The sequence below is a fragment of the Microcoleus sp. D3_18_C2 genome (genome assembly GCF_036702395.1).
Lineage (GTDB): Bacteria > Cyanobacteriota > Cyanobacteriia > Cyanobacteriales > Microcoleaceae > Microcoleus.
In genome coordinates, this window is the sequence record NZ_JAUBTG010000019.1 from 1 (window position 1) to 57,671 (window position 57,671).

49 protein-coding genes, 1 tRNA gene and 2 pseudogenes (1 of these 52 running past the window's edge) are annotated in these 57,671 nt (G+C 45.0%); 25 read left to right on the forward strand and 27 right to left on the reverse strand.

Features of this window, described 5'->3' with window-relative positions; genetic code table 11:
• Positions 1-592 precede the first annotated feature (592 nt).
• The 8 genes from QUA88_RS13895 to nadA all read right to left on the reverse strand — a co-directional run bounded on the left by QUA88_RS13895 (position 593) and on the right by nadA (position 7,081).
• Positions 593-1,165, reverse strand: a complete 573-nt coding sequence (locus QUA88_RS13895) for a DUF2996 domain-containing protein (protein WP_333212670.1) — start codon at positions 1,163-1,165, stop codon at positions 593-595.
• A 183-nt stretch (positions 1,166-1,348) separates the two neighbouring features.
• Positions 1,349-2,236 (reverse strand): hypothetical protein, encoded by an 888-nt coding sequence (locus QUA88_RS13900; protein WP_333056283.1) that lies wholly within the window; start codon positions 2,234-2,236, stop codon positions 1,349-1,351.
• Positions 2,237-2,374: 138 nt separating this feature from the next.
• The gene (locus tag QUA88_RS13905; RefSeq protein ID WP_333056287.1) at positions 2,375-2,929 is read right to left on the reverse strand and encodes a hypothetical protein; all 555 of its coding nucleotides are present in this window, start codon (positions 2,927-2,929) and stop codon (positions 2,375-2,377) included.
• A 340-nt stretch (positions 2,930-3,269) separates the two neighbouring features.
• Positions 3,270-3,386: a photosystem I reaction center subunit VIII gene (locus QUA88_RS13910; RefSeq protein ID WP_333042098.1), complete on the reverse strand. Its 117-nt coding sequence runs from the start codon at positions 3,384-3,386 to the stop codon at positions 3,270-3,272.
• Between the two features lie 57 nt (positions 3,387-3,443).
• Positions 3,444-3,953 (reverse strand): photosystem I reaction center protein subunit XI, encoded by a 510-nt coding sequence (locus QUA88_RS13915; RefSeq protein WP_333056282.1) that lies wholly within the window; start codon positions 3,951-3,953, stop codon positions 3,444-3,446.
• Positions 3,954-4,067: 114 nt separating this feature from the next.
• On the reverse strand, positions 4,068-4,784 hold the full coding sequence (locus tag QUA88_RS13920) for a TIGR04283 family arsenosugar biosynthesis glycosyltransferase (protein WP_333056281.1): 717 nt from the start codon (positions 4,782-4,784) through the stop codon (positions 4,068-4,070).
• A 418-nt stretch (positions 4,785-5,202) separates the two neighbouring features.
• Positions 5,203-5,820: a TIGR04282 family arsenosugar biosynthesis glycosyltransferase gene (locus QUA88_RS13925; RefSeq protein WP_333056280.1), complete on the reverse strand. Its 618-nt coding sequence runs from the start codon at positions 5,818-5,820 to the stop codon at positions 5,203-5,205.
• Between the two features lie 292 nt (positions 5,821-6,112).
• Positions 6,113-7,081, reverse strand: a complete 969-nt coding sequence (gene nadA, locus QUA88_RS13930) for a quinolinate synthase NadA (protein WP_333168051.1) — start codon at positions 7,079-7,081, stop codon at positions 6,113-6,115.
• A gap of 337 nt (positions 7,082-7,418) precedes the next feature.
• Between nadA and QUA88_RS13935 the strand changes: the two genes are divergently transcribed.
• The 5 genes from QUA88_RS13935 to QUA88_RS13955 all read left to right on the forward strand — a co-directional run bounded on the left by QUA88_RS13935 (position 7,419) and on the right by QUA88_RS13955 (position 17,117).
• Entirely contained in the window at positions 7,419-8,933 is a 1,515-nt protein-coding gene (locus tag QUA88_RS13935) for a restriction endonuclease-related protein (protein WP_333272203.1), read from the forward strand.
• A complete protein-coding gene (locus QUA88_RS13940; protein WP_333212675.1) occupies positions 8,923-12,336 on the forward strand; it encodes a pPIWI_RE_Z domain-containing protein in 3,414 nt (1,137 codons plus the stop codon). Before QUA88_RS13935 ends, QUA88_RS13940 begins: the two co-directional genes overlap by 11 nt.
• A gap of 201 nt (positions 12,337-12,537) precedes the next feature.
• Positions 12,538-15,789 (forward strand): RNaseH domain-containing protein, encoded by a 3,252-nt coding sequence (locus tag QUA88_RS13945; protein ID WP_333272206.1) that lies wholly within the window; start codon positions 12,538-12,540, stop codon positions 15,787-15,789.
• 291 nt (positions 15,790-16,080) lie between these two features.
• Complete coding sequence (locus QUA88_RS13950) at positions 16,081-16,998, forward strand: TIGR04168 family protein (protein ID WP_333056275.1); 918 nt, start codon at positions 16,081-16,083, stop codon at positions 16,996-16,998.
• Positions 16,999-17,032: 34 nt separating this feature from the next.
• Positions 17,033-17,117, forward strand: a tRNA-Ser gene (locus QUA88_RS13955).
• A 66-nt stretch (positions 17,118-17,183) separates the two neighbouring features.
• Here the strand turns inward: QUA88_RS13955 and QUA88_RS13960 are convergent.
• Both QUA88_RS13960 and QUA88_RS13965 read right to left on the reverse strand, forming a co-directional pair.
• The gene (locus tag QUA88_RS13960; RefSeq protein ID WP_333056274.1) at positions 17,184-17,468 is read right to left on the reverse strand and encodes a flagellar alpha dynein; all 285 of its coding nucleotides are present in this window, start codon (positions 17,466-17,468) and stop codon (positions 17,184-17,186) included.
• 32 nt (positions 17,469-17,500) lie between these two features.
• Complete coding sequence (locus QUA88_RS13965; protein WP_333272209.1) at positions 17,501-17,821, reverse strand: hypothetical protein; 321 nt, start codon at positions 17,819-17,821, stop codon at positions 17,501-17,503.
• A 399-nt stretch (positions 17,822-18,220) separates the two neighbouring features.
• Between QUA88_RS13965 and QUA88_RS13970 the strand changes: the two genes are divergently transcribed.
• The 6 genes and pseudogenes from QUA88_RS13970 (at position 18,221) to QUA88_RS14005 (ending at position 24,928) form a co-directional block, all read left to right on the forward strand.
• Positions 18,221-19,489 (forward strand): transposase, encoded by a 1,269-nt coding sequence (locus QUA88_RS13970; protein WP_333056272.1) that lies wholly within the window; start codon positions 18,221-18,223, stop codon positions 19,487-19,489.
• A gap of 114 nt (positions 19,490-19,603) precedes the next feature.
• Positions 19,604-20,347, forward strand: a complete 744-nt coding sequence (locus QUA88_RS13975) for a sigma-70 family RNA polymerase sigma factor (RefSeq protein WP_333056271.1) — start codon at positions 19,604-19,606, stop codon at positions 20,345-20,347.
• A 103-nt stretch (positions 20,348-20,450) separates the two neighbouring features.
• Positions 20,451-21,645: pseudogene (locus QUA88_RS29530) on the forward strand (RNA-guided endonuclease InsQ/TnpB family protein).
• A 321-nt stretch (positions 21,646-21,966) separates the two neighbouring features.
• A complete protein-coding gene (locus tag QUA88_RS13995; RefSeq protein ID WP_333056266.1) occupies positions 21,967-22,404 on the forward strand; it encodes a hypothetical protein in 438 nt (145 codons plus the stop codon).
• A gap of 333 nt (positions 22,405-22,737) precedes the next feature.
• Positions 22,738-24,333, forward strand: coding sequence for a tetratricopeptide repeat protein (locus QUA88_RS14000; protein ID WP_333272214.1), 1,596 nt, complete (start codon positions 22,738-22,740; stop codon positions 24,331-24,333).
• Positions 24,334-24,517: 184 nt separating this feature from the next.
• Positions 24,518-24,928, forward strand: coding sequence for a hypothetical protein (locus QUA88_RS14005; RefSeq protein WP_333056264.1), 411 nt, complete (start codon positions 24,518-24,520; stop codon positions 24,926-24,928).
• Positions 24,929-24,982: 54 nt separating this feature from the next.
• Here QUA88_RS14005 and QUA88_RS14010 read toward each other — a convergent pair whose 3' ends face one another.
• Positions 24,983-25,267 (reverse strand): hypothetical protein, encoded by a 285-nt coding sequence (locus tag QUA88_RS14010; protein WP_333056263.1) that lies wholly within the window; start codon positions 25,265-25,267, stop codon positions 24,983-24,985.
• An 82-nt stretch (positions 25,268-25,349) separates the two neighbouring features.
• Here QUA88_RS14010 and QUA88_RS14015 point away from each other — a divergent pair, with 82 nt between their 5' ends.
• Positions 25,350-25,733, forward strand: coding sequence for a hypothetical protein (locus tag QUA88_RS14015; protein WP_333272218.1), 384 nt, complete (start codon positions 25,350-25,352; stop codon positions 25,731-25,733).
• Positions 25,734-26,333: 600 nt separating this feature from the next.
• On the opposite strand, the gene QUA88_RS14020 is transcribed toward QUA88_RS14015, so the two are convergent.
• Positions 26,334-27,155: an alpha/beta hydrolase gene (locus tag QUA88_RS14020; RefSeq protein ID WP_333056261.1), complete on the reverse strand. Its 822-nt coding sequence runs from the start codon at positions 27,153-27,155 to the stop codon at positions 26,334-26,336.
• 99 nt (positions 27,156-27,254) lie between these two features.
• Positions 27,255-27,980: a lysophospholipid acyltransferase family protein gene (locus tag QUA88_RS14025; RefSeq protein WP_333056260.1), complete on the reverse strand. Its 726-nt coding sequence runs from the start codon at positions 27,978-27,980 to the stop codon at positions 27,255-27,257.
• Positions 27,981-28,502: 522 nt separating this feature from the next.
• Between QUA88_RS14025 and QUA88_RS14030 the strand changes: the two genes are divergently transcribed.
• The 5 genes from QUA88_RS14030 (at position 28,503) to QUA88_RS14050 (ending at position 31,654) form a co-directional block, all read left to right on the forward strand.
• Positions 28,503-28,817 (forward strand): hypothetical protein, encoded by a 315-nt coding sequence (locus QUA88_RS14030; protein WP_333056259.1) that lies wholly within the window; start codon positions 28,503-28,505, stop codon positions 28,815-28,817.
• A gap of 129 nt (positions 28,818-28,946) precedes the next feature.
• Positions 28,947-30,674, forward strand: a complete 1,728-nt coding sequence (locus QUA88_RS14035; RefSeq protein ID WP_333272222.1) for a succinate dehydrogenase/fumarate reductase flavoprotein subunit — start codon at positions 28,947-28,949, stop codon at positions 30,672-30,674.
• 9 nt (positions 30,675-30,683) lie between these two features.
• Positions 30,684-30,929 (forward strand): hypothetical protein, encoded by a 246-nt coding sequence (locus tag QUA88_RS14040; RefSeq protein WP_333210409.1) that lies wholly within the window; start codon positions 30,684-30,686, stop codon positions 30,927-30,929.
• A 219-nt stretch (positions 30,930-31,148) separates the two neighbouring features.
• Complete coding sequence (locus QUA88_RS14045) at positions 31,149-31,373, forward strand: hypothetical protein (RefSeq protein ID WP_096831014.1); 225 nt, start codon at positions 31,149-31,151, stop codon at positions 31,371-31,373.
• On the forward strand, positions 31,373-31,654 hold the full coding sequence (locus QUA88_RS14050) for a type II toxin-antitoxin system RelE/ParE family toxin (protein ID WP_172191064.1): 282 nt from the start codon (positions 31,373-31,375) through the stop codon (positions 31,652-31,654). The genes QUA88_RS14045 and QUA88_RS14050 overlap by 1 nt, the downstream gene beginning before the upstream one ends.
• Positions 31,655-31,691: 37 nt before the next feature.
• On the opposite strand, the gene QUA88_RS14055 is transcribed toward QUA88_RS14050, so the two are convergent.
• On the reverse strand, positions 31,692-32,582 hold the full coding sequence (locus QUA88_RS14055) for a Uma2 family endonuclease (protein ID WP_333272225.1): 891 nt from the start codon (positions 32,580-32,582) through the stop codon (positions 31,692-31,694).
• Positions 32,583-32,992: 410 nt separating this feature from the next.
• Positions 32,993-33,901 carry a tetratricopeptide repeat protein gene (locus QUA88_RS14060; RefSeq protein ID WP_333261611.1) on the reverse strand — a complete coding sequence of 303 codons (909 nt, stop codon included), beginning with the start codon at positions 33,899-33,901 and terminating at the stop codon, positions 32,993-32,995.
• Between the two features lie 582 nt (positions 33,902-34,483).
• Here QUA88_RS14060 and QUA88_RS14065 point away from each other — a divergent pair.
• The gene (locus QUA88_RS14065) at positions 34,484-35,731 is read left to right on the forward strand and encodes a hypothetical protein (RefSeq protein WP_333272229.1); all 1,248 of its coding nucleotides are present in this window, start codon (positions 34,484-34,486) and stop codon (positions 35,729-35,731) included.
• Between the two features lie 85 nt (positions 35,732-35,816).
• Here the strand turns inward: QUA88_RS14065 and QUA88_RS14070 are convergent, their stop codons facing one another.
• Positions 35,817-36,992 carry a homocysteine biosynthesis protein gene (locus tag QUA88_RS14070; RefSeq protein WP_333210414.1) on the reverse strand — a complete coding sequence of 392 codons (1,176 nt, stop codon included), beginning with the start codon at positions 36,990-36,992 and terminating at the stop codon, positions 35,817-35,819.
• Between the two features lie 297 nt (positions 36,993-37,289).
• Between QUA88_RS14070 and QUA88_RS14075 the strand changes: the two genes are divergently transcribed.
• Positions 37,290-37,544, forward strand: coding sequence for a Uma2 family endonuclease (locus tag QUA88_RS14075; protein WP_445243069.1), 255 nt, complete (start codon positions 37,290-37,292; stop codon positions 37,542-37,544).
• An 88-nt stretch (positions 37,545-37,632) separates the two neighbouring features.
• Positions 37,633-37,896: pseudogene (locus QUA88_RS14080) on the forward strand (Uma2 family endonuclease); the annotation flags it as partial.
• 82 nt (positions 37,897-37,978) lie between these two features.
• Here QUA88_RS14080 and QUA88_RS14085 read toward each other — a convergent pair.
• From QUA88_RS14085 to QUA88_RS14100, 4 genes are all read right to left on the reverse strand, one after another.
• On the reverse strand, positions 37,979-38,176 hold the full coding sequence (locus tag QUA88_RS14085) for a hypothetical protein (protein WP_333272232.1): 198 nt from the start codon (positions 38,174-38,176) through the stop codon (positions 37,979-37,981).
• 157 nt (positions 38,177-38,333) lie between these two features.
• The gene (locus QUA88_RS14090) at positions 38,334-39,509 is read right to left on the reverse strand and encodes an AI-2E family transporter (RefSeq protein WP_333056248.1); all 1,176 of its coding nucleotides are present in this window, start codon (positions 39,507-39,509) and stop codon (positions 38,334-38,336) included.
• A gap of 179 nt (positions 39,510-39,688) precedes the next feature.
• Positions 39,689-40,306 carry a Uma2 family endonuclease gene (locus tag QUA88_RS14095; RefSeq protein WP_333233140.1) on the reverse strand — a complete coding sequence of 206 codons (618 nt, stop codon included), beginning with the start codon at positions 40,304-40,306 and terminating at the stop codon, positions 39,689-39,691.
• A gap of 109 nt (positions 40,307-40,415) precedes the next feature.
• Positions 40,416-40,604 carry a hypothetical protein gene (locus QUA88_RS14100; protein WP_332984302.1) on the reverse strand — a complete coding sequence of 63 codons (189 nt, stop codon included), beginning with the start codon at positions 40,602-40,604 and terminating at the stop codon, positions 40,416-40,418.
• A 188-nt stretch (positions 40,605-40,792) separates the two neighbouring features.
• Here QUA88_RS14100 and QUA88_RS14105 point away from each other — a divergent pair, with 188 nt between their 5' ends.
• The 3 genes from QUA88_RS14105 to QUA88_RS14115 all read left to right on the forward strand — a co-directional run bounded on the left by QUA88_RS14105 (position 40,793) and on the right by QUA88_RS14115 (position 45,166).
• On the forward strand, positions 40,793-42,112 hold the full coding sequence (locus tag QUA88_RS14105; protein WP_333056245.1) for a class I SAM-dependent methyltransferase: 1,320 nt from the start codon (positions 40,793-40,795) through the stop codon (positions 42,110-42,112).
• 114 nt (positions 42,113-42,226) lie between these two features.
• Positions 42,227-42,796: a type IV pilin-like G/H family protein gene (locus QUA88_RS14110; RefSeq protein WP_333056244.1), complete on the forward strand. Its 570-nt coding sequence runs from the start codon at positions 42,227-42,229 to the stop codon at positions 42,794-42,796.
• Between the two features lie 132 nt (positions 42,797-42,928).
• Complete coding sequence (locus QUA88_RS14115; protein WP_333233137.1) at positions 42,929-45,166, forward strand: O-linked N-acetylglucosamine transferase, SPINDLY family protein; 2,238 nt, start codon at positions 42,929-42,931, stop codon at positions 45,164-45,166.
• Positions 45,167-45,171: 5 nt separating this feature from the next.
• Here the strand turns inward: QUA88_RS14115 and QUA88_RS14120 are convergent, their stop codons facing one another.
• From QUA88_RS14120 to QUA88_RS14135, 4 genes are all read right to left on the reverse strand, one after another.
• Positions 45,172-46,173 (reverse strand): FkbM family methyltransferase, encoded by a 1,002-nt coding sequence (locus tag QUA88_RS14120; RefSeq protein ID WP_333272237.1) that lies wholly within the window; start codon positions 46,171-46,173, stop codon positions 45,172-45,174.
• Between the two features lie 33 nt (positions 46,174-46,206).
• The gene (locus QUA88_RS14125; RefSeq protein WP_333272239.1) at positions 46,207-51,033 is read right to left on the reverse strand and encodes an FkbM family methyltransferase; all 4,827 of its coding nucleotides are present in this window, start codon (positions 51,031-51,033) and stop codon (positions 46,207-46,209) included.
• 25 nt (positions 51,034-51,058) lie between these two features.
• A complete protein-coding gene (locus tag QUA88_RS14130; protein WP_333272242.1) occupies positions 51,059-54,334 on the reverse strand; it encodes an FkbM family methyltransferase in 3,276 nt (1,091 codons plus the stop codon).
• A 107-nt stretch (positions 54,335-54,441) separates the two neighbouring features.
• Positions 54,442-54,834 carry a tetratricopeptide repeat protein gene (locus QUA88_RS14135; RefSeq protein WP_333272244.1) on the reverse strand — a complete coding sequence of 131 codons (393 nt, stop codon included), beginning with the start codon at positions 54,832-54,834 and terminating at the stop codon, positions 54,442-54,444.
• Between the two features lie 387 nt (positions 54,835-55,221).
• On the opposite strand from QUA88_RS14135, the gene QUA88_RS14140 reads away from it, so the two are divergent.
• Both QUA88_RS14140 and QUA88_RS14145 read left to right on the forward strand, forming a co-directional pair.
• Entirely contained in the window at positions 55,222-55,449 is a 228-nt protein-coding gene (locus QUA88_RS14140; RefSeq protein WP_333056238.1) for a hypothetical protein, read from the forward strand.
• Complete coding sequence (locus QUA88_RS14145; RefSeq protein ID WP_333056237.1) at positions 55,442-55,876, forward strand: hypothetical protein; 435 nt, start codon at positions 55,442-55,444, stop codon at positions 55,874-55,876. The genes QUA88_RS14140 and QUA88_RS14145 overlap by 8 nt, the downstream gene beginning before the upstream one ends.
• 136 nt (positions 55,877-56,012) lie before the next feature.
• Here QUA88_RS14145 and QUA88_RS14150 read toward each other — a convergent pair whose 3' ends face one another.
• The 3 genes from QUA88_RS14150 to QUA88_RS14160 all read right to left on the reverse strand — a co-directional run.
• A complete protein-coding gene (locus QUA88_RS14150) occupies positions 56,013-56,600 on the reverse strand; it encodes a Uma2 family endonuclease (RefSeq protein ID WP_333261570.1) in 588 nt (195 codons plus the stop codon).
• Between the two features lie 129 nt (positions 56,601-56,729).
• On the reverse strand, positions 56,730-57,485 hold the full coding sequence (locus QUA88_RS14155) for a Uma2 family endonuclease (protein WP_333272249.1): 756 nt from the start codon (positions 57,483-57,485) through the stop codon (positions 56,730-56,732).
• A 144-nt stretch (positions 57,486-57,629) separates the two neighbouring features.
• A protein-coding gene (locus QUA88_RS14160; protein ID WP_333056234.1) for an MlaD family protein crosses the window boundary here: on the reverse strand, positions 57,630-57,671 show its 3' portion. It continues 1,449 nt past the right edge of the window; 42 of the gene's 1,491 nt are visible here — the last part of the coding sequence; the start codon falls outside the window, past its right edge; its stop codon occupies positions 57,630-57,632.

Here is a 57,671-nt window from a genome sequence, read left to right on the forward strand (position 1 = left end):
CAAAGTTTTCAATCGATTCATGCCGTGTGTATTCAAGGAATTCAGCAAGTTTCTAATTTGACATCAGAACGGTTAGCCATCTTAAATTTATTTCCAGTCACCTGTCGGTCTTATTATTTTTTGTTGTGAAAAGAAGTCTATTATTGATTGGTAAAACTGACTTACATTTAAATAATTGTTGATTCAGCAGTGATGTATTATTGTCATAATGCGGGCGATATATGCTGGGAATTAATAGTTATTAATGGTCTGATTTTTGACTTTTAATGGGCTAAGAAGATTGAATTAATGCCCTCATGTCAATTTTTAGGAATTCCTAACTGAGTGATGCGAGCGTTGCACAGATTTTTGGGTGTTTTTACTCACTATTATCTCGGATGATTCACTTTTATCCCCTCCATCTGCCTATGTGCCAGTTGGGGGTGCGGAATGTGGGATCAAATCCTCTAGGTCGGGGGTAGGCAAAGAAAGGCACTACAAGAGTCAAAATTCATGTTTTTGGTGAGAATGAAACAGCCTTGCCTTAAGAAGGGGAGTAGGGGTTGACTTTGAGTAAGTTATTGTCCCCCCCTCTTCTTATCCCGAACTCAGGTTAATTAAGATTTAGCCATTTTTGAGCGTTAAGCCGCTGGACGACGCCAAACACCATGAGGTCTAGTGTTACCTTGCGCTCATCTATCAAAAAAGGCTCTAAAGTGCTGGTTTTGGTATTATTTTCAGCGCAGGAAAACGCCCTTTGACTTTGAATATTTTCTTGAGGAAAATACAGGTTAAATTGGCGCTGACCTTCTTGGAATTTGCCAATTACCTGCCAGCAATCTCCGGCGGAACTCATGCCAGCAACTGGGAGTTTTTGCTTTGCCAAACTCACCTCTAAATCCTTAACGCCCTGCTTAGTCAAAGCAGTTTGCAAAGCGGGCAAATAATCTTGTTGAATAAATTCCGCAAAGGGCTTGTCTTCAACAGCAGGTGCTTTTTCCTTCTTAGCTTTAGCTGGGGGCTTGTCGCCTTCGGCCTTGGCTGGGGGCTTTTTAGCAGCCGCTGGAGGCTTGTCAGTGCTGGGTAAGTCGCTTGTGTCTGGTTCGTCGGAACTTGGGGCGTGATCGATCGCAGCACTGGGAGTTTCGGATTCGCCAGCGGTAGGATTTTTCGGTTCTTCTGACATTAACGCTTCCTGGTAAAAGTGATTGGGTAAGGAGTTGGGAGTTGAGCAAGCGGGCGATCGACTTTCTTGAGGGCACACATTTTATCGAAAACCAACCTGAGAGAATGGCTAGTCAAAAAAATTTGAACTCAAAACACTCTCACAGGGCGATCGTCCGCCAAGATCACAACTCCTTTGGTTATTCTAAATCTCAGCGACAGCTCGTTCAATCAAGCGGCGGGCGAGAGTTTGAACACCAGTGTGTTCGTAGTAGTTGGTAGTGATATCGAGGAATGCGCCCACGTAGTCCACCTTGTCGGCAGAAATGTCTACAAAATTCTGCAATTGGCCGAGTACGTTTTGGGGAGTCAAACCTCGATCGCTCACAAAAGAGCTCATCCAGCCAGAAACCGAGTTAAAGCTTTCGCCGATAAAGCCGAGTTGGCCTGCGGGAGAGCCCCCAGGAATCATGCCGCCGATCGACTTAAATGCCTGATTCTCTTGCAAATCGCTGGGGGAGAGCCTCTGAATCCAAGACTGAGTTGCCATGATAAAGTCTGGGCCCAGGGGAATCAAACCATCAAAACAAACCAAAGCAGCCATCCGCATCAAGGATTCGCCGCCGTAGTCGCCCAAGGAAGCGGCAAAATCGCCGATGCTGTCGCCGGGAATACCGTTAATTTGGCAAAAAGCGAGCAACTCAGTGACTAACTTCAGAGAAAGGTCGATCGTTTGAGCTTTTTCCGGCTTGGGAGTGAGATTGCCCAGAAGGGACAAAAACGGCACATTTTGGGAGACTTTGTTAGCGAGGGCGGCAGTACCCAAAGCCTTGTCGGCGTTGTCAATAGTTTGGTAGAGCCAGAGAGCGCGCTGGTAGCCCTCAGATTTATCGTTGTACAGGTAGATGGCGCGCTCGCCAATTTGCTGGATCAGTTCTTCGTCTGTTTCGCCAGTAACGGTGCGAATGGTATTTTCAAAGCCAACTAAATTGTTCCACTCGCCGGGAACCACAAAGTCAAGCGCTCGCAGGGCTTTGACAGTCATGTTGTCTTGAGGCAGTTGATCGACTAATTCAAAGACTGTTTTGCTCACAAAAAAACTCCTTATGCTGAAACGAAAATCAAAGGTATTACTTTTGGCAGATTGCAAAACTTCACAGTCTCATAGTGGCCGACTTAGTTCTGATAGCGCCAGACTTGAGTCGGGCGCCGAGTTGGAAAAAAGACATGGCTACTTGAGGCGGGCGAGGCCGCCCAGGTTAAATTTTGACAGCCAAGCTTCGCGATCGCTAGCGGTAAAAGAGGAAGTCCGGGATTGAACTTTCACCTGATAGCGATTTGCCACTAAAACAGCAGTGATATTAGCACCTTGATTAACTGCGGGATAGCCGCCTATTTTCTTGGTACTTTGCTGGAATTTTGCACCTGCGCTGGGGTTGCCGGCGATGTCGTTAATTGAGAGAACCGCGACATTTTTACCGTCTTTGTTCAACTTAGCTTCAGCAAAACCGGATTTTTCTTGAGCAAAAACGCGATCGAATCCACTCCCAGAAGACGGGAAGTATTTATTTAACTTACCGCCTGCAACTGCCTTTTTGGGCAGGTTTTGATTACTAGCCGTTGATTTGTCAGCAGTTGTCTGCTGTGCTTTACCAGGTTTTTGGGTGCTTTCCTCCTGGGCTTTGTCCCAGCGTGATGGGGCTTGGGTTTGGCCGCAGGCGGTCACCAGCAGCAGTACCGAGATCAGGAATGGAGCTAAGATGCGGCGTGCGGGGAAAAATTGCATCGCTGTCTCCTCATTAGTAGGTTTCCATAACAATTGTGGCTTAGAATTTGGCAATTTGTGTCCTCTGAGCGGATGATTTGTCTTCTTTGTAAAAAAATCCTCTGCCTGCAGGCGGAGGATTTTTTTGCAATTATGAGTTTTGAAGGAAGAAAACTGAAAGATTGCTCCACAGATAAATTCTGGGGATGGGAGTAAAGAAACTAAGTTTTCGGATAGCCAGCAATCTCAAAACAATTTTTGCTGATTTTCCCTAGATTTATCTAGAAATGTCAGAGCAATTGTTCGTCAATCGTCTTATTACTTCGGCTTTCCAACTTAGGTCTTACTTTAGAGGTAAGGATCAGGCGTCGCTTTCAATGTAGATAAACAACAAACCCATTACCACAACTGGCATCACCCAGGTAATTAGGGGAATCAAAATCCAAGGCAAGAAAGAGGCAGCGTAGGAACCTGTCATATCAAATTCTCCAAACTAAAGTTAGTGTGTTCCAACAGGGATATGTGGGAGTCGAGTCTAATTGTTGACTAAACCCCGGAAAATGGCATCAACGCCGTTAAAGTTTTCGAGTAAGAAGTAGGCAGCAAAGACACCACCCATTCCACCAATAAAGAAACCAGCGGTAAACTGGCTCCAGCCTTCAGCATTTCTGAGGGAATCGGGAGTCATGGGATTAGCGCTAGGGTAGCTGGTGTTGTCTTGCTTGAAAGAGACCAAACCGTAGGCAGACATACCTGCTGTGCCAAGCAGAACTAATACGAGGGCTGTAATTAATCCGCCGAGATTAGCTGCTTCTGGATAATCCCGCAGGGGCCCGAAGACGATTTCAGGGCCGACGAGGAAATAACCATGTGCCAAACCGATTTCTAGACCTCGAACTAGGGGTGAGAGTCCTTTGCGGTAGGCCGGCAAGTTCCCAATAAATGCTTTTGTGAAATCAGAAGCACTGATGGGGGTGGCTAGATGACCCGTGAAGGGGTCGCCGTTAAAGGGTTTAATAAGCTCTGCATCTCTGGGATCTGCCATATTCTGTGTGTCCTCGCTGTGCGTAAAAGTTGAGGCGTTCAAGTCATATTTTACGCAGGGACGTGTTTCCTATTTACATAATTAACGGCGAGCTTTAGAAAAGTTCACTATTCTTTAGTTTTTGGAAGAATTTTTCTTTTGCCTCTTATACCAGAAAGCGAGTCGATCGGGCGACACTCCCAGGAAATAAGCGATGATTACTATTTGATTAATGGCGGTGGTGTGGATCACCCCAAGCTGCTGCCAGCGACGGGCGGAGGTCAGGACTGGCTGGGGTACTATTTCAATGCGACCTTGTTTTTTCAATCGGCGCACGAATTCAAAGTCTTCCATGAGGGGCAAGTCGGGAAAACCGCCGATTTGGTCAAAAGTAGCTGCGTTGAGGAAAATGGCTTGATCGCCGTAGGGCAGTTGCAGAAAGTTCGATCGCCACTTTACCCCTGTTTCTACCAGCCGGAGGCCCAGGCTGCGGGCGTCAATCTGGAGTTGAAAGGCCCCCGCTACAGCAGACGGGTTAGCTAGTACCCGACGCGCGCTATCGTCGTACCCGCGAGGCAACAGAGTGTCTGCGTGGAGAAACAGCAGGATATCTCCAGCAGCAGCGGTGGCACCTGCATTCATTTGAGTGGCGCGGCCTGGGGGGGTGGAGATAACTCGGACGCCAAAAGATTTTGCTATATCTGTAGTACCGTCGCTGCTGCCACCGTCAGCGACAATTATTTCGACATTTTGGGCCTCAAGGGCGGTGGAGATGACTGAGGCTATTGTAGGTGCTTCGTTTAAGACTGGAATGATAATGGAAATTTTGAGATTGGGATTTTCTGGCGACATACAGACTTAAGCAACCCGTGAGAGAGAGGGCGGGTTTTGTACAAAGCTGATTTTTCCCATTTCTGACCCCAGGCTCGCCCCTACATTTTGCCTTAATTAAGGTGGGAGAGTTTGGTAAAAAACCAAGCTATTAGTTGCTCATTTTTTACAATAGCCTCGCACCTACATTGGGCTTTCCTGTGGCAGGGCGGGTTTTGTACAAAGCCGATCTATTAGTTGCTAATTTATTTGCTAATTTTTTGTTTTTTCTCGCGCCTGGGACTATTGTCCCAAGCGCTGTCTAACTGCTACTGAGATTCAGCATTTGGTTAGACAAATACACTTACTATATTATGACCTTATGGTTTCACAATCAAGTAGTTTTATTTAATTAAATATGACAATTACTAATGATTGAAAGAAATTAAATATAGTTTAGTTATTTCAACATATTAATATCTAAACCGAGGAGGTCTTCAGGTCGATCGATATCTGCAAGAGTGGGAAGATAAGCAATATTGAGAGCGAGCTTTTGGGCGATCGCCCGCGTACAAGCAAATACTTCACTGGTTCCCCACTGAATGCCACCGAATAATTCCGGAATCGATCGCCGCAGCCCGATCAGATAATAACCTCCGTCTTTTGCCGGGCCCAAAACTAAATCGTGGTGGCTCAGTGCCTCAAAAGCTTGTGCCATGATTTCTGCTTTCAAACCAGGACAATCAGTGCCGATAATTGCTGTTTTCTCAACCCCTGAATTAAAAGAGTTTTGAAACGCTGCTGTCATTCTGGCGCCCAAATCACCGTCTATTTGATTTTCACAAAAAATATCACTTCCCAACCACTCTTGCATCAGTTGTTGGCTGCCGCCGGCTCGGTGAATTTCTACCGATAATCCGCGGGTTTTTTCGAGAGAGAGCGCGCAGGCGATCGTCCGTTGGGCCATCAAACGGTGAAGGTTAGCAGCGCCTGTTTTTCCCAGCACCGGAATTAGTCGAGTTTTGGTTGTTCCCGGTTCGGGATAGCGGGTGAAAACAATCAGTTTTTCCGACATCATTTATTGTTCATGAGTTTTAAAGGCAGGCACCGCAGAGGAAAAGAAGAGAAAGAGTGGACAACTGATTCACAGATTGCCGATCGAGCTTGGTGGGTTAGGCCAGGACTTAATTTAATCGCCCCGGCCAACCCAGCATAAGCTGTGGAGCATTTAAACCAGTAACGAGGCTAGTAGGGTGCGTCATTCGCGAACCCTTACGCTGAAACGGAAAACCTTAGATGCTGACGCACCTTACACAAGTCCTTTAAATGCCGAACAGCTTACAATGTATTTACTGAAAAATAGCCAGGGGTTAGCTCATTTCTAGCATTCGTTGGATCGGCTGCAAAGCTGCTAGTTGAATATCTAGGGGCATGGTAATTTCAGGGGTTTGATTTTTTAGCGAGAGATACAATTTTTCCAAGGTATTTAATCTCATGTGCGGGCATTCGTTGCAAGCACAGTTATTATTGGTTGAAGGAGCGGGGATGAAGCGTTTGTGCGGAGCTTGCTTTTGCATTTGGTGAATGATTCCCGGTTCAGTCGCGACAATAAAAGCTTGGCTGGAACTAGCTTGAGAATATTTGAGCAAAGCAGTGGTAGAGCCGATGTAATTAGCGTGGCGCAGCACGGGAGGTTCGCATTCGGGGTGGGCGATTATTTCGGCTTCGGGATTCTCGATTTTGAGTTGAACTATCTTTTTTTCTGAGAAGTTTTCGTGGACGATGCAAGCTCCTTGCCAAATCTCCATGTTTCTGCCAGTTTGTTCCATGACGTAGCGACCGAGATTGCGATCTGGCCCAAAAATTATCGGCTGATTTTCGGGAATTTGGTTGACAATTTTAACCGCGTTAGAACTGGTGCAAATTATATCGCTCATTGCCTTAATTGCGGCGGTACAATTAATGTAGGAAATTACCAAATGTCCTGGTCGAGCCGCTTTGAAAGCTGCAAAGGCTTCGGGAGGGCAACTGTCGGCGAGGGAACACCCAGCATTTAAGTCTGGCAACAATACTAATTTGTCGGGATTGAGAATTTTTGCAGTTTCGGCCATGAAATGAACTCCGGCAAAAACTATGACATCGGCGCTGGTGTTGGCGGCTTTGCGGGCAAGTTCTAGGGAGTCGCCAATGAAGTCTGCGATGTCTTGAATCTCGGAGTCTTGGTAATAGTGGGCGAGAATGACGGCGTTTAATTCTTGTTTGAGGGCGTTAATGGCTGCAAACAAGTCGTCGGGCAGTCGGGTTTGAGTAAAGTTCGGAGCAGGTGCGGTGGTAAACACAGTTAGAATATTCCGGGGAAGGTGCGGGCTGGACTCAAGTGTATTTTGAATTATAGTTGAATTCACCAAAAACGGTGGGCAGTTGGGCCAGAGGTAGAAAATTTGCCATAGGTTAACCGACTGACTGGCAATGGGAGCAAGATTTTGCGATCCAAGAGTGGACTCAGCTAAGTTTTTACCTGACTCTAATTAGACTGAAAGCTTTATCCCGCAAGATATTCACAGGTAAATGACTACCTTGAGCCACGAGTATTTTGAGTAGCCTCTATTGACATCCTTTATTTACATCGTTTACTGTAATCAGTATACGCTGTAAAGTGGTTGGTTTTATACATCTATGTACTTTGAAGACGATCGCCAGTGGGAGGGAACTGCTGAGTTTCTGACAAAAGAACTAAAACGACGGATTGAGCAGCTTGGGCTATCTGTGGAACCACCAGCCTTACGAACTGTGCGATCGTGGAGATCCAAGCAACTCCTGTCACAGCCGAAAGGTCAAGAATTTCGGTTTCGGCAGATTTTAGAAGGACTGGCAACAGCACTTTTGCTCAAGAAAGGCTGGACACTGGCCGCGATCGCTCAAGTTTTACCCTCATTCCCCGACGCAACATTGGAGCAACAAATTCTTGCCGAGGTGGATGGTCAAGACCCAACCTGGTTGCCACAAATGCAAACAACGACATTGCCATTACCCACAGGACACGCCAGCACGATCGATCTCGCTGAAGATACTGTTATATTGCTAGCCCAGGGAATTCTGCGACAATACACAAGAATTCTCAATCGAGACATCGTTCGCCAAGACGATGATAGTATGCCATCGGAACTTTATCGGGCTATGTGCAAGTTGGGCAGGCTATATATCGAATCTGGAAAAAGCGATCGCGCCGCTTGCGTGCATACGGTTTTGGAACGTGCTAGATATCCCCTCGATCAGTGGGAATTAGATATTTTTTGTCACGCCGATTTTGACTCTGGTCAAGTAATTCTCATCGATCCAGACTTGCGAGTGCCAACCCCAGATTGTGCAGTAATTGCCAACAGTAAAGGTACTTTTGGCGAAGATAATATCATCGAACACCGCCTGTACCAACGGTTGCGCGACGCAACTGAACGATTGGGAATTCGCCGCCAGCACAAAGCTTATACGGCTTTGCGATCGCTATTTGGCAGCCGATCGCTCATCGGAGAACACCAACTCTTAGAGTATTTACGTGACAACGATTTAACACCTTTACAGGGAATGATTGTTGACACCTTTTTTGATAGCGTGCCGGATGTCTGGTTAATTGACGGACACGCTCATCGCTGCGCGTATTGCGGTACGCTGATGCGCCCCTATCCCAATAAAGAACTTTTTCCCGATGGGCGATGTCCGATTCGCCAATGCCTCGGTCACAACTCCTCAACAGCAAAAGTTTCGGAGAAATCAGACCCAAACCAAGACCGATTGCTGATTGCCCAACCGCAAATTTTAACCTATTGGACTGGGCCGGCGATCGACGAATTAGCAATTTTTAAGGCAGCCATAAAAAACGGACTAGATGCCGAACTTTACCCAGAATCAGACCTATGCGATGTAGCAATTAACGGTCGCAATATCGGCATTGATGCTAAGTCATACACCAGTCCTGTCTCCCTTGCTTTGCGCCTCAACCGCACTGGCATCGGAGGGCTGATTCACTACCGCCGCCGCATCATTGCCGTCAGCGACCAATTAATTGAGGAGCGGCCAGATTACCTCTCTACTTTCCGGTCAGCGATCGATAAAAAAGGCGATCCTGCTACTCTCGAAATTATGTCTGTTTCACAAGTCATACAGTTGTTAAAGAAAATCAAATATGAGAATTAAACCAGATTTCTGGACGGGAATAGATCGCATTTGCTGGCTGTGTGTCTTGATGGCAGAATTTATCGAAACTAATTCCCTAGAATATGCCCCTTTAACGATATCGGGAATGGCGAGTATCATCAATGCACCCGCGTTGGCAAAAGCCCGCCAAGCCATTTTCAATATGCGCCTGATGTCGCTGGCTTACGTAACAGAACAGTCAGTGAAACACGCCGTTGCTATTTATAACGATCGCCACTACCGCAACAAAACTCAAGGAACCTATAAAATTAACTTAGAAACACTTCACTTTCAACGCACAGACCCCCTAGAAGACCCTTTAATTGCCCAAGCACGTCAAATTCTGGGTCAGCCTTTAGCACACCAATTTTACAGCGCCACCTTTGCCGATCCCCGCCAGCCAATGGCCGTTGCTTTAGGTGAAGAAACAACAGCCGCGAGAGTGCCAATTGGGCCGATCGCAGCCCCACTTGCGCCGCGCCGCACCCATTCCCTCGATCGCGCCCCGAAAGCAAAAATCCGCATTCCCCTTGCGGAACTGTACGAGTTAGCAGTTGAGATGGATGAACGCGAAGCAAATCACCCTGAAAAAAGACGGGGTAGCTGGGTACAACGGTTTCAACATTTTGCACTTAAGGTGCCAGAAATTGGCAAGGGTTTGCGGGAAGAAACAGTCATCGAATTAGAAGGCATCAAGCACTTAATTGGACTGCCTGGATCGGGCAAAACAACTTTGCTCGTATTAATAGCTGTGTGGTTGGGAAAACGCGGTTATAAAGCGATGTTTGTGTTTCCCTCTATTGAAGTTGCCAGACAGTACATGGCAGAACTAGCATTTCATGAAATTAAAGTGGGAATGCTAGTCGGTCAAAGCGATGGAACTCGCCGCCGACACGCTAACAATATTGCCGAGGCGATCGCAGCATCAGGGGGAAATGGCGGCTTTGGCTATAGTTTGGAACAAGCAGAAGTTTTTGGCTTAAATTGCGTCTTACCTGCGTTTTCTACTGCTGATACTTCGATGTGGGGATTTGGTTATGCACCCTGCAATGAAATTTTACAAAGCGGTGGCAAAAAAGGGCAAATGAAAAAGTATCTTTGTCCGGTTTGGACGATGTGCGGTCGCCACAAAGCACCCCGCGATTTGCTAGATGCCGATATTTGGGTCGGCCACGTTCTTTCAATGGATACGGAAGTACCACCCCATGCTATTCGCGAGCGCATTCGTTATTTTGAATTAATTGCCCGGACATTCGATGTCGTAGTTTTTGACGAAGCAGATATGGTGCAATCAAATCTGGATGCTTACGGTGCTGCAACTTTAAAACTTTCCGGGGCGAAAGAATCTATCCATTTAGCCATTCAAGAGCAAATTCACAATCCTTTTGCTCGCGGAGAAAACTATCGATTGTTCGACCGCAATGTAGAACTTTACAGCCGCAATTTATCGGAATTTGGCGATCGCAATACATCATTAATTACTGCCGTTCAAAATATGCCCTCATCGCGAGTGAGCCAACGCTATGAGAATCAGTTATTAACCGTTCTGAGAATAGTCAGCGATTTGTTGGATGGCTATGAGAAAACTTCTAAACGCGATCGCCTTGACGAAGAGGAAGTCAAACAGGGATTTAGCAAAAGTCGAGCCTTGAAAGAATTCTGGGAAACGGCTGCTTACCATGCTTTTTACGATCGCACTGGCATTGAACCGCACGATCGGCTAAACATGGATCTGTGCGCTCAAAGGCTGGGAATAAACGCCGACACGCTCAAACAGCAATGGGAAACTCAAATTCTTTATTTTCGTCGTTATTTAGCGGAGAATCTGATCGAACGGCGCGATAAAATAGTCAAAGAAATTGCCGAATTGTTTTTGCCTTTGTGTTTTAAGGATGCCACTGCATCAGGCGAAGCTCAGGATACGATTACCTTACTTGTTTGCGTTACTTTTGTGATTTTAGGCTATCAGCGTATCGTACCGCAAACTCGAACAATGGTAGCAGAAGGACTGCTTCGGGAACCGATTGTCGAATCAACGGCAACACCCGAACTGCGACAACTGATTCCTGAGAATATTTTGGGGTCTTTTTCGGGCGTGAAATACAGTTGTGAATCGGCACAAACTACTCGCTCTCAAGCCCGAAATGTGGAACTGTCTTATATTATTTTTGTGGGCGCGCCTCGGATGTTAATGCACCGTTTTCATCAGTTATTTGAGGCAGATGGCGAACTGACAGCGCCGGCAGTTTTAATGACTTCAGCTACCTCATTTCTCGAAGCAAGTCCTGCTTATCACATTAACTCTGGGCCGGATTATCTGCTGAAACCGCGGCAAACAGAACACGAACCCAAAAAGAGCTTTTACCGCTTCAAATGGCTGCCCGATCGCGAATCGCGCGATGAACCTCTCCGATATAGCGGTGCAGGCGAATTGCGCGATCGTAATTTAAAAAAAATGGTAGACGCGCTGGTGCAAGGAGGAACCAAGAAATCTGAAATTTACAAATCCATCCTCAACTTTGACGTGCAACATGGTATTTACCGCAAAGCTGCCTTAATTGTTAACAGCTACGAACAAGCTCGGAACGTTAAGAATTTTATCAACGATTACCATCCAGAAATCGGCAAAAGAACCAAAGCAGTTGTTAATTTTCTCAAAAACGGAGAGCAACCCACAGATTTCGTTACCACGGCTCAGTGCGAGGCTTTAGGAGATGATGAAACTTGCGATATTATCATTTTTCCGATGTTGGCGATCGGTAGAGGCGTGAATATTGTTTTTACCAAAGGAGATAGGCAACTCGATGCAGCGATTGGCACAATTTATTTCCTCACCCGTCCCCACCCCACCACTGACGATACGCAACTTTTGTACAGCCTCGCCGGCAAAGCTACCCAAGAATTTGACAGTCGAGTTTTTACTGAAATAGAAGGCTTGCCTGCAATTTCTAATGCTTGGAAACAGTCGAGAAAACAACTATGGAAAACGGCGAATCGACTGTTGCGCGAACCTCTCATGGCTAGCCGTTTGGGTGAAGATTTATTTAAACCGTTTACGGCAAATCAGATGGTTGGGATTTTGCAAACTATCGGGCGCGGGATGCGAAATGGGTGTCCGGTACAAGTTTACTTTGTCGATGCAGCTTGGGCTATTAAATCCACTAAAAATGAACCTGACTCCGGGCGGGACAGTATGCTAGTTCAAATGCGAATTATTTTAGAAGAATGCGTCAAGCATCCCGATCCAGTGATTCGAGAAATTTATCAAGAACTTTACGGTGCATTTCTGGAGCCCCTGCGGCGCATTAATGGCATAGTTTACCCGGAAAGTTTACGCGATTCAGAAGGTTTGACAGAGGAAGAAGACGATTTTAATGATTTTTCGCCTTTATTGGAGATGTAAGCATGAACGACGAAATTTTGGACGAAATTGAATTCGATCGCGACGGCGAAGTAAAGCACTCCTGGACGCACTCAGACCAAAGAAACCGGGTTTTTTACCGAATCTACGGGCTGTAACGAAATATTTTCGTAAAAAAACCCGGTTTCTGGCCCCCATGCGTCCAGGACTATAAAGGAAACCACTATTATTGGAGATGCAACCATGAACGACGACATTTTTGACGAAATCGAATCCGATGATGACGAAGAAACTGAAGCTACTGTGGTTTCAGACACTCTTTACATTCCTCTTGCGAATAAGAGTCTGAAAGAAATTACCCTAGCTTTTACCGTGCCAGATAATATCGAGCCAGTAACAGTCAAAGGCTTGACACTAGGTTGGACAAAATCTGCTTTACATGAGCTTTCAACTATCCAAAAAGCTGCTTGCAAGGGCGATTCAGCCATCAAAAATCTCCCTTATGCCTCGCTGCGAGGTTTGTTAGAAGTAGGACTTGACAGTGCCGCACGGATTCAGTCAAATGTAGGTTTGAGTAACTATTCGTTGAATTCTAAAAGTGTAAATGAGCCGGAACCATTTGCTTACTTAAATTCCGAAAGTACACAAGATATCCAGAAAGCGTTACGCCCAATTATCAACGAGTGGATAACAAATTTCCTAAAACCTTTTGCTGAAAAAGAAGATGGGCTAGTGGAAGTTATCGACCGTTTGGAAGATTTGCACGATCGAAAGGAGTTGTTAACAATTACTCCGTCTGAGTCTCAAGTTTTACCTTGGAAATGGAATCCAAATACAGGAACTACAAAACACAGCAACAATTATGATTATCGCGTGTTAGTCGATTATGCAGCTCGTGCGATCGCGGGAAAAGAGATTTTTCAGGAGCTAGGAACAATGAAGCGGGTTATTTCCAGCAGTGGTAGCCTCACAACTGGGATGGCAGAATTGATTACCGATCCCATTACTCTACCCGACACTACAGGAACATTCAGTCTGGTGGTACGCTTAGAAGTTGTAACCTATCCTTCTTTGCACCAGCCTTTATTGAAGATAGATGTTTCCAAACGCCGCTGGTTAAGTGGGTTACAACCTGCACGCTATAACTCAGCAAATATTAGCGGCTTTGTCTTTTCTGATGATTATAGCGATCGCACCTTTCGCTACACGGTGCTTTCCGATTCCGAAAAACCTGAGAAAAATCAACCCGACAAAAAGAAAAATTGGTTTTGGGCGATCGATAAAGATTTTGAAGCATTGCGCGGCAAGCTCAAACTCCCGCTGAAAACGCCTAACGGTCAAAATATTGATGGTTCCCAAATTGCTTTGGGTAAAGCTTCAACAGAACGCTGTCAAGTAATGTTAACATACCGCAACGGACTCCAAGAAGGGAAACATGGGATTGAGGCTGGTGTACCGGAGATTGATAAATTAGAAGCTTTTGAAAAGATTGCTGAAATTTTGAACCTGCTCGGCTTCAAACCTTTCGATAATTACTCGGAAGTAAAAATCAAAGGCACAAGTCACACAAAAGACAATACAGCCTCGCGCATGATTAATTTGCCTACTCTGTTAGGTGCTGCTTTAGAAATCCTTGAAAAAGGTGACTGTCCTGATTTTACTCCCAAATACTTGGAAAAATTTAAGGAAAGCTTGAAGGACGATCCATTAAACAGCTTGCTGGCCAAACATCTCGATATGAAGTTAGAGAAAATTTTGGGTGGTAGAAAAACCCTAAAATTTCACTCTAAGTCTCTCAACCAGACTGATGAACTTAAGGCGATGATTCAGGCAAACCAGGAAGCTATGCGTCGGCTATATCCTAACGAAAAACTGTTGCTTGTTATCTTTTACGAAGAACAATGTCAAACCGAATTAAAAATGCTGCAAGCGATCATTCGTGTTCTCTGGGGTGATACGATCGAACTCATGGCTAATCGTTTGCCAGCAAATACTCACGGGCCCAAAGAGTCATTGCCCGGTGCAAATTTGAAAGCGAAAGAGCGATCGCAAAACCGCATAAAAGCCTGGGAGTCGATCGTCCAACAACTTGCTTTACGCAAACAGCGAACTTTTTGCCTGGTAATGGCACGGGAATGGTATCCAGACAAGAAACATGATGATTCGGTGAATAAACCCTCCTCCCGTCAAGCACTGGCTAAAATCGCTGGTTCTTGCGTGCAGTTTCTGCTACCGATTGAAAAAACTAAGGACAAAAATATTCTCAACCTCGATAATTTTTCCCATCGAGTGCAAGCGGCCCTAAAAGACTTACTTTGGGCTCATTCTGGCCGCATTGATGATGTCAAGGAAAAGGTTGACAAATGGCTAAAAGATACTCCTCAAGAAGCCAGACCAAAAGAAATTATTGGGATTACGATCGTCCGCAAACAGAAAGGTCGCGCTCGCGGCTCTATTGAGAAGACATTTTTACCAATTGCTATGCGTCTCAACGTGGAGACAGGCGAGTGCGAACTGTGCTGTGCTTATGATAGGAATAGTTTACAAATCAGTCCTTGGAGCAAGTTTTCTGATGCGATCGCCTTCATTTCCCAAATCTCCCCCGTGAAACTGGCTGACAAAGAAGATGTGCGTCGGAATCGTTTCATGGAATTTGTCAAGCAGATTATTTCCAATTCTGTAGAGGAGGGAAATCAACCATTAGTTACGATCGATTCTTCCAACTGCGTGAAACTTTGGTCTTGGCTTGCCGATTCTAAAATGAATGCAAATCAGATTAATTTTGAAACCCAGTCGGGAAGCCCCTTGCACGAACATATGGAGCAAGAATGGAAAGGCGCGCGGATAATTCGGATTCGCCAAGACCTCGCCCCTGGAATTATAGATAAAAAAGTCCGATATTTAACAGAAACTTCTCTGGAAGATACGCGGACAAAAAAAGAACTGACTTCAACCCTTGAAATTCCTTCAGCCTCTAGTGTAAAGGGATTATTTCGACTAAGTGCAACTAATCAAACGGGTTGTGTTGCTTATCTATCTGTAAGAAATGAAAAACCAGGTAAATTACGCGGTCAAAGTTGCTATCGCTCAACAAAAATTAACGTAGCTGCCAAGAAAGCTGAGGATTCTCAAGACAAACTTTTAAATAATGCTGATTTAAAAGTTGACGAAGCTGCAAATAAATCTGATGATTCCAAAGGCAAACTTTTAAATAAAGCTAAATTAAAAGTTGACAAAATCGCAAGAAAACCGCCGTTTTTGGGTCAGTGGACAACTCCCAATCCCCTTGAGATTGTTGTTACCTTGCGACAAGAAAATGACAAGCCCGATCGCCTTGCTGCACTGGTAGAATCTCTGCGCTATGGTTTCGGTCACTACAGCGACTGGTCGAGCTTACCGGCCACCCTGTTCTTCGAGCGTGTCGTGCGAGATTACATCAGCGAATTTGCAATTGAAGATGAAGAAAGGTCGGCGGAACCTGATAGGGAGGAATAATTCAGTCTAGGGGTTCTGTCCCGACTCGCTTGAGTTTTATGGCGTTGGAGTCGGTGATTAACGGGCTTAACTTCAGGCCAATCGCTTCTCATGTCAAAGGGGGAGAGAATTTTTGCGCCCTGGAGTGAAAGATGAAGAAAGCTGAGCAAATCTAAAATCTAAAATCTAAAATCTCAAATTCCCTGGGAGAGGCTGCACTGTATAATTAGTGAAGGCTGGATTTGCCGAAAATTGGTAAGTTTAGTAGGAATTTTTAAGCGGTAAGGGATCGATCGAACGAACGCAAATCACATGAATGAGGCTAAATCTATCAAAATTGCGGTGGTTGGGGATGTTCACGATCGCTGGGAAGCTGAAGACGGCGAGGCCCTGAAGCATCTGGGCGTTGATTTGGTGCTGTTTGTGGGGGATTTTGGCAATGAGTCGGTGGAGGTGGTGCGGGCGATCGCCCAATTGGACATTCCGAAAGCAGCGGTGTTTGGGAACCACGACGCTTGGTACACGGCGACTGAGTGGGGCCGCAGTCAGTGTCCTTACGATCGCACTCAAGAAAATTGGGTAAAACAGCAGTTAGATTTAATGGGAGAAGCTCACGTCGGTTACGGGAAACGGGATTTTCCCGAATTGGGCGTAACTGTGGTGGGAAGCCGCCCGTTTACTTGGGGGGGCTCGGAGTGGAAGTACGGGGATTTTTACTCGGAGTGGTTTGGGGTAGAAAGTTTTGAGGAGTCGGCGCGGCGCATTGCAGCGGCTGCGGCGGATGCCGATTGCGAAAATGTGATTTTTTTGGGTCACACGGGCCCGACGGGGTTAGGAGAGGCTCCTGAAGACCCCTGCGGGCGAGATTGGAAGCCACTGGGAGGGGATTGGGGCGACCCGGATTTTGCGGAGGCGATCGATCGAACTCGTACCACAGGAAAGCACATACCTCTGGTAACTTTTGGTCATATGCACCACAAACTGCGGCACACAAAGCACGAGTTGCGGAAGTCGCTGGAGGTGAGTGCAGAGGGTACGGTGTATTTGAATGCGGCCAGCGTACCGCGAATTGTGGAGAGAGAGTGCTCGAAATTGCGGAATTTCTCGATCGTCCTGCTGGAAAATGGAGCAGTGTCGGAAGTGTCCCTGGTATGGGTAGGCGAAGATTTCGCGGTAGAAAGAGAACAAATTCTTTATCGGCGCACTGAATCTGCAGCTATTTGTAGTTAGAGACATTTGCTGGTATGATAAAATTTATGCGCCGGGAGAGGTGGCAGAGTGGTCGAATGCGCCTGACTTGAAATCAGGTGAACCGCAAGGTTCCGTGGGTTCAAATCCCACCCTCTCCGTTTAACAATTCTCTTGTCCGTTAAGGGTTTCAGGTTGACTGCATAGCAAGAAAAACCATTTTCCGCTCAACTTTCGCGCCAATGGTTTTCTAATATGTCCAAAACCACCTCCATATCTGCCAAGTCCGCCCTCGACTTTTTACGCTGCGCTTTTAACTGATTGAGCAAGTCGGCCGGCTCTGGAAATTCTGCGACGGTCGGAGCCGAGTTTTTACTTTCTTCCCGATCGCGCTGCACTTCCTTGAGTTCTTGCTCCAGCATTTGCACCTTCAGTCCTAAGTCACCATTGCGCTCATGCAACTGGTTCAGTTCCTTATCCCATTCTGCAAGCTGCTTGTTGGCCGCTTTCAATTCCTGCCTGAGTGATTCATCTTTGCCATCACTCAGGCACTCAATTTTCCCAGCCGTTCCTCAATGGCGGCCATCCGCTCCATCACCGGGTCAAGGCGATCGGCTACAGCCTTGTCTACAGTGTCTACAATTTCTGTAGACACGACGCTATCATTACTTTGTGTAGACAAGTTTGTAGACACTGTAGACACTATAGGTGTAGACAAATTAGACAGCGCTGTAGACGTGCCTGAGACTTCCTTGAGAATGCGTTGTGCAGCTTGACTAAGCGACTCACTGTCTAGCTTCTGAGCTTCTATCCAGTTCAGAAAATGACCAGAAGCCCTGAATGATACGACTTGACTTTGACTCATTGTAGACACCTGTATACAGTATTTGTCTACACTAACTGATATCTGTCTACACTGTCAACATATTGTAGACAAAACTTGTAGACACGAAAATCCCCCAATTAAGGGGGATGGGATTCAGTCGTTAGTTGTCAGGCAGTGGGTAAGGATTCAGGTCACTGAACTCCTTGCTGGGCAAAGACTTTAGATATGGAGCTTGATACTAAATCAATCTCTATTCTCAATAAACCACGAAAAACTGTCACTTATCCTCGTTTATTGACAATTAACCACGAAAGACAAAAACCCTTAGTTTGCCCTAAAACCCTTGCCAGACAAGCGTTGGAGCCGCAAGTTTTTAGACCTGAATCCTTACCTTTAATCAAGAATACTATGCTAATATAGAGCAAGGAGGAAAACAGAATGTATGGATGCCAGCAAAATCTAATTAGTCCAGACAAAGAATTGAAAGCAGTCTTAGAATTCTTGTGTAGTGAAGCCTCAAAGTTAATTAATTGTGGAAATTATTATGCCAGACAACTATTCTTCAAAACTGGCAGGATACCGAGTAGAGCCAAGCTGCATAAAGTTTTAGAAACGGACAATCGAAACATTCATTATAAAGCTTTTTATTCAGATACCGCACAGCAGATACTGACTAGCGTTGCTGAATCTTTCCAATCCTATTTGGGCGGGCTTGCTGGAATCAAAGAAGGGACAGTGACGCAACATCCAAGACTTCCTGGATACAGACAAGGTGGATTAGCCCTTGTAACTTTTACAGGTAGATCAGTCAAATTAAAAGATGGAATGTTGCGATTTCCTTTAGGGAAGCAAGTTAAAGCTTGGTTTGGCATAGATGCGTTCTATCTGACGATGCCATCTAATAAGGAGCATTCTTCGATTCGAGAGTACAGGATTTTACCCAGAAACGGATGTTTTTATCTAGAATTGGTTTACCAAAAAGAAGCTGTTCAATCCGATGTCAACGTTGATTATGTATTGATGATCGACCACGGGATGGACAACTGGATAACTTGTGTCAGCAATATTGGAACTTCATTCATCGTAGACGGAAAGCATCTCAAGTCCATCAACCAAGGCTATAACAAACGAGTGGCAAGCTTGATGTCTGGAAAAGACAATGGATTCTGGTCGAAAAGACTGGAACGGCTGACCGAAAGCAGAAATAGAACAATGCGGGATGCAGTTAATAAAGCTGCTCGTAAGGTTATCGATCATTGTATATCATCCAAGATTGGTACAGTCATATTTGGATGGAACAAGCATCAGAAAGATTCGCTAAATCTGGGTACAAATACCAATCAAAAATTTGTTCAGATTCCCACGCGTAGGTTAAAAGATAGAATTGCTCAACTCGGCGAACAGTACGGAATTAAATTCGTCGAAACCGAAGAATCCTCTACTTCAAAAACTTCTTTTCTCGATGCTGACGAACTGCCTAAAATCGGCGAAAAATCCGAGTGGTGGAAAGCTTCGGGAACAAGAATTAAACGTGGATTATATCGGACAGCGAAGGGGTGGCTAATTAATGCAGATTGCAATGGTTGTGCAAATATTGGTCGTAAAGTAGCAACAATACTTGGACTCGATCTAAGTGGAGTTGGTAGAGGTGACTTTTCAGCACCTGTAAGACTTAAATTGTGGTCTTATGAATCCCCTCGCCTTTAGGCATGGGGAGATGTCAAGATAGGCGGGTGTACTTCATAAATGTGGAATCTCCTGTAAATGTAAATGGAAAGCAATAGCCATAGACCTCAAAAAATCAGGTCATCTTCTCAATCAGTGGCTGCATCAATCCTGTGGGATGAAACTGAAGATAAAAATACAATTTTTTGGGAAGAATGGCAGGCGCATCAAGATTATCTTTCCCATTGCTGTCTCAAGTGGATGAACTCAAACCCACTCGATGCCGAAGAAGTATTGAGTCAGGCAATGCTTAAAGCCTGGAATGAATGGCAAAACTATGGAATTCAAATTAAATGTCCTAAAGCTTGGTTAACTCAACTTCTCTATAACTTCTGCATAGATTTCCATCGAAAACGAAAACGAGAAACATTAATAATTGAAAACATAGACGAGATTAAACTTGAAGATTATCCCGCACTTTATTCTAACTTAGGATTTACTGAACCTAATCTTATAGACCTGGAATTGCCGGCATATATCTACCACAAAATTGACTCCTTGCCTCCCAGACTCCGCGATACTTTTGTCTTATACCACTACCAAAATAAATCTTATCAAGATATTGCCAAGCTCTTTCTATGCTCTGAAGAAAACGTCCGCAAATGCGTGACCAAAGCCGGACGTATTCTGCGAAGGCATTTAACCAAATATCTGGCCGGTGAAGATGATACTCCTCTAAATTCTTCCTCGCCCGCCTTAAAGTTGGTAATTCCTTTGCCAGAAAAGTCTCAACCCCAATGCAATTGGGAATCACTAATTCCCCCAAAAAGCCAGGATGAAGAAATTAGCTATCAAGTCACCGTACTATGTCTGGAAACTTTACCAAGAAATTGGGTCTAAAGCCCCGTCCTTATAGGACGGCTTTAATTACAGAGACTGTGAAGATTCGTTAAAGATACAGACTTGCAAATCAAAGTTTCTGTAATAGTGGTAGACTATTGAAATGATAGTATTAGAGTTTAAGTTGAAGGGCAAAGCGGAGCAGTATCGAATCATCGACAACATGATTCGGACGGCTCAATTTGTGCGAAACAAAACTCTTAGACATTGGATAGATAATCAAGGGATTAAGCTAGTAGACCTGTACAAACAATGCGCCGTTATGGCAAAAGAGTTTGAATGGGCAGGCAAGCTTAATTCGACGGCACGTCAGGCTTCCGCCGAACGTGCCATTTTTGCTATCCAGCGTTTCTTTGCTAACTGCAAAGCTAAGAAGCCAGGAAAAAAAGGATACCCGCAGTTCAAGAAACATACTCGCTCTGTTGAGTACAAGCAGTCCGGTTGGTCGCTTTCTAGTGACAAAAGATGCCTAACATTTAAAGATTGATTTGCTGCTGGGAGATTCAAGTTAATCGGTAGTCGGGATTTGCATTTTTATGCGCCTGATGAGATTAAACGAATTAGGATTGTGCGCCGTGCCGATGGCTACCACGCCCAATTCTGTATCAACGTGGAGCGGAAAGAGGAACTTGTTCCGACTGGTAAGGTTATTGGAATAGACGTGGGATTGAACCACTTTTATACTGATAGCGACGGCGAAACAGTTCCTAATCCTCGCTACCTCCGAAAGAGTGAAAAAGCTTTGAAGAGATTGCAGAAGCGAGTTTCTCGGAAAAAGAAAGGTTCCAAGAACCGGAAAAAGGCGATCAACAAGTTAGGAAGAAAACACCGGAAAGTCAGCAGGCAGCGTAAAGACTTCGCCATAAAGACGGCGTTGTGCGCGGTAAAATCTAACGATTTTGTAGCCTACGAAGACCTTCAGGTTCGGAATATGGTTAAAAACCACAAGCTCGCTAAATCAATCAGCGATGCAGCCTGGTCACTAACTTGATCATTATTTGGAATATTTCGGGAAAGTGTACAGCAAAACAGTCATTGCTGTTCCACCACAGTACACCTCTCAGAACTGTTCAAATTGCGGCAATCTAGTCAAGAAAACCCTGTCAACTCGAACCCATATTTGTGGTTGCGGTACGATATTGGATCGCGACCACAATGCTGCGTTGAACATTTTGGCGAAAGGGTTAAAGCAGGCAAAATTTAATTTAAATACGGCGGGGCACGCCGGAATTCACGCTGGGGGACAGACCGATCTCTACTCGCTGGTGGTGACATCAACAAGCAAATCGACTGGATGATCCAAGAATCCCCGCGCCTTCAAGGCCGGGGAGTGTCAACCCATCATTCCTACATCTCTACTACCCTTCCAGTCTGGAGATGAAAGTGCGTTGAGTCAGCCGTTGTTTATCCCGCATGTGGGGAAGTTGAGAAGATGTTGCAGCAGCCAAAAGGTAAGATGAGCAAGGGTTCTAGGGGTTGAGGGGAGATTTTTGGAGAGAAAATTTGCCTGTAACTCGAAAAATTCCCAAATTGGGGTGGGAAAACGTCTAACTAATAAATAAGCGGTCAGATCAAACCGCTTAGAGTCTAGGCATTAGTTACATCTTTCTTAACAAAAAATGAGTACATCCCGCAAAATCCAGATCGCACTCGTGGCAAGTCTCCTGTGGTCATCTACATCAGTCAGCGGCTTTGCTGCTACCAACTCGATTACCTCTGAAAAGTTTCAGTCAGACACGGTAAAGCTTCCTGTGGAAAGTATTCCGTCTAGGCAGTTAAATTTAACACCAGATACTTATTTAATTGCTGGTCAGTTCAGGGATATGCTGAGTAAAGTACCTGGGGGATATGCCACGTTCAAATCATTTGACGAGATATGGAAGAATCCAGCAGACAGGAAGACAAGATTATTTGATTACTGCAACACTCAAAAAGTGTTATCAGTTAAGCTATGTTTTAGAATGCTAACAATTTGGGCAGACGATACAGGGGAATCTGCCAACCGTAAGGACTCCGAGGAGCTAGACAAGATATTTGATGAAGCCAGAAAAATGTAAAGGTAAAATAATCCATAATGCGTGAGAGTGAAATCTCTTTGACTTTGGGGACATTACCAACTTAGTGCTGCTCCATTTCAGTGTTCAAAAAATTGAAGAAAAAGCGATCTTGCCCACTCGACGAAGGGCGCGATCGCTTTTTTTCGGAGTGCGTAGGCAACGCCCGTTGTAGATATCGCTTTTTGTTTACGAGAGAGCCATTGATTGACGCGATCGCATTGATTTTCCTTGCTAACAATTAATCTTTTATAGCTTGTTTAGTTTGAGTAACTAAGACATAATCGGATTAACGTAAATTATTTTATTTCCCCTTATCTATAGCCAGTCTAAATTATGTCTGGATACTTTGCCACATCATTGGTGCAGTTCTGCCAATCTTCTGGGCTAGAGATGAATGTTCACTTTTTCTTAGAAGAAAAGCCAATTAGACAAGAGCAGAAATTGAACACTTTAAGTAAGTATGTTCAGAAATATCCCCAAGGATGGAAAAAAAGGTTAGAACTAGCTAATTTGCTTTACCAGATGGGAGACTGGCAACAAGCGGTTGTCGAATATCATCAAGTGATTGAGCGACAAGCGCAATTAATGGGTGTGCGGCTGCAACTAGGGAAACTATTGCAGCTAATGAAACGAGAAAAAGAGGCAATAGAAGTCTATGAAAAAGCCTTGTCGTGTTACGAAAACGAAGCGACTCAGCATCATATCAAGGGATTGATTGCAGTTTGTCGGGGTGAGAGTGACAAAGCAATTATTGCCTTTAATTTAGCAACTCATTTAGAACCTGAAAAAGTCGTTCACCGGCTCGCTTTGATACAGGTGTATCAGCAGATAGAAAATCATCTTGGCGTGATCAGTGCTGTGGAGCCAATTTTGGCAATCAACCCAGATGATGTTGTGGCGTTGATTTACAGCCAAGATGCGAATCTGGCGGTGGGGGATATGAGCGCCGCAACAGAGCTGTTGAGCGAGCTTATAGCTCTATTTCCGAATGATTTTAGGGTACTGCAACGACAAATTGAGCAACGTCTTCAGATGAGATTAGTTTCTGGTGAAGAGGGGAAACTGACGAAAAAGATGATTACCTCTTTACTGCTACAAACTCCTCATGGGGCTGAGGCTCACAATTCTCTGGGCTATTATCACATCTTCCGAGGCGATTGGCGGCAAGGTGTGGAGGTGTTAGCAGAGTTTACCGCCCAACACCCCAATCATCCTTATGGTTGGTATTACTATGGCAGGTGCTTATACGACACGGGAGACTATCAAAAAGCAGCACAGATGATGGCGAATGCTTATCAACTGTATCCCGATAATTGTGCAATTTATCAGGTCTTGTGTGAAATTTTACCGGCTGCCAAACGCTGGGAAGAATTGCGTTTTGTGGTAGAACAGATGCTGAAACGATTTCCTGAACGTTGGAGTGTTTGGGCGACTGCGGGGCGGGTGTTGGTGGAACACTTCAAAGAGATTGAACGAGGATGTAGTGTTTCTGAGCAGGGCACAAAACTTCAGCCGCAGTTAGTTGATGCTTGGTTTCGTCATGGGCGGGTGTTGGCTTTGGCTCTTAAACATCAAGAAGCGGTGGAGGCGTTGGAGAAAGGATGGAAGTTGTTACCAGCGGGAATTTCTCTGCAATTCGTACCGACGGCGCTGTGGCTGGCGGAGAGTTACCAGGTGCTGGGGGATGTTGGGGCTAGTCAGCGCTGGTGGAAAGTTGCCGGTGAGGGATGTCAGGAATTGAGAGCGTTTAACCCGGCTATGGCTGACTACTGGTTAGGGAGAGCCTTGGTGGGGTTGAAAGATCCGTTGGGGGCGATACAGGCTTATGAAAGTGCTTTGAGTCAGCAGTTGTTGTATCCAGCGCGTGGGGAGGTTGAGAAGAGTTTGCTGCGCTTGAAGGGTAAGAAGGGGAAGGGTTCTAGGGGTTGAGAGTGTATTTTTTGGGAGAAAAATTGCCTGTAACTCGAAAAAATCCCAAATTGGGGTGGGGAAACGTCTAATAAATGAGGATGAACAGGAAAATTACCTTTAAATTCTGCCATCGATGCGCAGCAAGGGTTTCAAATTTCCAGTTGTCAACATACGCAGTAAACCTACGGAGCAAGAACTAATTATGTCTCGGATTATACAATGCAATACCGATGTATTAAGAATCAAGCCTAGCGAAGCTGTTAGCTGGTACGCTACTGCTCAAAGTGAGAAGTCGCATACAATCAAGCTGGAAGACGAGGATGGTCATGTATATATAGATACTGAAATCCAGAGTATAGATTTATCTAAGTCTGTGACTGGTTCTTTTATTACTCCTCCTAAATCCAATGGGAAGGTGCAAAAATATACCTTAACCTTTGGTAACTGTATTTCGTACATAACAGATAGCGCAAACCTTGATGATGATGAAGCAACCACTTTAGTATCAACATTCCAGTACGCATGCGAAGATTCTGCTACAGATCCAAATGATCCAAATTATGATTACAATGACCTATTCTTTGCGATAACTTTTTATACACGAAAAGGTTAAGAACTGAAAAGATCGATACCTGCGGCGGGTAAGGACAGTTTGATCGCACTTCTCTTATAGGGTGCGATCGCTCTCTTCGTAACGCACCTTCTCAATTGTCAGTGCAATGTCTACGATGCCGTAAGCTGGAGGGCGATCACAGAAGATGATGGGATTGAGTGAGATCGCAAAAGCGTAGCATCCCCCAGGTAAACCCAAGGGCGTAGCTGATAGGTTGGGCGGCGCGTGGGGAAGTCGAGAAAATTTTGCAGCAGCCCAAAAGCAATCTGGGAAAGGGTTAGAGGGGTTGAGTGTGGGTTTTGGGAGAGAAAATTTGCCTGTAACTCGAAAAATTCCCAAATTGCGGTGGGAAAACGTCTAAAAGATGTGGGAAGAAAAAACCACTAATCAACCTAAATTTCAACAAACGAGGTATTGTCGTATGAGCATTGTCAAAAAACTACCAGCAGTTTTAATGGCTGCTGTTGGCATCTCTTTTAGTTTCGCCAGTACAGCCTTAGCACAAAAAATTTTATTAGGAGAGAAGACTCTCGGTCTTCAAGAGGATGTCGATTTTAAGCCACAAAATAGGAGCAATATGACGATTTGCTTCCAGACAACTGATAACTTACCGGGTTCCCTAATATTGATTTATATGGCAAGTTCCAACTCAAGTGACATAAAAATGGAAAGATTAAACGCTACCCCCACGGAACAATGTATATCCAGAAGCGTGTATATAGTTCCGGCAAGAGTAACCCATATAGGAAGGGATGATATACCTGGGTTTAGTCGATCTGTTCGTGTACGTGCGACGCAGGGATAAAGAATTACGTCAGGAAGCGCACATCTAAAGGCATAGGCTTGAAAAAGCAATGTATCATAGTATTTGCGATCGGGTCTGACCCGATCGCAAATACTATCCTAACTCGGTGTATCGCTAATGAACTTAAGAGACTGTTGGCGAATTCACATAGGGTTTCACCCCTCACCTCTAAAACCAGCACTCGCGGTGTTTCTCACATAGATGTAGTAGGTTGGGTAGAGCGTCAGCGAAACCCAACACATTATTTTAAAAGAGTTGGGTTTCGCTCGCGCTCTACCCAACCTACACTATCTACATTTTACCTATGAGGGGTATTACCCTTTTTTAATTCGCCAACAGTCTCTGAACTTAATTGAAGCTATTATTGCAGTTCCTGACCATCGACATCCAAGAGGTATTAAGTAGGTAGGCGCAAAGAAACCTCGCTAGGTAACGGAATGTAAATCTGCCAGAACCATTGCGATTGCTTCGTTTCACTTCGTTTCATGCAGCTATGACATACTTATGTATTTTCCCACTCATCTACTTAATTGCTAATTGCTGATGCCGATAAGATTGTTTTTCGGAGATGCCCAATGCCCCATGCCCCATGCCCCATGACTAATGACTATTGACTAATGACAGATTTTCTTCGGATTTTGTCAAAAAATTGCGAGCTTGCATAATCCCATAAAGGTTAACATCTGTTTCTAACAAACAAGCATGACCGCTGTTAGCCAGCAGCACCATTTCAGCTTTGGGAATTACCTTGACTAAAAGCTTCGCTTCTGCTAAAGAAGGCAGCAGCCGATCGGCACCGCTAGCAATTACTAACGTCGGCTGTTTGATACCGCGCAACTGATTTTCGTCAACATTAAACGATCGCACTAACGCCAATCTCCACACAGACGTGTTTTGCGGTACTGCTTGCATCGCTTCTAGCAAAGCGCGGCGATCGTCGCGCCCAATCTTTCCTAATGATGCTAATATCGGCAATAAACCGATTACCGACAGCGGATAAAGGTTGGCCGGCAGCCACTGAGTCAGATACGAGCCCCACTGCACCCAAGGCTGCTGTCGAAACGAAGAAGCTGGATTGACTAAAATTAATCGATCGCACAATTGAGGAGCTTCTAACACAACTTTCATCGCTAAACAGCCCCCAAATGACTCGCCGCACAGATAAACCGGCCGCTTCGGCTTTCCGGCTTGCTTTTCTGCTTCAATTAAGGCAATTGTTTCGCTAACAAGTACCTCCCAACTAGCCATGTCGTCAGCCGGTATAGTTAAGCAACGAATGTCGAAATGATTGGCTAATTTAGGAATTTGGGAGCGCAGCAGCAAACCGCCCCCGTCCATACCGGGCAGAAATACAAATAAAGGGCGATCGGGTTTCGGGGGTTTGGGGGTTAGGAAACGAACCTTGTTGTTAGCATTTGCCATGATTCAAGTCAATCGATTTTAGATTTTAGATTTTAGATTTTAGATTGGAAAGCTGACACCAGCCAATAGTTAACAGTCAACAGTCAACAGTCAACAAACTTACAAACAACCTCGTTGGAGTAATTCGGCAATTTCCCCCTGACAGTGGTTGGTGAGTTCAGCAACAACTGCTTTGGCTTTTTTGCCTTGATATTGCTGCTGTCTCTCGACAGTAATCCAATAAGGCCGGCCGATTAAAACATTAACTCGCTGATAAATTATCACAGGATGCCACCCTGATCGATCGAACAGCGGTTCCGAAGGATCGAACAAACTCAACAACTTCAGCGGTACACCCGATCGTATTGACTGTTCCTCAAAGGAACTAATCGCCACCGGCAAAACTGCCAAATCCCGCACCGGCGCCCGCAAAGCCAAATGAGCAAATCCCCGCTGAAACTTCCCCACAGTATTCGGGCCAGTCAGCTTCACCATCGGTTCTGCACCCTCTGGAAACACCCCCACCATCTCCCCGCCTTGCAGTAGCGCTGTTGCTTGAGAGAAAAAATGCTGCTGTCGGTGTTCCGGTGCTTCCAAGGGGAAAGCGCCGAAAGTCGTGACCACTTCCCTCATCACCGGAACTTGACCCATGTAATGATGACAAGCAAAGCGGATCGATCGACCCAAAGCCGCCGTCAGCAGCACAGGATCTAAGAAACTGCGGTGATTGCTCACCACCAGAACCGGACTCTCTTGGGGAATCCGGTCTTCGCGGTACATAAACATCTGCGTTCCCAAACCAGCCAGGAAACAGCGCGAAATCAGCAATTTGCTCTCTGAAGACATGGGCGAAAAGACAGGTGCGACGCTATAAAGGTTGATTCCATTTCCACGCAGCTTAACATTTCTTTACCAAGTCGGGGCTCCCTCAAAAAGTAGACTTTCCCCTTGTGCCTTTGTTTCGTAAGCTGTTGGACATTTAAACTGTGAACTAAAATTTGATAAAGTTCTTGTGGGGAGTAGGGGTTGGGCTTATAGCCCGCACAAAAAATACGATTTAGATTCAGAACAGCTTAGTCCTGGACGCAGGGGTTGCCAGAAACCGGGTTTTTTGCGAAAAGACGCGTTACAGCCCGCCAAAACAGTAAAAAACCCGGTTTCTTTGTCGGAGTGCGTAAGTCTTGTTTCGGCCAAATTTCCCAGTCAGAAACAAAAATTCATAAAGTGTTGTTGCAAACTTCTATAAAAATGTTTAAAACAGCCCTAAAACCAGGTTGCGGCAGCTAAACTTAGAAATTTACAGTGGCCATTGACACACTGTCAAAGTATTTTTGGACAAGTCGTAATAGCAATCTCGCGAGGCATCAAATGAATAACATCCAAAACTATCGCCTTAAATGTACGCTCACCTTTGGCGACATTTACGGTCAAATCATTGTTTGGCTGATAGTCATCTTCCTAAGTCTAGCGTCGGCACTCGCCTTGTGGAGTAGCGCCCGCCAAATCTTCGCCTTGGCTACCGTCGGCTTGATTTTAGTGCTGTCTCTGCCCTTCTTGCTGTTTGCTTTCGTTACAACTCTGCTAAATAACATTGAAGTGCTTGCTGTAGAACCCGGTACGGAAACTCAACCTTCTGCAACGGGAAATCAGTCCAATCAGCAGCCTGTCGAAAGCGCCGGCTAGTCCAATGTGAAATTTTAACTTTTGATTTCCCATTCAAATCAAAAGTTAAAAAACTTCCTGCTCTTTTGGTGGGAAGTTTTTTTTTGCGTCACCATAAGTTGAGCAGAACACTCAAAATAATTCAAAAAGATGCTAGAACACGACGTAATCATTGTAGGCGGCGGTTTAGCAGGTTGCCGCGCCGCAGTAGAAATTGCCCGGACTGACCCCAGTTTAAAGGTAGCTGTCGTCGCTAAAACTCACCCGATTCGATCGCACTCCGTCGCAGCCCAAGGTGGGATGGCCTCCAGCCTCCAAAATGTCGATCCCGAAGACAGTTGGAAAGCCCACGCCTTCGACACAGTAAAAGGTTCAGACTATTTAGCCGACCAAGACGCGGTAGAAATCCTCACCCGCGAAGCGCCCGGTGTAGTCATAGATTTAGAACACATGGGAGTGCTCTTCTCCCGCCTCCCAGACGGCAGAATTGCCCAGCGCGCTTTCGGCGGACATTCCCACCGCCGCACCTGCTACGCCGCCGACAAAACCGGTCACGCCATCCTCCACGAATTAGTCAACAATCTGCGCCGCTGCGGAGTTCACATCTATCAGGAGTGGTATGTTACGCGCCTGATTTTGGAAGAAGGCCAAGCCAAGGGCGTAGTTATGTACAGCCTGCTAGACGGTCAAATTGAGGTCGTGCGCGCTAAGGCGGTGATGTTTGCTACGGGGGGTTACGGCCGAGTTTACAATACCACGTCGAACGATTACGCCTCGACGGGAGACGGTTTGGCGATGACTGCTATGGCGGGATTGCCACTGGAAGATATGGAGTTTGTGCAGTTTCACCCGACTGGTTTGTATCCGGTGGGAGTGTTGATTTCAGAGGCTGTGCGGGGCGAAGGTGCTTATTTGATTAATTCAGAGGGCGATCGATTTATGGCAAATTATGCCCCGTCCCGGATGGAATTAGCGCCTAGGGATATCACTTCGCGGTCAATTTCCATAGAAATTCGCGCCGGCCGAGGAATTAATGTTGATGGTAGTGCCGGCGGCCCCTTTATCTACCTCGATTTGCGGCACATGGGACGCGAAAAAATCATGAGCAAAATTCCTTTTGCTTGGGAAGAAGCCCACCGTTTGTTAGGAATTGATGCCGTAAATCAGCCGATGCCTGTGCGCCCTACCGTTCACTATTCAATGGGGGGAATTCCTACTAATGTTAGCGGGCAAGTTCGCAGCAGTCCTGACAGTTTAGTAGACGGTTTCTTTGCAGCGGGCGAAGCAGCTTGTGTATCTGTTCACGGCGCCAACCGTTTGGGCAGCAATTCGCTTTTAGAATGTGTCGTTTACGGCAAAGTCACTGGCGCAACCATAGCACAATTCGTACAAAATCGCAAGTTGCCGACAGTAGACGAACAGCGTTATATTACGGAAGCAAAAGAGCAAATTCAGGCACTTTTAGAACGTCCGGGAAAATACCGCATCAATCAAATACGGCAGCAGTATCAAGATACTATGACTGAGTATTGTGGTGTATTTCGTAGCGCCGAATTGATGCAGGAAGGTTTAAAGAAATTGGAGGATTTAGAGCGACAATATGAAGAGGTTTACTTAGACGATAAAGGCAAGTTATGGAATACGGAAATTGTGGAAGCTTTGGAGTTGCGGAGTTTGATTATTGTCGGAAAAATGATTTTAACTTCTGCTTTGAATCGGCAGGAAAGTCGGGGAGCTCATTCGCGGGAAGATTTTACTGAGCGCGATGACGGCAATTTTTTGAAGCATACAATGGCGTATTATTCGCCGGCGGGGATTGATTTGGCTTATATGCCAGTGGCGATTACGATGTTTGAGCCACAGGAGAGGAAGTATTAATTTGTACGGGTGGGCGATGCCCACCTTACTAATTTTAAACAGCAAAAAAAGAGGATAAAGAAAACAATGCGCGAACTTCCCGAAAAGGAATTTAAGAACGAAGAAGCCAAATCAACTTTAACAAGCGAGCAGCTAGCGGCTTTGATCGTTGATGCACTCATTGATGCAGGCATTATCGATAAACAAAGGGTTCCCGAAGCCATCGAAATCGCTGCTGAAGAAATCGAGGTTCGTAAAGCTCTATGTGACTACTGAGTAAGCTCGCCTTGTAGATTGCTTTAGGATGCACGGGTGAGAAGCGATTGTAGAAGATGCAAATGTGGTATTAATTTGTAGGGCGGGCCGTTCACACCTAATGTGTTCCTTTTGAAAGTCGTCTCAGGATTTCTCCACATCACAACTAAAAAATGCTAGCTTAGGATAAGTCTTGCTAAAACAAATACAAAATATCGTGATTATAAGTAGAAAAAAAATATGAGTAAAACGACACAGACATCTCAATTCCAGCAAGCTCTTGAAGCTGTAGAAGTTTTATCATTAGAAGATCAAGCCATGCTTCTAGATATTCTTCAGAATCGTCTGCGACAACAGCGACGAAATGAATTACTCAAGGAAGTTGCAGAAGTTCGTCAAGAGTATGCTGAGGGCAATGTTAAATTTGGTTCGGTAGCCGATTTTATGGCGGAGTTAGATGATTGATGAAAATTGGTTGGACTCCCAAATCTATTCGTACTTTCAAAAAGTTAGTTCGTAAAAATCCTCAGCTTCGCCTTTTAATTGAAGCTACGCTTGAACTTTTGTCTGAAGACTGCTTTAACCCCAGCTTGCGAACTCACAAACTGACAGGAGATTTATCGGGTATCTGGTCGTGTTCAATAGATTATGATTATCGGATTTTATTTGAGTTTGTGACCGATCCAGAAGATGAGGAGGAAGCTATTTTATTGCTCAAAATGGGTTCTCATGATGAAGTCTATTAAGACCGATCGCCCTTTTCCCCAATTCTCTCTCACTATCTCACTCTCCAGCATTATCCCTAACTTCCTCCACAGATAAATTTAACGCCTCCGCCACCTGTTCCGCACTCAAACCCATTCCCAACAACCTGGGAATTGCATCCCTTCTTGCCTGAAATTCAGCTTGTCGTGCCTGTTCTGCACTCTCGGCTCGCAATCTTTCTTGTTCACCTCTTTCCCGCTGTTGTTCCCCTCGCAATCTCTCTAATTCTGCTCTTTCATCGCCAATCAACAGCAAATTACCTTCCTCGTCCCACCAGCGCAGCCAAAGCATTGTTTGATTTTGATAACTGCCTTGCCAAAGTCCCAATTCTATGCTTAAAGATGCAATGGGAAAATGACCGCGTTGATTGAGTTCTAACTGTTGATAATACCCCTCAATCAATCGATAAACTTCTAATCGACCGCTGTTAATTTCATAGATGCCGTAATAGGGAATTCGCATCACCTGTTCGTACACCCAAAACTTTCCCGGTTTGGTTATTACCCCTTCCTCGGTGCGAGACAAAGGAGTGCGATCGCGCTCTTCATCCCCGTTCCCGCTAGCAAATTCCAAAGCAATTAACGGTGCTATGTGTTCTCGCCACAGCACGTAGAAACGGCGAATTTGACCGTCAATGTTAGGAGGTACATTGGGAACATAAAACCAATCAGGAGCTTCTGCACCTTGTTCCGGCGGCTCGGTTTCTCGCCAGTAAATGCCACAGTCTTGACCGATCGCATATTGTCCGTCAGGATGGCGCTGCTGCAAAATTTGCCCGATCGAATCAGTTAAAATTAAACTTTGCGGATGCTCCTGAAAATTTTTCACAAAAGTACCGTCTGACTCTGGTAATTGAGTGTGGTCTGGAAAAGCAGGAGGTAGAACAACGCGGTCAACGCTTTGGGTCATAATTCCCTCCGAGGTCTTACCTAATTGGTAATTAGTAATTGGTAGTCGGTAACAGGACGCTGGGCGCGAGGACTTAGAAACCCGGTTTCGACCTGTATCTGTCGGGAGCATCTCATATTTGTAAAAACACTTCTTCTGGCTCCTTCCTTCTTCCTCTTTCCTTCTTCCTCTTTCCTCCTGCCTCCTGCCTCCTGCCTCCTGCCTCAAAACTCCAATTTCTAGCTTGGCTGCAAAAGTGAGATGCTCCCTATCTGTCGTCGTCCAACTAAGATTTATCGTAGAAACCGGGTTCCTTTTCCTAAGTTCTGCGTAATGAAGAAGAAAGCGAATAGTTTTGATTTTAAACGATTAAGTTTTTAACTTCAAACTCTTTCACTGACAACTCAAAACTTTTTTACTTAAAACTTTCCTTAAGGTTTCGGTAGCGCACCTTCAGGACTAGGAGAAGCAGCCGGTTCCGGAGTCGTCGTAGCCGCAGGAGATGGCGAAGGAGTGCCACTAGCTAACTGATTAATTTGGTCTTTATAGTTAGGAGGAGCTAACTCAGTAGCTCGATCGAACAGCGTTTTTGCCTCATCTGTTTTGCCCTGTTCCTTCAGCACGATCGCCTTTCCTAAAGTCGGGCGAAAATCTTTGGGATTAGCCTTAGCAGATTCGTCATAAATTGCGATCGCCTCCTCGTAGCGCTTCTGCACAGCATAAACCTGTCCCAAAATCAACTGCACTGAAGTTACATCCACACTTTCCGGTTTCGCCAGATTTGCAGCCGGAGCAGCTTTCAACGTATCTTGCAGCAGTCCGATCGCAGCTTCCGGCCGCTGCTGCACCAGCAGCAAATTCACCAACCCCTGCAAAGCCTTAATTTCCCCAGGCCTAGACGCTAAAATTGACCTGTAAGCCTGAGCAGCCCCTTCGCGATCGCCCGTGCGTTCCTTAGCCTGAGCCAGCAAAATCCCGTATTCAGTAGTCTCTGGATTCAGCGAAGCCAACTTTTCCAAAGGAGCGATCGCATCCTTAATGTCGCCGACTCCTTGCCCGATCAACTCCAGTCGCACCTGCAACAATCCCCGCAAAGCCGTTACGTTGTCAGGTTCCCGCTGCAAAACCAATTCGTATCCCCTAGCCTGAGCTTGCAGCAACTCTGATTGCTTCTCCCCAGACTGCGCCGTTTGAGTAGGTGTTGGAGTTGACGTACTTTGGGCTTGGCTGGCCTTGAGAATACTGTCCAAAATGGGAACGAGAGAAAATCCCAAAAAAGCGATGAGCGACAGCACCACCACCACAGTAATCAACCCACGACGCTTATTTGCTTTTTCCATAATTCAACTATCCCAGCTTAAAATCTACTATTTTCTAAGAATTAACGCATCGCCCAGGGGCATCTGCCATTTAACTAGATCCATGCAACCATAAAAGTTCTTAACTTCAAAGTCCGAACGGACAAAGCAGCCTTTTACTTGCAGCTAATATGGTAACAGACCCACAACTCCATGCTAGCTAAACAATTTTGGACACTGGGACCTGCAGCCCCAAGGACTGCGGTGTCTGTCCAATTTAGTCTGGTCAAGCTAAAAATTACCGAAAATATGGCGGATCAGGCCGTTAGGTAATTGGATTAAGTAAAATAGGCAAGCTGAATATCCTAAATGCTATTAGCCAGCAACTCCAGCTCAGCGCGATCGGCGATCGATCGGTCAGCAACTGCCAAAGTCCTTGCTCGCAAGGATTGTAGCAGCCAGCGAACCGATCGGCACACGTAGCGTTGAAAGTTGGCGTTGACGGGTCACAACCAGACCTCCGGGCGCAAGCCCGCCTGTCAGGTGCTAGTAGTTTTTAAAGCAGTTTCTTCAGTTTATTCCTAATTTCCCTTAAGGGATGTGTCTCCGCTGCAAGGAGTTTTTATGAACCCCTCTCCCAACCGGTCTTCCAAATCGTCCAAATCTACTTCAAATCGCAAGGCTCAGCCCAGCGAACTGGCCGTCAATCCGCCTAATGATACAGATTCCATTCCTGAGACACCAGACGAAAGTTCGGTGCCTTCGGCGTTGGCTGCACCTGTTGACCAAAATCAACCGGCAACACCAACAGACGCCCCAGCGTCCAAGGATAGGCTGCAACGACCACGCTACAGTTCTGCCCCCGACAAGGACAAAACAAAGCCACAAGACCAGCCCAGCAATGCTCCTGCACCCCCCGCGCCTGCAGCGTCTTCGACACCTGTCAGCGATACTCCAGCCCTAGCAGTCGTACCGCCCGCAAACGCCGAGCCGGCCGCTAACGAAAGTCAGGCCGCTGAGGACATACCCTCCGTCATGCGCCAACATCCCATTCCCCCCCCCAGCGAACCCAGACAGTACCGAGCTGTTGGTTTGGTGCGGGGCCGCTACACGCCATCAGAAGAGCAATTCACCCGGGGTATGCTGATAGCTGCCGACGGAACTGCCATCGACGCAGTTTTGCTGGGTAGAGTTATGAGTTTAGTCAAAAATCACCTGGAGCTGGAACAAGAACACCTGTGGGTGGTCTATCCCCGCACCAGGCAAGAAGACGGCAAATTGCACGCCCAGATTATGGGGGTTTGGGAGCCGGAAACGCTCAAGAAATCTCCCGAACCGTCCTCTGATGAGGAAGAAAATCAGGAAGCAGCGGAGATTGAGGCTAGCGGCGAAGCATCGACCGCATCTTTGCCTTCCTCGGAACCTGATGTTGAAGATGGCTATTTTTCGATTAGAGGTGAGGTGATTTATCAATCCCAAGACGAAGAAAAGTATGTCATCGTCAAAATCAAGCAAGCTCCCCGCAAGAATGACGACAAGATGAAGTTTTTTAAGTTGAAACTCAAGGGAGATTTAGCAACAAAAGCGATCGGGTTTTTTTGGGATTTCCACGTCAAATTGAAAGCTGAGAGTCTGATGATTGAGCAGGCTAATAATATTGGTGCCCTGCCGATTAAAAAGCGGAAATTCCCCCCCGGCAGCAAGCCGCCCGGTGGCTTCAAAGGAGGAGGGAAGCGTCCGTTTACTCCTAAGCCGAAGGGTGACGGTGCTCCTGTAGGGCGTCCTACCATCAAGTCCGCAGCAGCACCACCGCCTGTCCCCAAGGAACCTCTTCCTAAGCCGGTTAAGAAGCCTAAGCCGATCGAGGAATGAACCAATTTTAGATTTTAGATTTTAGATTTTAGATTAGTCTGTCCAAGACTAATTTACAACCGCTAAATCGCCAATCTAAAATCCTTTATTCGAGCCGGACTTGTGCACCCCACAAATCTTGCGGGAGAAATACTCTGTCAGTGGGTAGGGGAGCAACTGGGGCCGTGAGGGTAAATTGACCCGCTTCAATTTGCTGCTTCAATTCCAATGCTACTTGCCGGGAGAGAAACATACTCGCAAGGGGGGCGGCCCGCACAGGTTTGCCCTCTATCAGGATGCGGCCAGTCTTTAATTGAGCATAGCTAACTAAACCGAAGGTGGGACGAACGCGCCGGGGGATAGAGAAATCTACCACCGGCGCTACTATTTTTTTGTCTGATACTGCACAGTGGGCGACGACGGTTTCGTTTAAGACGGGAAACGGAATGCCGACTCCCAGCATCAGGGATGGGCCGTAGTTTTTGAAGTAGCAGCCGCGCACCCATTTGGAGTTCATCTGTTTGGCGTCGCCGATGAGTGCGAGGGTGGCAGCGGGGCCGATGGGGGTGCGGTTGGGCTGGCGTTTTTGCAGCGGGAAGTGCTGGGTTCCTTCCCAGGTGATGTAGCCCTGAGCGCCTCCTAGGAAGATGCGGGTGCCGATGCCGATGATTTCGAGGTCGGGGTCGTTGAGCAGGGGAGACATGGCTCCAAGGTTCGAGTAGACGGCGTTGCCGAGGTTTGGTTGCAGGGGGCCGAGGTAGGTGAACAGCGGGCGATCGCCTCCATTGACGCCAACAATAAAGTTTTGATATGCGTTGCGGGGATTGAATAAATAAAACTGGTTGATTGTATCGCGGGTAATCGTGGTTTCAAAGGAGGCGCGGGGGTAGCAGTCTGTTACTTGCCCCAAAGCCCGCAACTGCACGGGTTTGCCGGCTATTAAGTCTTCGATGACGTGTCCGCCTCCCCGTTCGCCGGATTCTTCGCCGTCTTCGGCTACTTGGGTGGCTCCCAGGTAGAGGTCTACTGCGCCGAAGCCGGAGTAGGCTAAAACGCCGTCTAGCCAGCACTGGCGGATTTTTATCGGCGGGTCAGTATGGCCGAGGTTGATGATTGCACCGGAGGATTCCATCGGCTCGAAGGTGCCGGTGGTAATCACATCGACTTCTTTGGCTGCTTGGGTAATGCTGGTTTCTTGAACTCTTGTTTTGAGTTCTTCGATTGTCCAGACTGTGGCTTTGCCCTGGCTGATTTTATCGTTGATTTCGTCGATCGATCTCATATATTTTAGATTTTAGATTTTGGATTTTAGATTTTGAATTGATTGATTTTGGAGTAATTTGGATTTGGGATTGATGGAATGTCGATCGAGCTGGTTGTTTGAGATAAAATCAATATATTATAACTGAGATGTTGCACCATTCTCAACAAGCCTTTTATGAACAGGCTTTTCGGCCTGTTCCACAATAAAATTCACTTTTCGTGGAACAGGCATCTTGCCTGTTCTTGATAATGATGCAAGATGTAAATTATAACGGATACAATAACAATATCATAAATCAAATAAAGGGCGATCGCCATGACTCAAGCGATATTAAAACCAGTCACCTTCGATGAATTTATTGACTGGTATCCTGAAAATTCTGAAAACCGTTACGAACTGCACAATGGAGCTATTGTTGAGATGCCTAAAGCAACCGGAGAACATTCAGAAGTAGCGGGCTTCCTTGTCGCTGAACTCAACTTTGAAATCCGACGACTAGGACTTCCTTACTTCGTTCCCAAAGAATGCGTTGTCGCCACCAATTATGATACAAGTTTCACAAAAAAATAATGTCACTGCAGGCAAGCTCCAAACCCATATCCAGTAACTCATGGCTAATCTAAAATCTAAAATCTAAAATCTAAAATGGTATGAGCTATCTGGTTACGAACCGGATGCGATCGTTTTGGACAGGCAAGGGATGGACAGCGAACCGAGATGGAAAAAGGAATCTATCATTACGATGGGTAGTTCTGTCCGGCTAATTGTCGAAGTTGTCAGTACCAATTGGCGGGATGATTATGGCTACAAATTGGTGGATTACGAAGCTTTGGGCATTTCTGAATACTGGATTGCGGACTATTTGGGACTTGGCGGGCGACGCTATATTGGCAATCCTAAACAACCTACTTTTTCTGTTTAGGAATGAGAATTAAATAACTTCCACAAAATTGTGGGATGGGCGTCCCGCCCGTCCCACAATAACAATTAAAATTGTAAGTTATTTAATTCGCGATCCTTACCAGTTGGTTGACGGTGACTATCAAGTCAATCGATTTGAGATTTGAGATTTGAGATTTGAGATTAAAGAATTGACTTGCGCGAGATAAATGCTCTTTCTTGAGGATTTTCGATTTGAGATGCTTTCGATTGATTCCACGGATAAATGGGGGGGCTTGTACCCTCAATAAATTCTTGGTCAATCGATTTTAGATTTTAGATTTTAGATTTTAGATTAAAGAATTGACTTGCGCGAGATAAATGCGGGGGGCAAGTTTCATCGGATACAGGTTTTTTATTTCTGGACGAATGAACCCGGGGGCTTGTATCCTGGATGCTTTCGGTCATTATGAATTTTAACTATTGATTTTCAGGAGCCTCATTGTCAGAATGATCGGGGATGTTGGGTTTCTGTTCTGGTAAATATTTTTCTGGCAGGGTTTCGCTGACTCCTATAGATTCATGTTTTTCATTGATAGCAGAATCGATTGCTGCTAAGGTTTTAGGACTGGCACTCCATTGGTTGAGAATATCTTTAATTAGGGCTTCCCTAATCCAAACTTGAGCTACAACGGTGAGGGGGAGGGCTAGTAATAAGCCTAAAAATCCAAAGAAGGTGGCGAAGAATACTTGAGCTATTAATGTTACTGCTGGCAGCAGTGATACTTGCTGTGCCATGACGTAGGGGGTGAGGACGTTACTTTCAAACTGTTGAATTAGAAAGTAAAGGATGAAGACAAAACCGGATTGCAAGGGAGAATCTAAAAGTGCGATCGTCATTGGGGGGATGACGCTCAGAGTGGGGCCTATATTGGGAATTAGGTTAAGAAATCCTGCTACTACAGCGTGAGCTAGCGGTAGGGGAACTTGCAAGACTGACAGACCAATTAAGCTCAAAAAAGCAATCACACTCATGCTAATGAGAGCGCCGATGACCCATCGACCGAGAGCTATTTCGCATTCATCTAAGATGCCATCGACTCGTCGCCGATAAAAAGAGGGAAATAGTTGGATGAATGCTTTGCGGTAAGATAGAGGTTCTGCTAATGTCATCAATGTCAAAACTATGACGAGCAAAAAGCTGAGGATAACGCCTAATGTGTTGCCTACAAAGGCTCCTGCACCGCCGACGAGTTGGTTGAATAAAGGTTGCAGTTGTTGCATGATGTCGTTAACATCAAGATTTGGCAGTCGCTGACCAAATTGCCCTGAAAAGCGACCCTCAAGTTGATCTATCCACTGATTTAATCTTTCTATTCCTTGAGGGGCTCTTTGGGTAAGTTGTTGAAACTGTTGGGTAAAGGGCGGTACAATTATCAGGAATAAGCCTACGAATACGAGGATTAGGAAGCTAACTGATAAGAGTACGGCGATCGATCTTTTGAGTCCGAATTTTTGTAAGTAGCGTGCTAGTCTGTTTAAGGCTGTGGCTAAGACTACGGCGGCAAACAGCAGCAGTAGGGCCTGCCTGATTTGCCACAGGATGTAACAAGATGCGATGAGGGCTAATAAGCCCATCCACTGTCCTAGCTTCATTAGATTTTAGATGTTAGATGTTAGATTTTAGATTGAGGAATAGGGTATGGGGAATTACTGCTTGCTAATTGCTCTGCAGCCCTGAAGCGATAAATCGCATCTCTATAAGATACCTTAGATGCGGGCGATCGCATCTTTAATCGGATACCCCTACTCGGACATCAGTATAAGCAGCCTCCTCAATTCCCTTTGGCGAACACCTGCTGCGCTGTCAGCTTCAATTCTGGGAAAGTTGGGGACTCAATACCCTCGCCGCCTCTGAACAGTTTGACTTGGTATTCGCCGTCAATTAGTTGGTAAACCGAAAAAGTGGGTTGTTTGGGGTTGCCAATAAACCGTCTGCCGCCCAATCCTAGATAGTCTATAATCCAATATTCTTGAATACCCATTGACTCATATGCCTCAAGCTTTAGGGCATAATCATCACCCCAATTAGTGCTAGTTACCTCGACGATTAGGGGGACTGATGAACCCATTGTAATAATTGATGATTTCTCCCATCGCGGCTCGTTTCCAATGGTTTGTTCGTTAATTACAATAATATCTGGTTCATATCCCGATTCCTCGCGCATGGGTTTGATGACACATTCTTTGGGGATGAAGTAGGGTAGGTTTAAGCGTTCTATTTCGAGAAATAACCAGCCGCTGGTAAAACCGGCCACTTTAGAATGTTTGCCTGTTGCTTTTGGCATTTCAACAATTTCTCCATTGTGTAGTTCGTAGCGGTGTTCGGAATTCTCAGGATACCAGTCAATGAATTCATCGAATGTTACTAATTCAGGTATAATTTGAATCATGGTGAGTGCCTCAACTTTGGTTTTGATAAGCTGTACGGGGAATTAAGATTTTGGCTAAAACATAGTCTTTAGACCTAGTGTAGATCGATCGCACTTTTTGATTCCGTCTCTACTGCTGCTGTTGGCGCGATCGCCAGCCGAGGATAGCAGCTAAGATGATACTGGGAGTAAAGACAGCGATTAGGGCGTTGAGGTCGGTAGAGGGTATGGATAAGCTAGGCCCTGCGTACTTGATGGCCAGGGAAAGGGCGGCGGAAAGGGTGAAGACTTTGAGGATGGGGCTGATGTTGGTGTTCATGGAGGTGGTCGTTGGTTGCGCGATCGGTTTTGAGAGTATTATGGCAAATATGTGTTGCGGGTGGGCTTGCAGTTGGGACGTGAGGTGGGGGCGATCGCTTTTCGCAGGCGATGCGCGGGTGAGATACCTTTACATCTTAGAATAGGGAGTACCACAGCACAATTTAGCAACATCAGGAGCGATTAAGAATGGATACCCAAGAATCAGAGTTAATAGAGAAAATTCGTCAACAATTTGACAATGCCCCTTATCCTAGAATTCCCCTAGAGACATCTCCTAAGAATAACTATCAGATTCTGTATATCCATAATTTGGTAACAGCTTACTATATAAGAAATCAGAAAGTCATAGAAACTGAAGGAAAAGTTATTTTAGATGCCGGCTGCGGCAGCGGGTACAAATCGTTAATTTTGGCAGAGGCGAATCCGGGAGCCAAAATTGTTGGCATCGATTTATCCGAAGAGTCTGTTAAGCTAGCCCGACAGCGCTTGCAATATCACGGCTTTGAGAATATGGAGTTTCATGCTTTGTCAATTGAAGAACTGCCTAGCTTAAACCAGCAGTTTGATTATATCAACTGTGACGAGGTGCTTTATCTCTTGCCAGACGCAGTTGTCGGATTGCAAGCTATGAAAGCAGTTTTGAAACCGGATGGAATTATTCGGACAAACCTCCACAGCTCCCTCCAGCGAAGTTCTTACTTTGCAGTTCAAAAAGTATTCAAAATCATGGGATTGATGGATGATAATCCTAGGGAGATGGAGATAGAGCTAGCCAAAGAAATTATACAAGACCTAAAAGATGACGTGGCAATTAAGGCAAGAACATGGGGTTCTCCAGCCGAAAAAAACGAAGAATGGATGCTGGCTAACTATTTGCTGCTGGGAGATCAAGGCTATACTGTACCTGAAGTGTTTTCAGCATTAAGAGCTGCTGATTTAGAATTTATTAGTATGGTGAGTTGGCGGTTGTGGGACTTGACAGATTTGTTTAAGGAGCCAAATAACATACCTGCGTTTCTGGCAATGAGCCTGCCAGACATTCCTGTGGAACAACGGCTGCACCTGTTTGAACTTTTACATCCAGTTCATCGTTTGATAGACTTTTGGTGCGGTCTTCCCAACCAAGCTCAGTCGTTGGTACCAGTTTCAGAATGGACTGTGGCTGACTGGCAGCAGGCAAAGGTGCATCTGCATCCTCAGCTCAGAACTCCCCAGTTAAAAGAAGAACTGATTAAATCTATCACTAACCAGAGTTCCTTCGAGATTAGCCGTTATGTCACTTCGCCAACCTTAGTGCCGATTTTAATAGAGAGCAGTATGGCAGCTTGCTTGCTGCCTCTGTGGGAGGGCGCGCAGCCTGTGATCTCGTTAGCGGAGCGCTGGCTCAACCTCAGACCCCTAGACCTTGTAACCCTGGAACCTGTGCATCAGGAGAGAGCCTTCAATGAAATCAAGGAACTCTTGATGAGCTTAGAAGTCTTTCTGTATGTGCTTTTGGAGCATTAAAGCCAGGAGTTGAAAAAAAAAATAGTTTGGGGTGATATTAAAGGGCTGGTAACTGGGTAAGTTACATACAAGAGTTAGAAATCAAGCATCCCACCCCTCTAGGAGAAACAACCAATGAAAACTGAATTTAAAGCCAGATTCCTGCAACACCTCAATCAAAAAAGACAAGACAAGGGTTTTACCCTGATTGAACTGCTGGTCGTTATCATCATCATCGGTATTCTATCTGCTATTGCTTTGCCCTCCTTCCTGAACCAAGCTAACAAAGCCAAGCAATCAGAAGCTAAGCAGTACGCTGGTTCAATGAACCGTGCTCAGCAAGCGTCCTTTGCTGAAAACGGTAAATTTGCCGCAAGCGTTGAGGTTCTGGGGCTGGGCATTAGAACTCAGACGGAGAACTATAAATACAGTGTTATAGGAACAGGAGCGACTATTGACTCAAACACTACCCAGGTTGGAAATGTCGCGTTCGGTCTAAGCACAGCGCTCAAATCGTATATAGGAGGAGTAGCTCTGATTACTGCACCAGGCACAGTTGACAAAAGCAGCACGGCAGTATTGTGCGAAAGTAAGGTGGCTGGTGTAGCTGCGGCGCCGGCATTGGCAAATACGCCGGCTACTCCTGCTGGTGCTCCTACTGACTTAACTTGCGACAACACTAACTATACCATAGTGTCGAAGTAGAAAAGCCATCAAAGCAGGGATTGTTCCTGCAAGCCTAACCTGAATCTTTTAAGAAAGTGGGTAGTGTTGTTTACACTACCCATTGCTATTCAGGAGGTTTATAAAAACTGGAAATCTTTAATAACTATTACTATGACAATCTCTTTAGAAAACATTTCATCGACTGTTCTAGCTGATTGGCAGCAACAAGCCCGTCAATATCTAATCCAAGGAGATTGCACTCAGGCTGCAAACCTCTACGAGCAGGCAATGGCAGCGGAGCCGGAAACTAAGTCCCACTACTGGCACTTGGGGTTGATGTTGCTGTTGCAGGGGCAAGAGATGGAAGCCCAAACGACTTGGCTGCTGGGCATGGCCGACGGGGAACCGGAAGAAGTTGAGGAATGGACAGCTCAACTGTTAGATGTGCTGCAAATGGAAGCAGAGCGCCGGGAGGTTTTGTCAGACTACTCTGTTGCTTGGGCAATTCGGCAGCATATCAGGGAAATTAATCCGGCGGATGTTAACAACTTGTTGCGTTTGATTGAACTTTTCATCCGGCTGGAGACTTTTACAGGAGACGAACTGACTTCTGTTGGCTTGATCGAGTTGCTACAGGTAGAGCCTGTAATTGAGGTTGAGGCAGCTCTGTTGATGCAAGTATTGCAAAGTGTTTTGGCTTGCGAACCCTCGCATCCGTTAACGCTGGAGTTTGCAGAAGCTTGTCTCGCTCATGTCCGCGAACCTCAAGTTTATATCAGAATTTTATTAGAAACTGCTTGCGAGCTAGGCTATATATTAAAAATAACTAGAGTAGCAATACGCTTGGCTGAACTGGTTTTGCGTTTAGATTCAGAGAATCCAGAGATGGTTCGCCACTTGGCTTGTTTTTATCAGAATGCCGGTGAATACGATCAGGGGATAAAGACAGCTAAGCTTTTCTATTCATTAATACAAGAGTTACCCGCTAAAGTTTATGCGAATCACCTGATTTTGCGGGGGTTGATGAGTGCAGGCGGATACTGGGAAGAAGCTTGTGCGATACTCAAGCGGCTCAAGTCTGATCAGGAGTTGCTGATAGCAGAGCAGCCGACATCGCTTAACTTATCGACTGTTGACGACTTATTTGTTACTAGCTTTTTTTACCCATACTTTCAGGACGAGCCAAGAAATGCTAGAAACATTAGCAACCAATTGGCTCAACTATGCCAAGTCAACGTTCAAAACAACAACCAGGAGCTGATAGAGGGGTACCGACAGCGACAGTTAGCTCGAAAAAGCCGGGGCATTTCTGCTAAGCCCCTGAAGATTGGCTATTTGTCCCACTGCCTGAGAAGGCATTCTGTGGGCTGGCTAGCACGATGGCTGTTTGAGCACCACGATCGCGATCGCTTTCAAATTCATGCCTATTTTCTCAATTATGTTAATACCGATCACTTTTTACAAGAATGGTATGTCAATCACGTTGATAAAGCCTATCGGTGCGGGATTGTCAGTACCAACGTTGCCGAGCAAATCGATAAAGATGAGATTGATATTCTGATCGATCTAGACAGCATTACTCTAGATATTAACTGTGAAGTGATGGCGATGAAACCCGCGCCCGTTCAAGCCACTTGGTTGGGTTGGGATGCGTCAGGAGTGCCTGCAATTGACTATTTTATTGCCGATCCATACGTGCTGCCGGAGTCGGCCCAGAATTATTACAGTGAAAAAATCTGGCGCTTGCCCCAGACTTACATAGCTGTGGATGGTTTTGAAGTGGGAGTGCCAACATTACGTCGCGATCAGTTGAAGATTCCTAACGATGCTATTGTGTATCTCAGTAGTCAGAGCGGTTACAAGCGCCATCAAGAAACAGCGCGACTACAGATGAAAATTTTGAAGGAAGTGCCTAATAGTTATTTTTTAATTAAAGGGGGGGCTGACGAAAAATCCATTAAACAGTTTTTTAACCAGCTCGCCGAAGAAGAGGGTTTGGAGGGCGATCGCTTGCGATTTTTGCCAACAGTTACTTCGGAGGAAGTTCACCGAGCTAACTTAGGTATTGCGGATGTAGTTCTGGATACTTATCCTTACAATGGAGCCACAACCACTCTAGAAACTCTTTGGATGTGCATTCCCCTGGTGACACGAGTCGGGCAGCAATTTGCGGCACGCAACAGCTATACTATGATGATGAATGCAGGGGTAACAGAGGGAATTGCTTGGACTGATGAAGAATATGTGGAATGGGGAATTCGCTTAGGGAAAGATGCTGCTTTGCGGCAACAAATTTCGTGGAAACTGCTGCAGTCTAGGCAAACTTCTCCGCTTTGGAATGCTCAGCAGTTTACGCGAGAGATGGAAAAAGCATACGAGCAGATGTGGCAAATTTATCTCCAAAGTTAGCCTTATTAAGCTATAATCTCAAACGAGTCAATATCACAATCACTAATATAATCCCGAATTCTGGCAACGATAGGCAGGGAACCTAGTCCCTGCTTAACTAGCTCGGGAAATTGAGCTAGGCCCTCAATGATATTGTTGGCAAAGTTATATTGGGGGTTATTGCCATGTTGCAAAGTCAGATATTCCAATAATTCTAAAGCGTAGTCCGGGAAATTCATAATATCGGCAATGCAAGCCAATTTAAGAATATTGTCAGGTGTTGTCATATTTGGATCAATGTCTTCTCCAATTAAATCGCGGAAGTAAAACGCATCTCCCCACAGTAATTGTCCGCCGCGGAGTGTTGAACCAATAGGGGAATGGCTGCGGAAACGGCGAGCCCCGGTTAAATCAAATAGTGTAAAACCTTGGTTCCTGAGAGAGATATCTACATCGGCAAACAAAGGTTGATTTAAGTATAAATTTGAAAACGAGACTTCAACTTGAACAGCTAGAATACTTCGTTTTAAAATTTCTACGGCACCTTCTAATACCAAAACTTCTGCCCCTTGAACATCAATTTGTAGGAAATCTATTTCATCAATTCCTTCCTGCTGGCAGAACTCATCTAAAGTGGTGGTTTCAAGTTCTATACAAAAATCTAAGTTCACAAGTTCGGGTAGTCCTGAAAAACGCTCCAAGTAAGGTTCATTCGGTGGATAAAGCGAACTGCACATGGGATGTTGTGTGACATAAAGTGTAGATTCACCTACAGACTTTGCTAAGGCTAGAGGAATATGTTTTTCAGTCCAATTGACTTGTCGTGCTTCAAGGTCAGCATTGGCGGCTTCGCAAGCATCTGCATCTGCATCAAAACCGTAGATAGTCAGCCGAGGTGCAAAAATATTCCATCCCTGGCTGCCATAGTCATCTTGGCTTGTTAATTTACGACAGCCAACATTACAAACTGTCATGTTAATTTGTTCTAAATGACCGCTTTTCTTTAAGCTTTCAATAAAAAATGTCATAATCAAAGTATCCTCTTCTTTTTCTAAAAATGATTATTCTTGAGTTAATAGGTAACTTTGATTTGGGGGTAAAGCGATTATATTCATGTTTCCGTGCAACTCCTCGGCGGAGTTTAGAGGAATTAGGTTGTGCAAGTAAGGTTGATAGCGGAATAATCGATATCCTTTCCCTCTAAGGTAGTCAGCAACAGGTAAATTGCTGTCTTTACTTCCGGCAACAATATTTTCATACATAATGACGGGAGCAAATTCAGATAATATTCTGTCGCTGCCTGTCAATACTGACAGTTCGTGCCCTTCAACATCTATTTTGAGGAAATCTACTCGGCTCAAGTTTTCCTGCTCAATCAAGCTGTCTAGAGTAAAGCAGGTGACTTCTTCAAAACAGTCGGGCTGCATTTCTGCGCCAGCTTCGCCAGTGGCGATTTTGTTTAATTCACTGGCAGGGGAAAGAGATAAGCGAACTGTTCCAGAGCGATCGCTGGCAGCACCGGCACAAACTTTCACCCAGTTTAGATGATTTATTCTACAGGTTTCTTGCAAATAGCTAACGCAGCCAGAAAAAGGCTCTACTGCCAGCACGTGGCCTTGGGAACCGACCCGGAGAGCAGCGCTAAAGGTGTAAACTCCTACATTAGCACCCACATCGATAACAGTCATGCCTGGTGCGATCGCACTGCGCCAAAATTCCATTTCTTTTTCAAACCAGTCTTTTTCGGCAATCAATACGCTGCTGGTTATACAACCGTAAAACCTCGGTTCAACTGCTAATAAAAGTTGAGTTTCAAAAGGCACGTAAGTGAAGGGACTGTTAACTTCTAAGTCAGTCCATCTCCACTCTAGAGAATGGGGATGCTGTTGACCCAATTCTCTAGCAAAATTTAGCCATTGCTGGGCATATTCTATCTGCTCTAAATCTTTACAGGCGATGTATAGAGCTTGCAGCACGGGTGCTGAATCCGAGGAAATTTGTTTGGCACGGTGCAAATACATGACTCCTTCCGATTGATCGTTTAGCAGGCTGTATACTCCTATTTTTAAATTTATGGAACCAGAATCTGGTAAAACTTGAGCCGTTAGGTGCAGTAGCCTCATGCCAAATTCATTGTAAGAAATTATCTGCGATCGACCTAGTGCTTCAATTAACAATAATATCGATTGACTGCGAGCGTCTTCGGCTTGTAAAATTTGAGTTAGCTGTTCTGCTTGGTACGTCTTCAAACTACTACCAGTCTGCGGCAGATAAACAAGAGCTGGAGGAATTTTTTCTAGTGAGCCGCCAGCAGACTGCTGAATACCAAGGGATACCAAAAAATGAAAAGCTTCTTTAATTGCTTCATCGGATTCTCCAGTCAGGGCAAGAACTAGGGCAAAATGAGCTGCACAGAGTGGATGATTGTATAAATCTACTGCACTCTTTAAGGCTTCTAAAGCTGTATTGATATATATTTCTTTGAGGGATGATTCCTGGCACTGCTCTGCTTCTATCAAGGCGACTACAGCAAAATTGTTTAAATCCGTCGCTGATACAGGTTCGTCCCAAGATGTATTTTCCAGACTTGAAGCTACGCGCGACAAGGTATCTAAATCGATAGTCGGACAGTTTCTTTGGAGGTATTCTAAGTAGAAAAGGGCAGGGTTTTTTTCGTTAAAATTATTTGGTCTTTGAGAAATTGTGAGAAATACACTTTCTGGTAAAATGAACTGCCAATCTCCTGTTTCTGATTGGACGGCTCGCTTGCGACTGAAGCTAGAGAGATCGCAGCAGGGAAGGTTTTCTGCTTTTGCTGCTGCGATCGTCTGTTTATTTTCGTTCTCTAAGACAAGTCTACCCTGGATGCGACTCAACAGCGCTTCCCGCTGTTTTTCCTCCAGTTGTCCTACCAAGGAAATTTCGGCACACTCAGTAACGTCCAAATCTTCTTCTATCAGCAGATTCATAGCGACACTGGATAAAATCAGATTTGCATCCTCGTCAGAAATGTTGCCAGTATCTACAAGTAATGTGATCTTCATTCGATCGGGGTGAAAGGCGATCGCCCTAATAACTTGCGTAAGTTCTTCGCAAATCGTCTCTTCTGATGCTAGCCAATTTGGAAAAACGATTAAATTGATTGACCGCAGCTTTAAAGGCAAGAATGCTGCATCTATCAAAGCCAAACTCACCGTTTTCGCCATTTTCGACCACGAGAAATTTTGCGATTGTTTGAGACCTGCAGCAATTAAGGCCTTGCGAACATCCGGCTTTTGCACTTCGCAAAGCGCATTCACCAGTCCGCTAACATCAGTATCGTTCACATATAATGCAGCTTTTCCTGCGACTTCAGGTATAGACGCATTTGCACAAGTAATGACTGGACATCCACAAGCGATCGCCTCCAGCACAGGCAAGCCAAAACCTTCATACTTCGACGGATAAACCAGTGCAATAGCACCGGAATAAGCAGCTATCAACTCTTCATCACTCAGTTGCAGTACGATATGCACCGCACAACCTGATGTATAGTCTCTAAACTTTGTATCTAATAACAAATCGCTACCTGTACAGACAATTTCAAACCCTTGTCTGCTTTCAAGTTGAGCAAAAGCCTGGAAAAACAAAGTTCCATTCTTATAGCCGATTCCAGGCCCGATCAAAAGAAAGTATGGCTTTGATATACCGTACTTGTTTTTAAAATGATTAACTGCCTCTGGACTTGCTGGTGAAAATTTACTGTTAACTCCGCAATGAGCTACAGTTACTGAATCTGAGGCAATATCTGGAAAAAACTTTACTAAGTCACGGGCTGTATTTTCGGAAATTGCGATGTATGCAGATGCGTGGCGAATCCCGAAATGCTTTTCACGCCACATCGGTGTATTTAAATTTACTCCTTCAACTTCTGGAATCATGTCATACGCTATGAATGCAGAGGGAGTTGATAGGGGAGTTGTGTAGTAAGTCGAGATAAATAAGTCAGCGCTCTGTTCCTCACAGACTTGCTGTAGCATTGCGCGATCGGCATCCGCTGTGTCATAGTTGTAAGCAGGCAAAGGACGGTACTGGATGCCGGGAATTTCCGGCACTGTTCCCGTTCTGTCAATAACAACTACGTGTTCGGAAAAACCGTTTTCTACCCATTCTTCTAAGAGAGATTTCCATACCCGAGCAATTCCAGTTTTATAGCGCTGAAAAAATACGCCGTCTACAATTATTTGGGGAAATGGCTTTTGAGGTTTGGCAGACTTTTGTTGCTGAGGTATTTGTACAAACTTCCAGGTATTGCTATCTTTTTCTTTCTGCGCGATCGGCTGAATGTCACAAGCCTTTGCAGTATCGACCGCCGTTAAATCTTTAACCCAGGGAAAATACTGACTCAAGCAAACCGGGAATCTAGTTTGCCGCTGCAACTGGGTCCATTTAGCAACAGCATTAGCATAACCGTAGTATTCCTCTTTAAAGCGCAACTGTTCTATTGTGGCGTAAGCGAAATGTTGAAAATTTAGCCCGGCTTCTTCAGTTTCTTCGTGTAAAAAAGGATTGACCTTAGCCACATCGCGCCAACCGTCAGGATTAGGTTCCGCTAATCTTGGAGGTTCGTGAGAGGCCCAAAATGCTCCCGGCCTAAATCTCCAAGTACGCAACCATTCTTGTGCTGGATTCTGAGCATAACAATTGCGAGTGCTAATAACCAGATTTTCTCCAACAAAATACCAGCACCAGTAGAAAGCTGCTGTTTTTTCAGGATGAGTGATAAACATCTGCCGCGCAGTACAAATTTGCTCGGCTGTCCACAGTTCATCTACATCCAATTGCCACAGCAAACCTTCCTCTCTAATGTTTGTCAATGGCGCATTCGTCATTTCGCGTTTTCCCTCCCAAAAAACACCTTCGGGTTTGCGATATACTGTAATGTTTTCAGGGTATTGTCTTGCCAGTTCGTCAATGTACTCAGCAGTTCCGTCATTACTGCGTCCGTTGTTGTGAATTTCGTCCGCAATTTTTCCCCCTGAGCTTAAAGACCAAGCTGTATCGTGCTTCAAGTCTGCTACACCCTCAACAATATGCCAGTGCCACTGAAAAGGTAACTCTTTTAAAACTTGGATATGGTAACGAATAAACGGTTGTCCATTGAGAACGATTGTGAAAAAATGTAGCGGTATATCGGAAACTTGGGTGTTTTTTTCTCTTGCTTCAGTCTTCTTGAAAACCGAATAACCGTGACGCAAAAATAGATTTTGCTCTACCAGTACATAGTTGCAATCTGAAAGTAATCTGCAATGATTCTGATAGTTCTTAAACGTATCTATGTCGTCAAGCATAATAAACTTGGCTCCATATATTTCGTCGAGTTCAACTCGCCCCGTAAATTCAGAGCCGTCTATTATCACTACATCAAAAATATCGATGTTATTTTCTTGCTTTATTTTTTTGATGCCGTTCGGCTCAACCCCGGATTCTTCAACATATTTTATATTATCTCGCAGCCAATCTCTTACCTGTTCTAGTGGGTAAACTCTTAAACCTGTATTAATGTTGTTGTAGAAGTTGATAACTTCTTCTTCCTCGGGAAATTCTTCTAAAGAAACGGTAGAGACGTTGTAGCACTTGACAAAATCATCATTAGCATATCTCTTTTTTAGTTCAGCAAAGCGAGGTTGTGAAATTTCGATACAGAATAGCGTTGGGTTGTTCGGATTTTGCCGCATCCCTGTCACCAATGCCTCTGTACTTCCTTCTCCCGATGACGAGCCAATTTCTAAGACTGTTTTAATATCTTCGTTCTGAACAATCCTTTGAAGTGCCCGATAAAATTCATCATTTTTAATTTCAGGTGGAATTATCCTGTTGAACGGCGATTGAGAAACGTTATTGTTCATAGTTGCACTCACTTAAACTTACTTTTTATAATTTGATATTTGCGAAGCTTTCTATTTTACACTGTGGCAAGTTACCTGCTCTGTGTGCCATCTGTTTATTTTCTCGATCTAATACAATGCGAGCGCGGAGACGGGGCCAGAGAATTTCCCATTGTATTTCGCTCATCTGTCCGATTAATGTAATTTCCGGCACCTCGCCAACATCTAAATCCTCTTCCAGTAGCAGATTCATGGTAACATTGCACAAAATAAGGTTAGCATCTTCTCGATCGATCTCGCTACTGTCTATCAGTAGAGTGATGCGAGATCGATCGCGATGAGCCAAAACAGCTTTGATGACTCCTGACAACTCGCCAGAGAGAGACTCTTCTGACTGATGCCAATTGGGGAAAATGATTAAATTAACTTCTCTGAGGTTTAAATCGTGGAGCGTTTCTTCAATCAAGTCAAGATTAATTGTTTTCGCAGTTGTTATTAATTCGGGGTTAATTTCGTTAGGAGAGCCGATAACGTTGACATTCCGCAAAATCGGTTCGCTATCCCACGGATCGAAAGGAATGAGTTTTTGGGCAGACAAGTGCGGACGAAAGAAAAATTTGCATTTTTCGTTGAGCATACAAGCTGCAAAGGAAAATGAGCTATTTGAAATGGCTACAATATTGCACTGGCTCAACAAATAAAAATCTGGATAAAATTCTGCTTCCGGTAATTCCCAACTTAAATCTTGGGTCGTGATGGGATTATACTCCTCAAAATCACTTAAAACTTTTTCGGGTTCATCGCTGGCAATAAATAGTATTGGTTCATCCAGAGTTTCCCACAAACCTTTTAGCCATTCTCTGTACCATTCGCTCGGTGCGATGAAGAAATCGCTGTAGCCGTAGTCTCCCCGCCGCAAATGCAAACCGACGATTGTTTTGCCACGCGATCGCAAACAATCCAAGGCATCCTTCATTTTAGTTTCTATTGTCGGCACAGGTTTGAACAGAGACCGAAAATACTCCTTGTGCGCTGCATAATACTTTGTATGGTACTGAAAGTAACCCCAAAAATCCACATCTTTGAAGGTTTCTTTGGCTTTTGGTATGCGAGCTTCTAAAAGGTTATTAGTTTCTTCGCTAACTACAGGTAACTCCTGAGAAATGGGCGAATCATTGCAACCAAAGAGATATTGACCAATCCAAGCTGGCGTCTCTACTTTCAAGTTATGTTCTTTGGCATAGATTTTCAAGAAGGCATACTGAAATATTTGATTGGCAAACCGTCCGTTTCTACCAAGGGTGGACATTGTGACTGCGGGCTTTTTCACATAAAACGCATCGCCCCAAGATGGATGGAACGGTGTTGCAGTTGCAGCGCGATCGAAACCGCACATCTCCAGAAAATCATCGATTTCGTCAATTAAAGCGCAGCTTTCATAGAGTTCTTCATAATTAACTTCCGTGTTTATTGCTTCTATGTATCTGAGAACATTCGTTGCTCCCTGCAAAGCCAATAACTCTGCACCTTGAATGTCAATATTTAAGATATTAAAATCTGCGGGATTAATTTGAAGTTCTTCTAGAAGTGTATCGAGAGTTCTCGACTCCACAACTACACGCTCAACTTCCTTGATTTCTGGATAAAACTTTTGATGATCCTTCAATGGTAAGATAGAACTGCTTTGATCCATAGAAGTTACATACAATGTGCTTGTGCCGTTGATGTTGCTAACTGCACAATTCACCGCTAGCACGTTAGGAAAACCCGCTATATTCGTTTTCAAACGTTCAAACACAGCAGGGTTGGCTTCAACAAACAGTACCCTTTGCACCCCCATTTCTCGGTATCGTGCAATTTCCTTGCCTTCGTGTGCCCCAATGTGAATAATGCCGCGCGGTGCAACAGAATGTTTTCCGCAAAGCTGCTGCAAATCGAGCAGATTTGGTGCTTCACTCAAAATCAAAGCTGTGAACCTCTCGTTCACCGCTAAAAAGTTGCTATACTCGTAATTCTCATATTCTGGTAAAAACTCGGGTAAAGGTTGTAAAGCATGGGGCAGTATTTTAAAGATTGTATAACGAAATTTTTGTAAATGCTCGAAGACTTGTTTGAATGTGATGTTGGCATCAACAAATGTTCCGCCATACTCAAACTGAACATAATCTATTTTGCCTTTTTGCAAGAGGCTAGTTGCTCCGCGAAGAACTTCTAGTTCGCCGCCTTCTGTATCAATTTTTAAGAAATTAATTCGCTTTATGCCCCTTGTTTGGACATAATCATCAAGGGTAGCTGTTAAAATCTGAAATGGCTGAGGCGACTGAATATTGTATTGTTTTTCGATTTCAAATCGGCGGTGAAATGTACTCCATCCAGAAAATTTATCGTAATAATAAAAATCCCTGATTTCCTGTTGGTGTGCTATTGCCAAGTTGTTTAACACAAGTTGACCGCTTTTAATCGGTTCAGCCAGGTTTTGTAGAAGTGTTTGATATATAGGCGGTGCTGGCTCAAACAAATGGATTTGAACGTCGGGGCATATGTTTAATACTTGATTTGTCCAGCTACCTATGTTTGCGCCAATATCGAAAACGACATTACCGGAAGCAATAAAATTTTCTATAATCTTTAATTCATAGTTATTGATAGACTCTATCTGATTGATATTATTAGCAGACACCCCAGTGCTTTGATGATTGTGTTCCTGTTTCCCGCTGCCTGTATTGCCTAGAGTAGTGAGCAAATCTTGGCAATACTGAACAATTAGTTCTTTTGCCAGCGCCGGAACAGCAATAATAACATCATCAATAATTATAATATGCCTGCTGTTATTTCCTGAATTCAACACATTTAATACTGCGTTAATATCCGGCCAGTGTTGAGGTGCATGGGGTGGCGGTGGAGGAGATAAAAACAATCGGGCATCATCAATAAAAATAAAGTGTTCGCAATCGGATCGGTTGATTATTTCGATTTCTGCGAGTAAGGGACACTCATCGATTTCTCCATAGGTTTGCCCTCCGCTCCAATGAGCGTCAAGCCAGAATAAACTTGGACTTTCAAGTTGTGATACTGTATTGTCAAGAAGGTTTCTGGTATCACCGTACAAAAATTCTATGTTTTTGATATGACCGTATTTTTCGGTAACTTTTTGATAAAGGTCTTGAGAATACTCTATTGTAAAAACTTGTTCAAATACTTGGCTTGCCCAGTATGCTGTATGGCCTTGATAAGTTCCGGTTTCAATAAAATTATTAATCCCGTAAGCTGCTTTTAGTTGGGAGATGATTTCTATTGGTGGTCCCATGCGTACTATGCCCATATTCAATCCTTCGTTTTGTGAAACTCAGTCGGGTATTTTAATTAGGAAGCTACATACAATTTAAGGATTTTCAATCTATTTTACTAACAAAATTGACCGATCGCCCCTTACTTCCCCTTCGCCTGCCCCAACAGCGCCTTATAATCCGCCCGATCGGGATTTAGCTTGACCAACTTCTCCAAAGGCTCGATCGCCCCCACCTTATTATTCATCTGCAACCGCACATTGGCCAATCCCTCCAGAGCCGTCTGATTCTGCGGTTCCCGCTGCAAAACCGTCTCATACCCCCGTTCCTGCGCCGCCAGCAAAGATTCCTGAGAAACAGCCACAGGCGTCGGTTTTTGTTGGTGCTGGCTGCTCAAACCGCTGCCGAACAGACTCACAATACCAAAAATCGCAGAACCACCAAACGAAACCATTGATACTAACGCAAAAATCTGCTTAATTCGATCGCTCCGATGAACCCGACTATCACTAGATTTTTTCTGTGTACTTTCCATTGCTAACTCTTGGCGTCGCTGTTTTTCAGGCACTCAAGAAGCGCCTATATCTAGATTGCCCAAGTTCGATCGCAAAACGATCGCCCTTCGCCATTTAAAATTTTCGCTGAAACCTAGAAACCATATTAAATGATATTTGTCAAGCAAATTCAATCAATTGTCGGGTTCAGTCCAGGACGCACGGGTGGTCAGAAACCGGGTTTTTTTACGAGAATACTTCACTGCGATCTGCAGATTCGGTAAAAAACCCGGTTTCTAGGCGTCGGAGTGCGTAAGCCCTGAATTATCCTATAATTTTACAAAGACGCGCCCGGACGCAGTACCGCAAATACTTCGTCCAGACGACTTCTCCAATGTTGTCAACCCAACACAGGGAGCAATACAATTATGCCAAATAATCCAAACTGGTTGCGTTACGATCCAGACGAAGACAAATCTCGACACGCAGCAGCCGACGAAGCTTGTTGCTATGAGATGCAAAGAAAATATGGTTGGAAACTACTTGACATAGAGGAAATTGATACAAACGGTCTAGAAGTTGATTGTGTTTTTCGAGGCCAAACAGAATTTCCCAAATCATTCTACGACACAGAAAGAGAGGACGACGATGCATAAATACATTATTTTCCGAGCCGAACCGAGAACTCCTGGGTGGAAAGATAGAAAACTACAGCACACTCAATCATTGACTCGCATTTTGGCAGAACACTTTGACTCTTCTGATGGTCCAATTCCTGAAGTTGGCTATCGCCCCCCAGAATTTGTTCGTGTGGAAGCAGAACACGATCCAACTCGGCACGGTTACAGCACTCATTACCGCACAGGTGAGTGGGAAGTGGCGCGGGTTGAGACTTATACTCCCGATATTCCGATCGGTGAATTTGATATGGTAGTAATCTGCTATTGCCAATATTCCCCTATTGATGCTCCCCTCAAACCCATGCCAGAACGTCAAGTTTCTGTCGATTCCTTTAGAGGTGATAAGGAAGCTTATCAACGTTGGTTAGAGTCTCAAAAAGGCAAAGAATACACTGAAGTTTAGGAGTTCCAGCTCTTATAGGGACACGGCCCAGGGTAACTACGGAGAGCGATCGGGGTGTACTTCATCAACAACGTTGGATCGTTGCTAGATACCCGACTTTTTTAAGAAGTCGGGGATATGTATTATCTATTTTTGACTACAAATCCCCATCGATCGCTCTTTTGAATTCCTTAATTGCCTCAACATGACTCGGCATATTAACACACCTGACGAGTAAACCAATATCGAGTTCTGGGAGCAATTGGGAACTCGGAATTTCTTCGTATCCTTGCTGTCTGAGAGCATACAGAGACAGTCGGCTGTTTTCCCAAAACCAGACTTCAGGGATTTGCAGCCGTTTGTAAGCCTCTAGCTTATCAATTCCACCGCTAGTGACGACTACTTCGATCGCTAAATCGGGACGTTCTCTATCAGCACCCAATTCGTAAGACTTGTCTGCTTCACACTTCACCAGTCGCGATTCATTTTCTAATGTCAGAGACTCCGTAGGGGTGAAATCAATTCCTGCCGCCATCATGTAAGTTTCTACCAACGCACCGATACGTCCTTTGGCTGTTTCGTGTTTTCTTCCAGGCATTTTCTGAATCTCCAGTATCCCATCTAAAAATGACAGCCGCACCCCTGGAATATCCAGCATCGGTTCTAAGGTTTTGAATTGTTCCCAAGTTAACCCTGGAAATAGCAACGGCCGATCTAATTTCTCTTCTAATGTTGTTGCAGTCATGGCGCTCCTTAATTCCCAATCGAAAATCGCAAATCTAAACTAAAATCCATCGCTCTGGCTCCTTGATTCCCAATTATTCAATCGAAAATCTAAAATCTAAAATCTAAAATCGATCGACCTCCCATACCTTCAAATGCCATCAGGATCGATACCCTGACGAATCAAGTATGCCATTAGTCGATCGGCTCTCTGGCGTTCCTCTTCGGCCCTCTGGCGTTCCTGTTCCACCCGTTCCGCACCCCACAGCAGCAAATTGCCATTCTCATCCCACCAGCGCAACCAATAACCCGTCCTCTGAGATTTTTCACCTTCCCAAACCCCCAGAAATAAACCCATTGATTCTATCCAGAATCGCTGATTAGCATCCGGTTCTTGCAATTCGTATTCTCCCGAAGTCGAGAGTCTGTACACTTCCAACACTCCCGATTTTGCTTCAAAAATTACATAAATCGGCACTTGCAAAATTCGCTCATAAAACCGCCATTTACCGTAAGGATATGTCGGTTTATTTGAATATTCACTACCGTCAGTATCCGATAAAAATTCCATCACTACAGCAGGTACTTCTCCCTCAGCATTGGGCGTATAACTGCGGCGAACCTCTCCTGGTTCTGCTGGCAATACCGAGGGAACATACACCCAATCTGGTGCTTTTACTACTGTTTTGTCGTTAACTTTGGCACACAGTCCAAAATTGGAAGCTATTAGCATTGAAGCTAGGATAAATCCTGCGAGATCCAAGGCTTCTCGGAGGGCCGCGGCTAAAAGTGGTTGGTCGATGTTTTCGACAGGATCGTCGGGTAATTTAAAGTCGTCTGGCAATTTTTCCCAAGTTACAGTATACTGGCTTTTGGTTACGTCCGGTTTCGATAATGTTTGCGTCATTTATTTTCCTGGTTGCGATAGAAAGAGTTTTTTGTTAATAGGATTTGGACAATAACTTTAATGCCGGCTGCGAAAGCCGCACCTTAGTAACTAAAGCAACTCGCGAATCTTGCAATAATTGCGGTTATTCAATGATACCCTGTTTTAAGGAGTATTTTCGGGAGCCACTGGTTCTGCTGATCTTGC

Bases quoted from the DNA above. Each gene is read 5' to 3' on its own strand.
- QUA88_RS13895 (WP_333212670.1), bottom strand. From the start codon at position 1,165: ATGTCAGAAGAACCGAAAAATCCTACCGCTGGCGAATCCGAAACTCCC.
- QUA88_RS13905 (WP_333056287.1), bottom strand. From the start codon at position 2,929: ATGCAATTTTTCCCCGCACGCCGCATCTTAGCTCCATTCCTGATCTCG.
- QUA88_RS13910 (WP_333042098.1), bottom strand. From the start codon at position 3,386: ATGACAGGTTCCTACGCTGCCTCTTTCTTGCCTTGGATTTTGATTCCC.
- QUA88_RS13915 (WP_333056282.1), bottom strand. From the start codon at position 3,953: ATGGCAGATCCCAGAGATGCAGAGCTTATTAAACCCTTTAACGGCGAC.
- QUA88_RS13920 (WP_333056281.1), bottom strand. From the start codon at position 4,784: ATGTCGCCAGAAAATCCCAATCTCAAAATTTCCATTATCATTCCAGTC.
- QUA88_RS13925 (WP_333056280.1), bottom strand. From the start codon at position 5,820: ATGATGTCGGAAAAACTGATTGTTTTCACCCGCTATCCCGAACCGGGA.
- QUA88_RS13935 (WP_333272203.1), top strand. From the start codon at position 7,419: ATGTACTTTGAAGACGATCGCCAGTGGGAGGGAACTGCTGAGTTTCTG.
- QUA88_RS13940 (WP_333212675.1), top strand. From the start codon at position 8,923: ATGAGAATTAAACCAGATTTCTGGACGGGAATAGATCGCATTTGCTGG.
- QUA88_RS13945 (WP_333272206.1), top strand. From the start codon at position 12,538: ATGAACGACGACATTTTTGACGAAATCGAATCCGATGATGACGAAGAA.
- QUA88_RS13950 (WP_333056275.1), top strand. From the start codon at position 16,081: ATGAATGAGGCTAAATCTATCAAAATTGCGGTGGTTGGGGATGTTCAC.
- QUA88_RS13965 (WP_333272209.1), bottom strand. From the start codon at position 17,821: ATGAGTCAAAGTCAAGTCGTATCATTCAGGGCTTCTGGTCATTTTCTG.
- QUA88_RS13970 (WP_333056272.1), top strand. From the start codon at position 18,221: ATGTATGGATGCCAGCAAAATCTAATTAGTCCAGACAAAGAATTGAAA.
- QUA88_RS13995 (WP_333056266.1), top strand. From the start codon at position 21,967: ATGAGTACATCCCGCAAAATCCAGATCGCACTCGTGGCAAGTCTCCTG.
- QUA88_RS14000 (WP_333272214.1), top strand. From the start codon at position 22,738: ATGTCTGGATACTTTGCCACATCATTGGTGCAGTTCTGCCAATCTTCT.
- QUA88_RS14005 (WP_333056264.1), top strand. From the start codon at position 24,518: ATGTCTCGGATTATACAATGCAATACCGATGTATTAAGAATCAAGCCT.
- QUA88_RS14015 (WP_333272218.1), top strand. From the start codon at position 25,350: ATGAGCATTGTCAAAAAACTACCAGCAGTTTTAATGGCTGCTGTTGGC.
- QUA88_RS14020 (WP_333056261.1), bottom strand. From the start codon at position 27,155: ATGGCAAATGCTAACAACAAGGTTCGTTTCCTAACCCCCAAACCCCCG.
- QUA88_RS14025 (WP_333056260.1), bottom strand. From the start codon at position 27,980: ATGTCTTCAGAGAGCAAATTGCTGATTTCGCGCTGTTTCCTGGCTGGT.
- QUA88_RS14030 (WP_333056259.1), top strand. From the start codon at position 28,503: ATGAATAACATCCAAAACTATCGCCTTAAATGTACGCTCACCTTTGGC.
- QUA88_RS14035 (WP_333272222.1), top strand. From the start codon at position 28,947: ATGCTAGAACACGACGTAATCATTGTAGGCGGCGGTTTAGCAGGTTGC.
- QUA88_RS14045 (WP_096831014.1), top strand. From the start codon at position 31,149: ATGAGTAAAACGACACAGACATCTCAATTCCAGCAAGCTCTTGAAGCT.
- QUA88_RS14050 (WP_172191064.1), top strand. From the start codon at position 31,373: ATGAAAATTGGTTGGACTCCCAAATCTATTCGTACTTTCAAAAAGTTA.
- QUA88_RS14055 (WP_333272225.1), bottom strand. From the start codon at position 32,582: ATGACCCAAAGCGTTGACCGCGTTGTTCTACCTCCTGCTTTTCCAGAC.
- QUA88_RS14060 (WP_333261611.1), bottom strand. From the start codon at position 33,901: ATGGAAAAAGCAAATAAGCGTCGTGGGTTGATTACTGTGGTGGTGGTG.
- QUA88_RS14065 (WP_333272229.1), top strand. From the start codon at position 34,484: ATGAACCCCTCTCCCAACCGGTCTTCCAAATCGTCCAAATCTACTTCA.
- QUA88_RS14070 (WP_333210414.1), bottom strand. From the start codon at position 36,992: ATGAGATCGATCGACGAAATCAACGATAAAATCAGCCAGGGCAAAGCC.
- QUA88_RS14075 (WP_445243069.1), top strand. From the start codon at position 37,290: ATGACTCAAGCGATATTAAAACCAGTCACCTTCGATGAATTTATTGAC.
- QUA88_RS14090 (WP_333056248.1), bottom strand. From the start codon at position 39,509: ATGAAGCTAGGACAGTGGATGGGCTTATTAGCCCTCATCGCATCTTGT.
- QUA88_RS14095 (WP_333233140.1), bottom strand. From the start codon at position 40,306: ATGATTCAAATTATACCTGAATTAGTAACATTCGATGAATTCATTGAC.
- QUA88_RS14100 (WP_332984302.1), bottom strand. From the start codon at position 40,604: ATGAACACCAACATCAGCCCCATCCTCAAAGTCTTCACCCTTTCCGCC.
- QUA88_RS14105 (WP_333056245.1), top strand. From the start codon at position 40,793: ATGGATACCCAAGAATCAGAGTTAATAGAGAAAATTCGTCAACAATTT.
- QUA88_RS14110 (WP_333056244.1), top strand. From the start codon at position 42,227: ATGAAAACTGAATTTAAAGCCAGATTCCTGCAACACCTCAATCAAAAA.
- QUA88_RS14115 (WP_333233137.1), top strand. From the start codon at position 42,929: ATGACAATCTCTTTAGAAAACATTTCATCGACTGTTCTAGCTGATTGG.
- QUA88_RS14120 (WP_333272237.1), bottom strand. From the start codon at position 46,173: ATGACATTTTTTATTGAAAGCTTAAAGAAAAGCGGTCATTTAGAACAA.
- QUA88_RS14125 (WP_333272239.1), bottom strand. From the start codon at position 51,033: ATGAACAATAACGTTTCTCAATCGCCGTTCAACAGGATAATTCCACCT.
- QUA88_RS14130 (WP_333272242.1), bottom strand. From the start codon at position 54,334: ATGGGCATAGTACGCATGGGACCACCAATAGAAATCATCTCCCAACTA.
- QUA88_RS14135 (WP_333272244.1), bottom strand. From the start codon at position 54,834: ATGGAAAGTACACAGAAAAAATCTAGTGATAGTCGGGTTCATCGGAGC.
- QUA88_RS14140 (WP_333056238.1), top strand. From the start codon at position 55,222: ATGCCAAATAATCCAAACTGGTTGCGTTACGATCCAGACGAAGACAAA.
- QUA88_RS14145 (WP_333056237.1), top strand. From the start codon at position 55,442: ATGCATAAATACATTATTTTCCGAGCCGAACCGAGAACTCCTGGGTGG.
- QUA88_RS14150 (WP_333261570.1), bottom strand. From the start codon at position 56,600: ATGACTGCAACAACATTAGAAGAGAAATTAGATCGGCCGTTGCTATTT.
- QUA88_RS14155 (WP_333272249.1), bottom strand. From the start codon at position 57,485: ATGACGCAAACATTATCGAAACCGGACGTAACCAAAAGCCAGTATACT.